The 55,101-nt window shown below is 60.7% G+C and carries 60 protein-coding genes (2 of these 60 running past the window's edge); 32 read left to right on the top strand and 28 right to left on the bottom strand.

Annotation, left to right across the window (positions count from 1 at the left end; genetic code table 11):
* A protein-coding gene (locus tag FHX06_RS22235) for an ArsR/SmtB family transcription factor (RefSeq protein ID WP_112971055.1) crosses the window boundary here: on the top strand, positions 1–85 show its 3' portion. 602 nt of this gene lie to the left of the window's left edge; only the last 85 of its 687 coding nucleotides appear in the window; its start codon lies off the left edge, out of view; the stop codon is at positions 83–85.
* 78 nt (positions 86–163) lie between these two features.
* On the opposite strand, the gene FHX06_RS22230 is transcribed toward FHX06_RS22235, so the two are convergent.
* A complete protein-coding gene (locus FHX06_RS22230; RefSeq protein WP_112543128.1) occupies positions 164–832 on the bottom strand; it encodes a GntR family transcriptional regulator in 669 nt (222 codons plus the stop codon).
* Between the two features lie 160 nt (positions 833–992).
* Here FHX06_RS22230 and FHX06_RS22225 point away from each other — a divergent pair, with 160 nt between their 5' ends.
* Complete coding sequence (locus FHX06_RS22225) at positions 993–1,682, top strand: HAD family hydrolase (RefSeq protein ID WP_112542977.1); 690 nt, start codon at positions 993–995, stop codon at positions 1,680–1,682.
* 154 nt (positions 1,683–1,836) lie between these two features.
* On the opposite strand, the gene FHX06_RS22220 is transcribed toward FHX06_RS22225, so the two are convergent.
* Positions 1,837–2,523: a hypothetical protein gene (locus tag FHX06_RS22220; protein ID WP_183848403.1), complete on the bottom strand. Its 687-nt coding sequence runs from the start codon at positions 2,521–2,523 to the stop codon at positions 1,837–1,839.
* A 262-nt stretch (positions 2,524–2,785) separates the two neighbouring features.
* Between FHX06_RS22220 and thrC the strand changes: the two genes are divergently transcribed.
* The 5 genes from thrC (at position 2,786) to FHX06_RS22195 (ending at position 9,490) form a co-directional block, all read left to right on the top strand.
* The gene (thrC, locus tag FHX06_RS22215; RefSeq protein WP_183880892.1) at positions 2,786–4,186 is read left to right on the top strand and encodes a threonine synthase; all 1,401 of its coding nucleotides are present in this window, start codon (positions 2,786–2,788) and stop codon (positions 4,184–4,186) included.
* Positions 4,187–4,213: 27 nt separating this feature from the next.
* Complete coding sequence (locus FHX06_RS22210; protein WP_112542974.1) at positions 4,214–5,512, top strand: M16 family metallopeptidase; 1,299 nt, start codon at positions 4,214–4,216, stop codon at positions 5,510–5,512.
* A gap of 30 nt (positions 5,513–5,542) precedes the next feature.
* Positions 5,543–6,157 (top strand): GNAT family N-acetyltransferase, encoded by a 615-nt coding sequence (locus FHX06_RS22205; protein ID WP_112542973.1) that lies wholly within the window; start codon positions 5,543–5,545, stop codon positions 6,155–6,157.
* Complete coding sequence (locus FHX06_RS22200; protein ID WP_183880882.1) at positions 6,154–9,066, top strand: sensor domain-containing phosphodiesterase; 2,913 nt, start codon at positions 6,154–6,156, stop codon at positions 9,064–9,066. The genes FHX06_RS22205 and FHX06_RS22200 overlap by 4 nt, the downstream gene beginning before the upstream one ends.
* Positions 9,067–9,181: 115 nt before the next feature.
* Complete coding sequence (locus FHX06_RS22195) at positions 9,182–9,490, top strand: Dabb family protein (protein WP_112542971.1); 309 nt, start codon at positions 9,182–9,184, stop codon at positions 9,488–9,490.
* Positions 9,491–9,500: 10 nt separating this feature from the next.
* Here FHX06_RS22195 and FHX06_RS22190 read toward each other — a convergent pair whose 3' ends face one another.
* The 6 genes from FHX06_RS22190 to FHX06_RS22170 form a co-directional block, all read right to left on the bottom strand.
* Positions 9,501–10,400: a metal ABC transporter solute-binding protein, Zn/Mn family gene (locus tag FHX06_RS22190; RefSeq protein ID WP_183880880.1), complete on the bottom strand. Its 900-nt coding sequence runs from the start codon at positions 10,398–10,400 to the stop codon at positions 9,501–9,503.
* Between the two features lie 15 nt (positions 10,401–10,415).
* Positions 10,416–11,288, bottom strand: coding sequence for a metal ABC transporter permease (locus FHX06_RS22185; protein WP_112542969.1), 873 nt, complete (start codon positions 11,286–11,288; stop codon positions 10,416–10,418).
* The gene (locus tag FHX06_RS22180; RefSeq protein WP_113015005.1) at positions 11,285–12,025 is read right to left on the bottom strand and encodes a metal ABC transporter ATP-binding protein; all 741 of its coding nucleotides are present in this window, start codon (positions 12,023–12,025) and stop codon (positions 11,285–11,287) included. The genes FHX06_RS22185 and FHX06_RS22180 overlap by 4 nt, the downstream gene beginning before the upstream one ends.
* On the bottom strand, positions 12,022–12,153 hold the full coding sequence (locus FHX06_RS36065; RefSeq protein ID WP_281413426.1) for a hypothetical protein: 132 nt from the start codon (positions 12,151–12,153) through the stop codon (positions 12,022–12,024). Before FHX06_RS36065 ends, FHX06_RS22180 begins: the two co-directional genes overlap by 4 nt.
* A 156-nt stretch (positions 12,154–12,309) precedes the next feature.
* On the bottom strand, positions 12,310–12,795 hold the full coding sequence (locus FHX06_RS22175) for a peroxiredoxin (protein WP_183880878.1): 486 nt from the start codon (positions 12,793–12,795) through the stop codon (positions 12,310–12,312).
* A 69-nt stretch (positions 12,796–12,864) separates the two neighbouring features.
* Entirely contained in the window at positions 12,865–13,704 is an 840-nt protein-coding gene (locus FHX06_RS22170; RefSeq protein WP_183880876.1) for a protein-disulfide reductase DsbD domain-containing protein, read from the bottom strand.
* 141 nt (positions 13,705–13,845) lie between these two features.
* Between FHX06_RS22170 and FHX06_RS22165 the strand changes: the two genes are divergently transcribed.
* The 3 genes from FHX06_RS22165 (at position 13,846) to FHX06_RS22155 (ending at position 15,899) form a co-directional block, all read left to right on the top strand.
* Positions 13,846–14,451: a YqgE/AlgH family protein gene (locus tag FHX06_RS22165; RefSeq protein WP_112542965.1), complete on the top strand. Its 606-nt coding sequence runs from the start codon at positions 13,846–13,848 to the stop codon at positions 14,449–14,451.
* 94 nt (positions 14,452–14,545) lie between these two features.
* Entirely contained in the window at positions 14,546–14,737 is a 192-nt protein-coding gene (locus FHX06_RS22160; RefSeq protein ID WP_112542964.1) for a CsbD family protein, read from the top strand.
* An 85-nt stretch (positions 14,738–14,822) separates the two neighbouring features.
* Entirely contained in the window at positions 14,823–15,899 is a 1,077-nt protein-coding gene (locus FHX06_RS22155) for a putative zinc-binding metallopeptidase (protein WP_112971060.1), read from the top strand.
* Here the strand turns inward: FHX06_RS22155 and rnhA are convergent, their stop codons facing one another.
* From rnhA to FHX06_RS22130, 5 genes are all read right to left on the bottom strand, one after another.
* The gene (gene rnhA / locus FHX06_RS22150) at positions 15,900–16,352 is read right to left on the bottom strand and encodes a ribonuclease HI (protein WP_183880874.1); all 453 of its coding nucleotides are present in this window, start codon (positions 16,350–16,352) and stop codon (positions 15,900–15,902) included. It lies immediately after the preceding gene.
* On the bottom strand, positions 16,349–17,314 hold the full coding sequence (locus FHX06_RS22145) for a homoserine kinase (RefSeq protein WP_113116277.1): 966 nt from the start codon (positions 17,312–17,314) through the stop codon (positions 16,349–16,351). Before FHX06_RS22145 ends, rnhA begins: the two co-directional genes overlap by 4 nt.
* 65 nt (positions 17,315–17,379) lie before the next feature.
* Positions 17,380–18,384, bottom strand: coding sequence for a 4-hydroxy-3-methylbut-2-enyl diphosphate reductase (ispH, locus tag FHX06_RS22140; protein WP_113015009.1), 1,005 nt, complete (start codon positions 18,382–18,384; stop codon positions 17,380–17,382).
* A gap of 61 nt (positions 18,385–18,445) precedes the next feature.
* A complete protein-coding gene (locus FHX06_RS22135) occupies positions 18,446–19,198 on the bottom strand; it encodes an SURF1 family protein (RefSeq protein WP_183880872.1) in 753 nt (250 codons plus the stop codon).
* Positions 19,191–19,571, bottom strand: a complete 381-nt coding sequence (locus tag FHX06_RS22130; protein ID WP_112543126.1) for a DUF983 domain-containing protein — start codon at positions 19,569–19,571, stop codon at positions 19,191–19,193. The genes FHX06_RS22135 and FHX06_RS22130 overlap by 8 nt, the downstream gene beginning before the upstream one ends.
* 125 nt (positions 19,572–19,696) lie before the next feature.
* Here FHX06_RS22130 and FHX06_RS22125 point away from each other — a divergent pair, with 125 nt between their 5' ends.
* A complete protein-coding gene (locus tag FHX06_RS22125) occupies positions 19,697–20,338 on the top strand; it encodes a chloramphenicol phosphotransferase CPT family protein (protein WP_183880870.1) in 642 nt (213 codons plus the stop codon).
* Positions 20,339–20,414: 76 nt separating this feature from the next.
* On the opposite strand, the gene FHX06_RS22120 is transcribed toward FHX06_RS22125, so the two are convergent.
* From FHX06_RS22120 to coxB, 6 genes are all read right to left on the bottom strand, one after another.
* Complete coding sequence (locus FHX06_RS22120) at positions 20,415–21,293, bottom strand: cytochrome c oxidase subunit 3 (protein ID WP_112542957.1); 879 nt, start codon at positions 21,291–21,293, stop codon at positions 20,415–20,417.
* A 57-nt stretch (positions 21,294–21,350) separates the two neighbouring features.
* The gene (locus FHX06_RS22115) at positions 21,351–21,956 is read right to left on the bottom strand and encodes a cytochrome c oxidase assembly protein (RefSeq protein ID WP_112542956.1); all 606 of its coding nucleotides are present in this window, start codon (positions 21,954–21,956) and stop codon (positions 21,351–21,353) included.
* Between the two features lie 4 nt (positions 21,957–21,960).
* A complete protein-coding gene (locus FHX06_RS22110; RefSeq protein ID WP_183848187.1) occupies positions 21,961–22,098 on the bottom strand; it encodes a hypothetical protein in 138 nt (45 codons plus the stop codon).
* Positions 22,098–23,054 carry a heme o synthase gene (locus tag FHX06_RS22105; RefSeq protein ID WP_183881074.1) on the bottom strand — a complete coding sequence of 319 codons (957 nt, stop codon included), beginning with the start codon at positions 23,052–23,054 and terminating at the stop codon, positions 22,098–22,100. Before FHX06_RS22105 ends, FHX06_RS22110 begins: the two co-directional genes overlap by 1 nt.
* A 67-nt stretch (positions 23,055–23,121) precedes the next feature.
* Positions 23,122–24,825, bottom strand: a complete 1,704-nt coding sequence (gene ctaD / locus FHX06_RS22100) for a cytochrome c oxidase subunit I (RefSeq protein WP_112542955.1) — start codon at positions 24,823–24,825, stop codon at positions 23,122–23,124.
* A 17-nt stretch (positions 24,826–24,842) separates the two neighbouring features.
* Positions 24,843–25,736: a cytochrome c oxidase subunit II gene (coxB, locus tag FHX06_RS22095; protein WP_183848181.1), complete on the bottom strand. Its 894-nt coding sequence runs from the start codon at positions 25,734–25,736 to the stop codon at positions 24,843–24,845.
* A 314-nt stretch (positions 25,737–26,050) separates the two neighbouring features.
* Here coxB and FHX06_RS22090 point away from each other — a divergent pair, with 314 nt between their 5' ends.
* The 4 genes from FHX06_RS22090 to FHX06_RS22075 all read left to right on the top strand — a co-directional run bounded on the left by FHX06_RS22090 (position 26,051) and on the right by FHX06_RS22075 (position 29,377).
* On the top strand, positions 26,051–26,713 hold the full coding sequence (locus FHX06_RS22090) for an invasion associated locus B family protein (RefSeq protein WP_183880868.1): 663 nt from the start codon (positions 26,051–26,053) through the stop codon (positions 26,711–26,713).
* Between the two features lie 78 nt (positions 26,714–26,791).
* On the top strand, positions 26,792–28,207 hold the full coding sequence (gene tldD / locus FHX06_RS22085) for a metalloprotease TldD (RefSeq protein WP_113116282.1): 1,416 nt from the start codon (positions 26,792–26,794) through the stop codon (positions 28,205–28,207).
* A gap of 12 nt (positions 28,208–28,219) precedes the next feature.
* The gene (locus FHX06_RS22080; RefSeq protein WP_183880867.1) at positions 28,220–28,708 is read left to right on the top strand and encodes a GNAT family N-acetyltransferase; all 489 of its coding nucleotides are present in this window, start codon (positions 28,220–28,222) and stop codon (positions 28,706–28,708) included.
* Positions 28,709–28,750: 42 nt separating this feature from the next.
* A complete protein-coding gene (locus FHX06_RS22075; protein ID WP_183880865.1) occupies positions 28,751–29,377 on the top strand; it encodes a hypothetical protein in 627 nt (208 codons plus the stop codon).
* Here FHX06_RS22075 and FHX06_RS22070 read toward each other — a convergent pair.
* Both FHX06_RS22070 and FHX06_RS22065 read right to left on the bottom strand, forming a co-directional pair.
* Positions 29,358–29,666 carry a pyrophosphatase gene (locus FHX06_RS22070; protein WP_112971070.1) on the bottom strand — a complete coding sequence of 103 codons (309 nt, stop codon included), beginning with the start codon at positions 29,664–29,666 and terminating at the stop codon, positions 29,358–29,360. The genes FHX06_RS22075 and FHX06_RS22070 overlap by 20 nt on opposite strands.
* Positions 29,667–29,731: 65 nt before the next feature.
* Positions 29,732–31,018 carry a D-alanyl-D-alanine carboxypeptidase family protein gene (locus FHX06_RS22065; RefSeq protein WP_113015017.1) on the bottom strand — a complete coding sequence of 429 codons (1,287 nt, stop codon included), beginning with the start codon at positions 31,016–31,018 and terminating at the stop codon, positions 29,732–29,734.
* A 233-nt stretch (positions 31,019–31,251) separates the two neighbouring features.
* Between FHX06_RS22065 and FHX06_RS22060 the strand changes: the two genes are divergently transcribed.
* Positions 31,252–32,286 (top strand): polysaccharide deacetylase family protein, encoded by a 1,035-nt coding sequence (locus FHX06_RS22060; RefSeq protein WP_183880863.1) that lies wholly within the window; start codon positions 31,252–31,254, stop codon positions 32,284–32,286.
* 5 nt (positions 32,287–32,291) lie between these two features.
* Here the strand turns inward: FHX06_RS22060 and pdxH are convergent, their stop codons facing one another.
* Positions 32,292–32,912: a pyridoxamine 5'-phosphate oxidase gene (gene pdxH, locus FHX06_RS22055; protein ID WP_183880861.1), complete on the bottom strand. Its 621-nt coding sequence runs from the start codon at positions 32,910–32,912 to the stop codon at positions 32,292–32,294.
* Between the two features lie 64 nt (positions 32,913–32,976).
* On the opposite strand from pdxH, the gene FHX06_RS22050 reads away from it, so the two are divergent.
* From FHX06_RS22050 to FHX06_RS22035, 4 genes are all read left to right on the top strand, one after another.
* Positions 32,977–33,435 carry an RT0821/Lpp0805 family surface protein gene (locus FHX06_RS22050; RefSeq protein ID WP_112542945.1) on the top strand — a complete coding sequence of 153 codons (459 nt, stop codon included), beginning with the start codon at positions 32,977–32,979 and terminating at the stop codon, positions 33,433–33,435.
* Between the two features lie 281 nt (positions 33,436–33,716).
* Positions 33,717–34,928 carry a DnaJ C-terminal domain-containing protein gene (locus FHX06_RS22045; RefSeq protein ID WP_112542944.1) on the top strand — a complete coding sequence of 404 codons (1,212 nt, stop codon included), beginning with the start codon at positions 33,717–33,719 and terminating at the stop codon, positions 34,926–34,928.
* 122 nt (positions 34,929–35,050) lie between these two features.
* A complete protein-coding gene (gene fabI, locus FHX06_RS22040) occupies positions 35,051–35,869 on the top strand; it encodes an enoyl-ACP reductase FabI (protein ID WP_112542943.1) in 819 nt (272 codons plus the stop codon).
* A gap of 32 nt (positions 35,870–35,901) precedes the next feature.
* Positions 35,902–36,492 (top strand): histidine phosphatase family protein, encoded by a 591-nt coding sequence (locus FHX06_RS22035; RefSeq protein ID WP_113213033.1) that lies wholly within the window; start codon positions 35,902–35,904, stop codon positions 36,490–36,492.
* A gap of 16 nt (positions 36,493–36,508) precedes the next feature.
* Here the strand turns inward: FHX06_RS22035 and FHX06_RS22030 are convergent, their stop codons facing one another.
* Positions 36,509–36,769, bottom strand: a complete 261-nt coding sequence (locus FHX06_RS22030; protein ID WP_112542941.1) for a DUF1344 domain-containing protein — start codon at positions 36,767–36,769, stop codon at positions 36,509–36,511.
* Positions 36,770–37,015: 246 nt separating this feature from the next.
* On the opposite strand from FHX06_RS22030, the gene FHX06_RS22025 reads away from it, so the two are divergent.
* The 3 genes from FHX06_RS22025 to ribB all read left to right on the top strand — a co-directional run bounded on the left by FHX06_RS22025 (position 37,016) and on the right by ribB (position 42,580).
* Positions 37,016–40,189 carry an EAL domain-containing protein gene (locus tag FHX06_RS22025; protein ID WP_183880859.1) on the top strand — a complete coding sequence of 1,058 codons (3,174 nt, stop codon included), beginning with the start codon at positions 37,016–37,018 and terminating at the stop codon, positions 40,187–40,189.
* 179 nt (positions 40,190–40,368) lie between these two features.
* Positions 40,369–41,466, top strand: coding sequence for a chorismate synthase (aroC, locus tag FHX06_RS22020; RefSeq protein WP_113145804.1), 1,098 nt, complete (start codon positions 40,369–40,371; stop codon positions 41,464–41,466).
* Between the two features lie 10 nt (positions 41,467–41,476).
* Entirely contained in the window at positions 41,477–42,580 is a 1,104-nt protein-coding gene (gene ribB, locus FHX06_RS22015) for a 3,4-dihydroxy-2-butanone-4-phosphate synthase (RefSeq protein WP_112971078.1), read from the top strand.
* 33 nt (positions 42,581–42,613) lie between these two features.
* On the opposite strand, the gene FHX06_RS22010 is transcribed toward ribB, so the two are convergent.
* Positions 42,614–43,804 (bottom strand): winged helix-turn-helix domain-containing protein, encoded by a 1,191-nt coding sequence (locus FHX06_RS22010; RefSeq protein ID WP_183880857.1) that lies wholly within the window; start codon positions 43,802–43,804, stop codon positions 42,614–42,616.
* 125 nt (positions 43,805–43,929) lie between these two features.
* Here FHX06_RS22010 and FHX06_RS22005 point away from each other — a divergent pair, with 125 nt between their 5' ends.
* The 3 genes from FHX06_RS22005 to FHX06_RS21995 are packed head-to-tail and all read left to right on the top strand — an operon-like array spanning position 43,930 to position 45,799.
* Positions 43,930–44,604 (top strand): energy-coupling factor ABC transporter ATP-binding protein, encoded by a 675-nt coding sequence (locus FHX06_RS22005; RefSeq protein ID WP_183880855.1) that lies wholly within the window; start codon positions 43,930–43,932, stop codon positions 44,602–44,604.
* Positions 44,604–45,212 carry an energy-coupling factor transporter transmembrane component T family protein gene (locus tag FHX06_RS22000; protein ID WP_113015024.1) on the top strand — a complete coding sequence of 203 codons (609 nt, stop codon included), beginning with the start codon at positions 44,604–44,606 and terminating at the stop codon, positions 45,210–45,212. Before FHX06_RS22005 ends, FHX06_RS22000 begins: the two co-directional genes overlap by 1 nt.
* A 23-nt stretch (positions 45,213–45,235) precedes the next feature.
* The gene (locus FHX06_RS21995) at positions 45,236–45,799 is read left to right on the top strand and encodes a biotin transporter BioY (protein ID WP_113145800.1); all 564 of its coding nucleotides are present in this window, start codon (positions 45,236–45,238) and stop codon (positions 45,797–45,799) included.
* Here the strand turns inward: FHX06_RS21995 and FHX06_RS21990 are convergent.
* On the bottom strand, positions 45,796–46,197 hold the full coding sequence (locus FHX06_RS21990; protein WP_112542933.1) for an acyl-CoA thioesterase: 402 nt from the start codon (positions 46,195–46,197) through the stop codon (positions 45,796–45,798). The genes FHX06_RS21995 and FHX06_RS21990 overlap by 4 nt on opposite strands.
* 186 nt (positions 46,198–46,383) lie before the next feature.
* Between FHX06_RS21990 and FHX06_RS21985 the strand changes: the two genes are divergently transcribed.
* From FHX06_RS21985 to dxs, 5 genes are all read left to right on the top strand, one after another.
* The gene (locus FHX06_RS21985) at positions 46,384–47,319 is read left to right on the top strand and encodes a histone deacetylase family protein (protein ID WP_183880853.1); all 936 of its coding nucleotides are present in this window, start codon (positions 46,384–46,386) and stop codon (positions 47,317–47,319) included.
* 2 nt (positions 47,320–47,321) lie between these two features.
* Positions 47,322–47,573 carry an exodeoxyribonuclease VII small subunit gene (locus tag FHX06_RS21980; protein ID WP_003545921.1) on the top strand — a complete coding sequence of 84 codons (252 nt, stop codon included), beginning with the start codon at positions 47,322–47,324 and terminating at the stop codon, positions 47,571–47,573.
* Positions 47,574–47,662: 89 nt separating this feature from the next.
* Complete coding sequence (locus FHX06_RS21975; RefSeq protein ID WP_112971082.1) at positions 47,663–48,430, top strand: SDR family NAD(P)-dependent oxidoreductase; 768 nt, start codon at positions 47,663–47,665, stop codon at positions 48,428–48,430.
* A 90-nt stretch (positions 48,431–48,520) separates the two neighbouring features.
* On the top strand, positions 48,521–49,444 hold the full coding sequence (locus FHX06_RS21970) for a pirin family protein (protein ID WP_183880851.1): 924 nt from the start codon (positions 48,521–48,523) through the stop codon (positions 49,442–49,444).
* A 102-nt stretch (positions 49,445–49,546) separates the two neighbouring features.
* Positions 49,547–51,463: a 1-deoxy-D-xylulose-5-phosphate synthase gene (gene dxs / locus FHX06_RS21965; protein WP_112971084.1), complete on the top strand. Its 1,917-nt coding sequence runs from the start codon at positions 49,547–49,549 to the stop codon at positions 51,461–51,463.
* 23 nt (positions 51,464–51,486) lie between these two features.
* Here dxs and FHX06_RS21960 read toward each other — a convergent pair whose 3' ends face one another.
* The gene (locus tag FHX06_RS21960) at positions 51,487–51,816 is read right to left on the bottom strand and encodes an Atu4866 domain-containing protein (protein ID WP_183880849.1); all 330 of its coding nucleotides are present in this window, start codon (positions 51,814–51,816) and stop codon (positions 51,487–51,489) included.
* Between the two features lie 2 nt (positions 51,817–51,818).
* Positions 51,819–52,556 (bottom strand): SDR family oxidoreductase, encoded by a 738-nt coding sequence (locus FHX06_RS21955; protein ID WP_183880847.1) that lies wholly within the window; start codon positions 52,554–52,556, stop codon positions 51,819–51,821.
* 128 nt (positions 52,557–52,684) lie between these two features.
* Here FHX06_RS21955 and FHX06_RS21950 point away from each other — a divergent pair, with 128 nt between their 5' ends.
* Positions 52,685–53,605, top strand: coding sequence for an AraC family transcriptional regulator (locus FHX06_RS21950; RefSeq protein ID WP_312866591.1), 921 nt, complete (start codon positions 52,685–52,687; stop codon positions 53,603–53,605).
* Positions 53,606–53,727: 122 nt separating this feature from the next.
* Here the strand turns inward: FHX06_RS21950 and FHX06_RS21945 are convergent, their stop codons facing one another.
* Positions 53,728–55,101, bottom strand: the 3' portion of a protein-coding gene (locus tag FHX06_RS21945; protein WP_183880845.1) for a methyl-accepting chemotaxis protein. Its footprint extends 570 nt past the window's final position; only the last 1,374 of its 1,944 coding nucleotides appear in the window; its start codon lies off the right edge, out of view; the stop codon is at positions 53,728–53,730.

The following is a 55,101-nucleotide window of genomic DNA, read 5'->3' as shown; positions in this document are numbered from 1 at the left end:
AAGGCGGATACCGGAAAGCCGCTCCGTGGTCTTTTCACCCGAGGGCGAGCGGCAGTTCCTCAAGCTCTTTCCGCTGGAAGGCTAAGGCGCGACAAGCGTATTCCTGAATGGTTGCGAGCGACCATGGTGCAAAACGCGCTCAGGTACCTATAATTTTGAGAATTCAGCCGACGATGGCAAAAGCTTCCCGTTCGCCGCCCTTCTGGGCGGGTTGCGGGGCACGTCCGATCCACTGCACATGCTTTTGCAGGATGGCGGCAGCCTCCTCGGCCTTACCCTGGCGAAGTGCGGCAAGGATGGCCCTGTGATCGTGATCCGTGCGTTTTTCCCAACCGGATCGCCAGGCGGAAAACAGGAAGCGGGCACTTGCCGCATGGAGGTCGTCGATCGAGGCGAGCAGGCGCGGCATGGCGCAAGGGGTGAGGATCAGGCGGTGGAAGCGGCGGTTCGCCTCTTCCCAGGCATGCACATCGGCAGCGGCATCGCCTTCACGTGTCGCCTCCTCCGCAGCGTCAAGAATGGCGGGCGTCAAGTGGCGGCTGGCATGTGTCAAAGCAAGCACTTCGAGTGCGGCGCGCATTTCAGCGACCTCGCGCACCTCGGCGAGATCAAAGGAGGCGACGCGAACGCCACGGCGCGGCTCGCTGATCGCCAGTCCCTGCGCCTCCAGCCGACGGAAAGCCTCGCGTACCGGCACATGGCTGGTGTCGAACTCCTCGGCAATATGGTCCTGTCGAAGACGGGCGCCAGGCGCAATCTCGCCATGGACGATGCGCTCTGCAAGCACGCGGGCGATGCGCGCGGTGATGGTGTCTTCAGGTTCCCTGCTCATTGCCATCAAGTAGCGAGCCCTGCAGGACTTGTCGAGGTGGGACGGAACCTGCTCCCGGCAAAGCTGCCCGCACAATGCATTCCAGCCATGCCGTGCAGCCGATTGAGCTTTCGGCGGCCATCGTGTAAAGCCGCATCATCCCCGAATAAGGCATGAGTATATGGACGGCTTCGACCTCATCATCTTCGACTGCGACGGCGTTCTGGTCGATTCCGAAATCATCGCTGCCAACGTGGAATCGGTGCTGCTGACCGAAGCAGGCTATCCGATCAGCGTCGAGGAGATGAACGAGCGCTTCGCCGGCCTGACCTGGCAGGACATACTCTTCCAGATCGAGCGCGAGGCCAGCATTCCGATCTCGGCATCCCTGCTCGACAAGTCGCAGCAGATCCTGGACGTGCGGCTCGAACAGGAAGTGCAGGCTATCCCCGGTGTCGAATATGCCGTCGGCCGCCTTCCGATGAAGCGTTGCATCTGCTCCAATTCCTCGAGCAAGCGGCTCGATATGATGCTTGGCAAGGTCGGCCTGAAGCAGCTCTTTGCACCAAACATCTTCTCCGCCAAGGATCTCGGCCCCGATCGCGCCAAGCCGAAGCCGGATATTTTCCTGCATGGCGCCAGCCAGATGGGCGTTTCGCCTTCCAGGACTGTCGTCGTCGAAGATTCCACCCATGGCGTTCATGCTGCACGCGCGGCAGGCATGCGGGTCATCGGCTTCACCGGCGGCTCGCATACCTATCCGTCGCATGCCGACAAGTTGACGGATGCGGGCGCAGAGACGGTGATTTCACGCATGAACGATCTGCCCGGCGTTGTCGCCGCGTTGGCGGAGTGGGAAGGCGTGCTTTAAGGGCGCAGCCTTGAAACTCGAGCGGAAGAAATCCGCACCGGGAGCCCGCAACCTGCGGGCTTTTTTGCATCTAGGGTGAAGTTTGTCGCGCGGCAGCATGCACCACGCCAATGGGCGCGTTGGGTCTCGCAGGAGTGATCAAGCGGCCGATGCTTCAGCTGCTCTTCTTCTTCGAGTTCTTTGCGTTCTTGGAGGGTTGAGTGTCGAAACCGACATTGACGCGCACGAGAGCACCGGAGCCGACCGGCATCTTGATGCCTTCATGGCGGAATATGACCTGGGTGGCCGGTGCGCCGGCCGGGATCTGGGCTGGGAAATTCACGACTTCGGACGACAAAACATCCTGGCCATCCAGCACCGAGATGCGGATCGGCAAGGTGACCGGGCCGGAGGCGCCGCCCGGGCCGGCGACGAGGCGAAGCTGCGCCACGACGGTCATCGAAAGTGCCGTATCGTTCAGCGTGCACTGGCGGGTGTAGTCACCGAAGGATGCCTGGAAGACGACTTGCTGCGGGTCGCCGGCCTTTGCGCCCTTCGCGTAGGTGCGATAGATCGCATCCTGATCGCGCATGAATATCTGCGGGCAAGCGCCCTGAACCACCGGCGCGACCCTGCCTTGTGCGGTAACGCCGGTGCCGATCGGGGCCTGGTTCGACGAAGGATTGGTCGGTGCGACCGGCATGATCTGGGCATCGCCATTCGGCTGAAGCGGCGCCGGGCCGGTTGCCGCGGCGGTCGCCTCAGGCTTGCTGTCGCCGCCGAGGCCAAGCGAATTGCAGCCGGCAAGGGCGGCAAAAAGCGATGCAGAAACAATGAGACGCGAGACCTTGCCGAGCACGATATTCCACCCCTTGCAGACGCTTTTCTTCTAGGTGCTTGCGACTTTCCCGCAAGGCCTTTCATGACAGTTGGCGATGGTCTATATCAGCGGCGCAAAGAAAAATCGATTGGGTAAGCACCGTTTTGATGCACTTTTCGGCGCCGGATGCGGGCAACTTCAATAACATACCTGCGGCAATGCCCCGGCGAGCCGGCAAGCTCCCTCTTTTCAACGCGGCGACTGTCCGTTTTTCGCGCGGAAACTCTCCAGCCATAGATCAAGGATGACGAACGTGGACTATATCTCGACCCGCGGCGAGGTCCCTTCCCTCGGCTTTTGCGACGCCCTTCTGGCAGGGCTGGCGCGCGATGGCGGGCTCTATGTTCCGCGCAAATGGCCGAGTTTTTCCAAAAAGGAAATCCGGGCGCTGCGCGGCAAGACGTATCAGGAGATCGCCTTCACCATCCTTTCGCCCTTCACCAATGGCGAAATCCCGGACGAAACCTTCCGGGCGATGATCGACGAAGCCTACGGCACTTTCCGCCATCCGGCGATCGCGCCGCTGGTGCAGACCGGCCCGAACAGTTTCGTGATGGAACTGTTCCACGGCACGACGCTCGCTTTCAAGGATGTGGCGATGCAGCTTCTTGCCCGCCTGATGGATTACGCGCTGGAAAAGCGCGGCGAGCGGGCAACGATCGTCGGCGCCACCTCGGGCGATACGGGTGGTGCAGCGATCGATGCTTTTGCCAACCGCGAGCGCACCGACATCTTCATCCTCTTCCCGCATGGCAAGGTTTCGCCCGTACAGCAGCGCCAGATGACGACGTCGACATCGGGCAACGTGCACGCGCTTGCCGTGGAAGGCAATTTCGATGATTGCCAGAACCTCGTCAAAGCCATGTTCAATGACACGGCCTTCCGCGACAAGGTGAAGCTCTCGGGCGTCAATTCGATCAATTGGGCGCGCATCATGGCCCAGATCGTCTACTATTTCACGACGGCGATCGCACTCGGCGGGCCGGACCGGAAGATCTCATTCACGGTGCCAACGGGCAATTTCGGCGATATCTTCGCCGGCTATTGTGCCAAGCGCATGGGACTGCCGATCGACAAGCTCGTCATCGCCACCAACGAGAACGATATTCTGGCGCGCATGTTGAAAACCGGCCGCTACGACATGAAAGCGGTGAAGGCTACGACTTCGCCTTCCATGGATATCCAGATATCCTCGAACTTCGAGCGGCTGTTGTTCGAAGCCTATGACCGCGACGCCTCCAAGGTTCGCGCCGCAATGGAAAGCCTCAAGCAATCCAATGGTTTCGAAATTTCGCCCGACGCGCTGAAATTCATCAAGAAGGATTTCCGTGCCGGTCGCGCAAGCGAGCGTCAGGTGGCAGAAACAATTCGCAAGACCTATGAAGAAACCGGCTATCTCCTCGATCCGCATTCCGCGATCGGCGTCTTCGTCGCCGCCAAGCGGGAAAAGCCGAATACGCCGATGGTGACGCTTGCGACTGCGCATCCGGCGAAATTCCCCGCTGCCGTAAAATCCGCCTCCGGTATTGACCCGGCGCTTCCGACGTGGCTTGCTGATGTGATGCACAGGGAGGAGCGCTTCCAGATCATCGAGCCCGAGCTCAAAGCGGTTGAAACCTTTATCGGCAAGCATGCCCGCAGCTAGATGACGGCAAGCGCAGAAAGATAGCACATGACAGTTGAGTGCACCCGGCTCAAATCCGGGCTGACAGTAGTCACACAGACCATGCCGCACCTTGAAAGCGCTGCGCTCGGAGTCTGGATCAAATCAGGTTCGCGTAACGAGACGGAAGACGAGCACGGTATTGCCCACCTGCTCGAACACATGGCCTTCAAGGGAACGGCACGCCGCTCCGCCCGCGAGATCGCCGAGGAAATCGAGGATGTCGGCGGCGAAGTGAACGCTGCGACCTCCACCGAAACGACCTCTTATTATGCCCGTGTCCTGAAGGATCACGTACCGCTCGCCGTCGATATCCTCGCCGATATCCTGACGGAATCCGCCTTCGAGGAAGAAGAGCTGGAGCGCGAGAAGCAGGTCATCCTGCAGGAGATCAACGCGGCCAACGACACGCCCGACGACGTCGTCTTCGACCGCTTCTCCGAGGTCGCCTATCGCGGCCAGACGCTCGGGAGACCAATCCTCGGCACGCCGGAAACCGTCGTTTCCTTCACGCCGCAGCAGATCCGCACCTATCTCGGCCGCAACTACACGACCGACCGGATGTTCGTGGTGGCGGCGGGCGCCGTCGAGCATGACGAATTCGTTCGCTTGGTCGAAGACCGCTTCGCCAGCCTGCCGACCACGCCCAATGCGCCGCCGGTCATGGAGCCAGCGCGCTACATCGGCGGCAATGTGCGTGAGCCGCGCGACCTCATGGACGCGCAGATCCTGCTCGGCTTCGAGGGCAAGGCCTACCACGCCCGCGATTTCTATTGCTCGCAGATCCTCGCGAATATCCTCGGTGGCGGCATGTCCTCCCGCCTCTTCCAGGAAGTGCGCGAGTTTCGTGGCCTCTGTTATTCCGTCTACGCTTTCCACTGGGGCTTTTCCGATACCGGCATCTTCGGCATACATGCCGCAACCGGTGGCGAGAACCTGCCGGAACTGGTGCCCGTCATCATCGACGAGTTGCACAAGTCGGCCGACAGCATCCATCAGAAGGAAATCGAGCGCGCCCGCGCGCAAATCCGCGCCCAGCTTCTCATGGGCCAGGAAAGCCCCGCCGCCCGCGCCGGCCAGGTCGCCCGGCAGATGATGCTCTACGGTCGCCCGATCTCCAATCCGGAGATGATGGAGCGCTTGGAAGGCATCACCATCGAGCGTCTGACCGACCTAGCGGGTCGCCTGTTCTACGACACCGTTCCGACGCTTTCGGCGATCGGTCCGCTTGAGCAGCTTGCCCCGATGGAAGACATCACCGCCTCGCTTTCGGTCCCGGCACCGAAGACGAAGCAGGCGAGCCTCTGACCGACACATCCGTTGCGCCGAGGGGTATCGATGCCAAAATCGGTTTTTCGGTTCCTATCGCGACAGCCTGAAGCGGTCGAACTCGAAAACGATAAATATGTCCTGCGCCTGCCGCGCTATCAGGATTTCAGCCAGTGGCACCGGCTTCGCGCCGATAGCCGCCGATTTCTGGAGCCCTGGGAGCCGACATGGCGGCGCGACGAGTTGACCGAGGGATCGTTTCGCGCCCGGGTGATCCGCGGCAAACAGGAATATGCTTCGGGACAGGCAGTCCCGCTCTTCATTTTTCTAAGAAAGGACATGACGCTCGTTGGCGGCGTCACCATCGGCTATATCCGCCGGGGTGCGGCCCAAAGCTGCATGATCGGCTATTGGATGGGCGAGCGTTTTGCCGGCCAGGGCCATATGTTTGCCGCACTTCAACTGGTTATTCCTTATATCTTCGCCGGGCTTGAGTTGCACCGTATTGAAGCAGCCTGTATTCCAGACAATGCACGGAGCATTCGCCTGCTTGAGAAAGCCGGGTTCCAGCGGGAAGGCTACCTGCGCGGATATTTGAAGATCAACGGTCAGTGGCATGATCACGTGATGTTTTCACGTCTGGCCAGTGACGCGGATACAGGCAGGAAACCCAACAGCCGATGAACAAAGACCGCATGCTGCTGACGTCACCGTCCGGACGAGTGATCACGGTGATCGCAGCCCTTCTCCTGTCGGTATTCGCCCTTGTGGCGGGAACCGTGCAGGCGGCCGAACCGGTGAAGATTTCCCGCGACGATACAGCGCTGGACCTGACTGCCACGACCGAAATCTACGCCAACCAGGGCGAAGCCTTCCAGGTATCCACCGCGGCCGGCGCCGATGGTATCCGCCGACGTATCGAAGTGCGCGCAAGTTCGGAAAACCATCAGGGCGACTGGGCAGTCTTTGCGCTTGCCAATGTCTCGGAAGAGCAGCTTGAGCGCGTCATCGTCGCGCCGCACTTCCGTCTCGTCAATTCCAAGCTGTTCTGGCCCGATCTCGGCTCGCAGCGCATCATTGCCATTACCCCCAGCGAAGGTTTTGCGCTCGACCGCCAGCCGAGCGACGAAGCGGACGTCTTCCGCATCACGCTGAACCCCGGTGCCGTCATCACCTTCGTGGCCGAGCTTGCGACACCCGACCTGCCGCAGATCTATCTGTGGGAGCCGGATGCCTACAAGGACACGATCAACGCCTTCACGCTCTATCGCGGCATCGTGCTCGGCATTGCCGGCCTGCTGGCGGTTTTCCTGACCATCCTTTTCGTCGTCAAGGGAACCTCGATGCTTCCGGCGACGGCGGCACTCGCCTGGGCAGTGCTCGGCTATATCTGCGTCGACTTCGGCTTCCTTGGAAAGCTGATCAGCGTCGCCTCGGCGGATCAACGAATATGGCGCGCCTGTGCGGAGGTGGCGCTCGCCTCGAGTTTCGTGATCTTCCTCTTCACCTATCTCAATCTCAACCGATGGCATGTGCATCTGGGTTACGCCACGCTTGCCTGGGTGCTGGGTCTTGCGCTGCTCTTCGGCGTTGCGATCTACGATCCGTCGATTGCGGCCGGCATCGCTCGGCTCTCCTTCGCACTGACGGCGGCGACCGGCCTCCTGCTGATCATCTACCTCGGCTTCAACCGCTATGACCGCGCCATCCTTCTTGTGCCTGCCTGGGCGCTGACGCTTGTGTGGCTGTTTGGCGCGTGGATGACGATCACCGGCCGGCTCGACAATGACATCATTCAGCCCGCACTCGGCGGCGGTCTCGTCCTCATCGTGCTCCTGATCGGTTTCACCGTCATGCAGCACGCCTTTGCGGGCGGCGCTTTCCAGCAGGGCCTGTTCTCCGATCTCGAACGCCAGTCGCTGGCGCTGACGGGCTCCGGCGACATGGTCTGGGATTGGGACGTAGCGCGCGACCGCGTCGTCACCATTCCCGATGTTTCCGTAAAACTCGGGCTTTCGCCGGGCACGATGCATGGCGCGGCGCGCAACTGGCTACCGCGGCTGCACCCTGACGATCGCGACCGTTTCCGGGCAACGCTTGACGTGCTCCTGGAACATCGCCGCGGCCGGCTGAACCACGAGTTCCGCATCCGCGCCGAAGACGGGCACTTCCATTGGCTCCTGATCCGTGCCCGGCCGGTGCTCGGCTCGAACGGCGAAATCATTCGCTGCGTGGGCACGATCGTCGATGTGACCGAGCAGAAGAACTCCGTCGAGCGGCTACTGCACGATGCGCTGCACGACAACCTGACGGGCCTGCCGAACCGGCAGGTCTTCATAGACCGCCTGCAGTCGGTGCTGACGCTGGCACCGGGTGGCGAGACGCTGCGTCCGACCGTGATGGTGATCGACATCGACCGCTACAAGCTGGTCAACGATTCGCTCGGAGTGGCCGCGGGCGACAATATCCTGATCGCACTCACCCGGCGTCTCCGCCGTCTTCTGAAACCGCAGGATACGCTGGCGCGTCTCTCGGGCGACCAGTTCGGCCTCATCCTTGTTTCCGAGCACGATCCGGCCAAGGTCGCCGATTTCGCCGATGCGATGAGCAAGGCGATCATGGTGCCGATCAACTTCTCTAACCGCGAGATCATCCTGACCGCTTCGATCGGCCTTACCTCCTGGGTGGACCAGCAGGAAAGTGCATCCGGCCTGCTCAGCGACGCCGAGCTTGCCATGTATCGGGCCAAGCGCGCCGGTGGCAACCGCGTCGAGCCCTTCCAGCCGGCCTTCCGTGATTTCGGAACCGACCGCCTGCAGCTTGAATCGGATCTGCGCCGCGCCATCGAGCGCAAGGAACTTTCGATGGTCTACCAGCCGATCGCACGGCTGGAGGATGTCGAGATTGCCGGTTTCGAGGCGCTGATGCGCTGGGAACATCCCAAGCGCGGCAATATCCCGCCTTCGGAATTCATCCCGATCGCCGAAGCCTCCGACATCATCGGCGCGCTCGGCATCTTCGCGCTGGAACAGGCGACCAACGACCTGATGGGGTGGCAGAACCAGACCGGCGAATTGCCGATCTTCGTCTCCATCAACCTTTCCAGCGTACAGCTTCTCAACAACGAGCTTTACGACGACGTCCGCTCGGTGCTGGCGAAAACCCATTGCGATCCTTCAAGGCTGAAACTGGAACTGACGGAATCCATGGTGATGGAAAATCCGGAACAGGCCCGTCTCGTGTTGCAGAAGCTGAAGGAAGCAGGCCTTGGCCTGGCGCTCGACGATTTCGGCACCGGCTATTCCTCGCTTGCCTATCTCACCCGCTTCCCCTTCGACACGATCAAGCTCGACAAGGCGCTGGTGCGCGACAACAGCGACAAGAAGGCAACTGTGCTGAGATCGGTGATCTCCATGGCGCGCGAGCTGGAGATGAAGGTGGTCGCCGAGGGCATCGAATCCAATGAGGATGCGATCGAGCTTGCCAAGATGGGCTGCAGCTATGGCCAGAGCTATCTCTTCGGTCCGCCGATGCCGTCGGAATCGGTTCTGCGACTGCTGAGGGAACGGTTTCCGCTGACGAAGCGGGCCTGAGCGGATTTAGCTCGACCCAGTGCCCACAGAGGAATGCGGGGAGGACGCGGTTTACCGCCTTGCCCTCCCGGCCATGACAGTTATTCTGCCCGAAAACACAACCGGGAGGCCCCTTATGATCCTGCATTGCGTATTCATGCGGCTGAAGAGCGCCATGACACCAGATGACAAGCAGGCGCTGTTCGACGCCATCGTGGCGCTGAAGCAGGTAATTCCAGGCATTCTGGATATCAAATACGGGCCGAATGTCTCACCCGAGGGGCTGCATGGCGGCTTCGTCGACGGATTTGCCGTGACCTTCGAGAGCCCGGAGGCCCGGGATACCTATCTCGTGCATCCCGAGCATGTGGCCGTCGGCGAGCGTATCGTCACGTCAACGGATGGAGGCCTGGCCGGCCTCCTCGTCTTCGATCTGGTTCTCTAATATTCCTTGATCAGCTCGATTTCGCCATCGCGGCGGAGAGCTGGTCAACATTGTAGCGGAACATCTTCTCGTAGGTCGGCGCCGGGCCTTTGGTGTCCGACAGCGATTCGACGTAAAGCTCACCGCCCGGTTTGGCTCCGGTGGCGGTGGCAACCTGTTTGACGAGCCGCGGATCGTTCGAGTTTTCGAAGAAGTAAGTCTTCACGCGTTCCTGCTTGATCTGCTCGATCAGCTTGGCGACGTCAGCGGCAGACGCTTCACTTTCAGTCGAAAGTCCAAGCGGCGCCAGGAAGCTGACATTATATTCCCGGCCGAAGTAACCGAAAGCATCGTGGCTGGTCAGCACCTTGCGGCTGTTATCGGCGATCTTGTCGAACTTGGAATGGGCATAGGCATCCAGTTCGTCGAGCTTCTTCGTGTACTTTTCAGCATTGGCCTTGAAGGCTGCCGCATCGGCCGGATCGGCAGCGGACAGCGTCTTTTCGATGTTCGCGACCCAGATCTTCACGTTCACGGGGCTGTTCCAGACATGCGGATCGGTGACAGTCTTTCCGTCCTCTTCCATGGTGCGGGTGTTGATGCCCTCGGAGACCGTGATGGGTTTGCCCTTGTAGCCGGAGGCGGTGATGAGGCGATCCATCCAGCCTTCCAGCCCCTCGCCACTGACGAAGGTGAGCTTTGCGGCGTTCAGCGCTTTGGCATCGGCTGGCGACGGCTCGAATTCATGGGGATCGCCGTTCGGGCCGACGAGGCTCGTGACCTTGACATGATCGCCGCCGACCTGGCGGACGACATCGGCAAGCACGGTGAAGGAAGCGACGACCTTCAGCGTTTCGGCCGAAGCCGGCACGGCCGAAAGCACCATCAGCACGGGCAAGGCGGCGGAGAGAAGCAGTCTGCGGGATAACATTGATGGCTCCTGTGATCAGCCCTTCAGATGCGGGCGGGGGAAGAAACGTCGGGCAAGGCCCGACGGTGCGAAGAAGATGGAGAGCCCGTAAAACAGCGCCGCCGTCATGATGATCGTTGGGCCGGAGGCAAGCTCGAGGTGATAGGACGCGATGAGGCCGAGATAGCCGGAAGCTGCGGCGCTGACCGCTGCTGTCATCATCATGGCCGGCAGACTGCGCGACCAGAGCTGGGCGATCGCCGCCGGCAGCATCATCAAGCCAACGGCCATCAACGTGCCGAGCGCCTGGAAGCTCGCGACAAGGTTCAGCACCACCAGGAGCAGGAAGAGAAAATGATAGACCGGGCCTCGCCCGGCGACGGCACGCAGGAAACCCGGATCGAAACATTCCGCGACCAGAGGTCGGTAGATGACCGCTAGTGCCAGCAAGGTAACCGATGTGATGGTGCCGATCTGCGTCAGTGCCGGTGCATCGATGGCAAGGATCGTGCCGAACAGCACATGCAGCAGATCGATGTTGGAGCCTCGCAGCGAGACGATAAGCACGCCGAGGGCCAGCGAGGCGAGATAGAAGCTCGCAAAGCTCGCGTCTTCCTGAAGCACGGTCATGCGACTGACGACGCCGGACAGCAGTGCGACAGAAAGGCCGGCGACAAGCCCGCCAATGCCCATTGCAGTCAGCGACAGCGAGCCGGCAACGAGATAGCCGATCGCCGCCCCCGGAAGCACTGCATGGCTCATGGCGTCTCCCATCAGGCTCATGCGTCGCAGCATCAGGAAGACGCCGATGGGACCGGAGCCGAGACCAAGGCAGAGGCAGGCGACGAGCGCGCGGCGCATGAAGCCATAATCGGCAAAGGGAGCGAAGAAGATATCGTAGGCCGTCATGCCGCCGGCTCGCAGGCTTCGGCATCCTCGTCCCAACGTTCGGCCATGGCGCGAGCCTCAAGCAGATTGGCTGACGACATGACCTCCTGCGTCATCCCCCAGCCGATCAGCCGGCGGGCCAGCAGCAGGGTTTCCGGGAAATGCGCCCTCACCTGCTCGAAATCGTGGAGCACGGCGATCACTGTCCGGCCGTCGCCGTGCCAGCGGGCGATGATATCGAGCAGGTCCCTGGTCGTGCGGGCGTCGATGGCGGTGAAGGGTTCATCGAGCAGGATGACACGGGCATCCTGCAACAGCAGGCGGGCAAAGAGCACGCGCTGGAACTGGCCAGCCGAGAGCGAGCCGATGTGGCGCGCCTCGAAGCCTTCCAGCCCGACGATGCCGAGCGCGGCGCGGGCGCGCATACCGTCCTGTTTCGCAACGCTGCGGAAAGCACCAGCCGAGCGCCAGCTTCCGAGCAGCACCGTATCCAGAACGGAGATCGGAAAGCGCCTGTTGATGTCTGCTGCCTGTGGAAGATAACCGAAATCGGCGCGCTGCAGCCGGTGCTCCACTCGCCCCTCAGCCGGGCGCAGTTCCCCCATGATCGCTTTCAGCAGCGTGGATTTCCCCGCCCCGTTCGGCCCGGCGATTGCCGTCAGGCTCCCCGGCTGGAACGTGCCGGAGAGGTGATGGACCGCCGGGTGGCGATCATAGGAAACGGTCAGATTGTGGAGGCGGATGACCGGCGCGCTCATGGCAGCAGGATCGCCCAATGGATCGCAAGCCACAGGAGCGCAACGATAATGACTGCGCCGCCGGCACGCAGCAGCGCCGATTGTCCGAGCAGGCTGCTGATGGCGAAACGTTGGGGGGCGGTCGGCATTGGTCATTCCCTATATGTAATAACATTACAGTTATGTTATAACGATTGCGGCAAGAATGAGGCAAAGACGACCGGCGCCATATCGACGCCTGTTTCAACGACAAATAAAAAAGGCGCCCGAAGGCGCCTTTCACATAAGCATCAATGGGTTCCGGCTCAGAGCTGCTCGAGCATCGCCGCGGCACCGGAAACCGTCGCCTGCCCGGGCGATTCCTCGACATTGAGCGACCTCACGACACCGTTCTCGACCAGCATCGAATAGCGCTTGGAGCGCACGCCGAGGCCGCCTCCGGAAAGATCGGCATCGAGGCCGACCGCCTTGGTGAAGCCGGCATCCCAATCGGCGAGGAAGTGGATCTTGCCAAGGCCGCCCGAGGACTGCGCCCAGGCGCCCATGACATGCCAGTCGTTGACGGCAAGGACGGCAATATCGTCGACGCCCTTGGCGAGAATGGCATCGCGGTTTTCCAGATAGCCCGGCAGATGGTTCAGCGAACAGGTAGGCGTGAAGGCACCCGGCACGGCGAAGAGCACGACGCGCTTGCCGGCGAACAGTTGCTCGGTGGTGGTTTCGACCGGGCCGTCGGTGGTTTTTTCCTTGAAGGTGGCGGCAGGAAGCTTGTCGCCGATCGCGATGGTCATGGATTTTCTCCTCGGTTCAGGCTGGCCGCGGCAAGGCCGCAGGGGATGGGCAGGGACTATAAGATGCGGTCAATCAAAGGCAAGCGTGGTTTCCATGGCGCGCGTGCCGTCAATGACGAGCACACCCCACTCCTTGCCCCTTATGTCGTAATTCTTCGGCAGCTTCCCGATCGTAATATCGGTGGAGTAGGCCTTGCCGCTGCGGCCGATATTCGTCTGCTTCGTAAAGGCATAGCCGCTGGGACCGGTCGCGACGATATCGGGAGTACCGCCTCCCGCCTCCGGCAGTGTGATCTTCAACGAGAGCTGTTTGAGGTCGCTCGATACGGCGTGTGCCACGACCTTAAAATCGGCAGTCGGGGCTTCGGGAAGACGGGCGGCAGCGTCGCGAAGGATCATCTCCTCCTGCGGGCGCGATTGGGCAACAGCTTCGAATTTCAGTAAAAGCTGCGCTTGGAAAGGAATGCAAATATCCTTGCAGATGCCGATGAACGCAGTGGCGTCTATTGCGACCGGCCCTGCCTTCGAAGCCGTCAGCGATAGTGGCAGGGTTACCGGTGCATCATAGCCGATGTCCTCGACCTTGCCGCGGGAGATATATTTCGGGACGGGATAGGAAATTGCGTCAAGCGTTACGCCGCTTTGCGGTACGATGGTGATCTGCGGGGGGATACCGTTATTGCCCGGCTCGCGCCAATAGGTAATCCAGCCAGGCTTCGGCTCGATCTGGAGGCCGGCCGTTATATGGCCATCAGCGTCCGGCGGCAGAGCCACGAGACGCATCCGGCCGCCCTCATTCTCCGCCCAGTTGCTCATTTCCGCATGCGCCGCACGCAACAATCCAAGCATGGATGAAGCCGAAACGACTGCAATTAACAAGGGCCGCACAAGTAATGAAATAACTCTCATGGAACAAGGGTTTACCGAAACTCGCCAATTGCCGCTAGAAGTCCCGCCCATTTAAATCTTCATTTTCAGTTGATTGATTTGTGACATTGCCCCATGTTTCTCTTGTCGGAGCCTTAGTGCAGTCTGGCGGCAGGAGGAACCATGTCCCTTTCAACGCTGAAGAACAGACGGGAACGCGGATTTTTCGATGGTCAGTTCCTGATCGCCATGCCCGGCATGGAAGATCGAAACTTCGCACGCACGGTGATTTATATATGCGCCCACTCGGATGCGGGCGCCATGGGCTTCGTCATCAATCGCCCGCAGAGCCTCACCTTCACCGATGTGCTGCTGCATCTCGATATGATCAAGCAGGAAGATTCCATCGTGCTGCCGAAAGATGCCCGGGAATTTCCGATCCAGACCGGCGGGCCGGTCGAGAGCGGTCGCGGTTTCGTGCTGCATTCCGACGATTATATCAGCGACTCCTCCATTCCCGTCAGCGACGATATCTGCCTGACGGCGACGCTCGATATCGTGCGCGCCATCTCCAAGGGTGGCGGCCCGAAGCGGGCCACCATGCTGCTTGGCTACTCCTCCTGGGGTGCGGGCCAGCTCGAAAACGAAGTGGCCGCGAACGGCTGGCTCAATTGCGCGGCCAATGAGGAGCTGATCTTCGATCGCTGCCTCGATGACAAGTATGAGCGGGCGCTTGCCAGCATGGGTATTACACCGGCCATGCTTTCGGCCGAAGCCGGCCACGCCTGAGACTGCACCATTCCGGAACGAAATTCTTCCATTGGCGTTTCCAATCGGCAAGCGCGGGCACCCCGTCCGCGACTATCCGAGAGGAGACATCGAAATGGGTAGCACTGGCGATAAGATTTCCGGCAAGGTCAACGAGATGGCCGGAAAGGCAAAGAAGACAGCCGGCAAGGCCACCGGCGACCGTGAAATGCAGGCCAAGGGCGGCATGCAGGAAGCCAAGGGCAAGGCCCAGGTCGCAAGCGGCAAGGTGAAGGACAAGCTTAAGGGCGCTGTCGACCGTCTCTGACCTTCGGTTTCATGCCCAATTCAATGCCTGTCGCACCCATGTGCGGCGGGCATTTTCCGTCATATCCTACCTGTAGGGGGCTGCCATGAGGTTGTTTACCTGCGACAATTGCGATCAGGTCATTCATTTCGACAACAGGCTGTGCGTGCGCTGCAACCATCGCCTGGGCTTTTTCGCCAGCGATCTTTCCATGCATGCGCTGGAATCACGCGACGAGGTGAACTGGCAGCTCGTCTCCGATCCGAACCGGCTCGTGCGGTTTTGCGCCAATGCGGGTCTCGACATCTGCAACTGGCTGGTCGATGACGGCAATGATTTCTGCATTGCCTGCCGACATAACCGACTTGTGCCGAATACCGACACGCAGGAAGGTATCGATCGCTGGCGGCGCATCAGCCAGGCACAACGCCACCTCTTCTACTCGTTGTTGCGTTGGAAGCTGCCGCATCCCGACCGGCAGGAAGATCCGCAAGGCGGCCTCGTTTTCGACTTCCTCGAAGACGCCGTCCAGAACGACGGCAATATCGTGCCGGCGATGACCGGGCACGAGGAAGGATTGATCGCCATCCGTGCGGCCGAAGCAGATGACCTGACGCGCGAGCAGGCGCGCGCGGCAATGGATGAACCCTATCGCACCCTGCTTGGACATTTCCGTCACGAGACCGGGCACTTCATCTGGGACAAGCTGGTGCGTGACCGCAACGGCTTAGACGCATTCCGCGCCGTCTTTGGCGACGAAAGGCAGGATTACGCAGCAGCCCTTCAGGAGCGCTACGCCAATGGGCCGGCACCCGGCTGGCAGGAAAGTTTTATCAGCGCCTACGCCTCCGTCCATCCCTGGGAGGATTTTGCGGAATGCTTCGCGCATTACCTGCACATCGTCGATACGCTGGAAACGGCCCGCAGTTTCGGTATAGCGATCGACCCGCGCGGACATGAAGAGATCGCAGCGGAGGTGGATTTCAATCCCTACCGGGCGCAGAGCGCCGAGCAGCTCGTCAGCGCCTGGGTGCCGCTCAGCCTGGCGATCAACGCCATCCAGCGCAGCATGGGACAAGCCGATTCCTATCCCTTCGTGCTGTCGCAGCCGGTCGTAGCGAAGCTGGAATATATGCACGAGCTGATCCAGGCTGCCGCGAACGAGCAGCGACAGGCGGCCTGATCAGCCTGCCTTTTTGCTCTTCTTGAAAGGTTCCATACCCTTGCGGGCGAGCTCATCGGCGCGCTCGTTCTCGGGGTGGCCGGCATGGCCCTTGACCCAATGGAGCGTGACCTTGTGCCTGTTGCGGGCTTGCTCCAGCGCCTGCCAGAGCTCGGCATTTTTCACCGGCTTATTGTCGGAGGTCTTCCAGCCGTTTTTCTTCCAGCCGAAGATCCACTTAGAAATGCCGTCCTTCACATAGGCGCTGTCGGTGTAGAGATCGACCTCGCAAGTCTCCTTCAGTGCGCTGAGCGCGGAGATGGCAGCCATGAGTTCCATACGATTGTTGGTGGTTTCAGCCTCACCACCGGAGAGTTCCTTCTCCACATCGCCGTAACGCAACACAGCGCCCCAGCCGCCTGGGCCTGGATTGCCGGAACATGCGCCATCGGTGAAAATATCGATGTGCTTCATAGGCTCAACCCGTATTCCGCAGGCGACGAAATCTGGCGATGAAAGCGCAGCTTGCGCAGATATTCCAGCGGATCCTTCTTGGTGACCATTGCGCCTTCGGGCGTCGTCAGCCAATCGTAGAGACGGGTCAGAAAGAAGCGCAACGCCGAACCGCGAGAGAGGACCGGGAGAGCCTTGATTTCTGCCTCGCTCAGAGGGCGCACGCTCTGATAACCCTCCAGCATCTGCGTACCCTTGGTGATGTTATAGGCGCCGTCCTTCTCGAAGCACCAGGCATTGAGGCAGATGGAGACGTCATAGGCCAGCAGATCATTGCAAGCGAAATAGAAATCGATGAGGCCCGACAACTCATCGCCGAGGAAGAAGACGTTGTCGGGGAAAAGATCGGCGTGGATCACACCGGCCGGCAGATCCTTCGGCCAATAGGCGCGCAGGAAATTGAGATCGCTGCGGATTTCATTCTGCAGGCCAAACTCCACCTCGTCGGCGCGCTCCTCCGACTTGTCCCAGAGCATCTGCCAGCCATCAAGCGACAGCGCATTCGGCCGTGTCAGTACAAAACCTTCACCAGCGACATGCATCTGCGCCAGCGCCTTGCCGACCTCGCGGCAGTGTTTTGCCTCCGGCTTCCTCAGCCACATGCCTTCAAGGAAGGAAATGAGCGCGGCCGGACGGCCCGACAGCGTGCCGAGCAACGCGCCATCCTTGCGCGGCAATGGCAGCGGACAAGACAGGCCGCCTGCCGACAGATGCTGCATCAAGCCGAGGAAGAAAGGCAGATCGTTCTTTTCCACCCGCTTTTCATAGAGCGTCAGGATGAGCGGCGCCTTCGACGTATGGAGCAGGAAGTTGGAATTCTCGACGCCCTCGGCGATGCCCTTGTAGGAGAGCAGCTGGCCAGCATCATATTCAGTGAGAAACCATTTCAGCTCGTCTTCGGCGATATCGGTATAAACTGCCAAGGTGGGTCTCTCACTGTCGAGGCGATGTTGTCAGATGGGTGCGGCGGAGGAGAACTCCCCTCGCCTTATTCCCCGTTCACGAATGCCATGTCAGCCGTCGTCAGCTCAAGGCTGCGCAGTTCGCGGTTGACGAGGAAGTGCTCGTTTTCCTGAACCGTTTCGGCAAGCTCGACACGGGCGTCGAAGCGAGTGCGGAATGCCTCGATGATCTCATTGACGATCACTTCCGGGGCGGAAGCGCCGGCGGAGAGGCCGAGAGTGGCAATCGGACCGATCTCATCCCAGTCGAGCTCGGAAGCACGCTGCACGAGAATTGACTTCTTCGCCCCCGCCCGCAGCGCCACTTCGACGAGCCGCTTGGAATTGGAAGAATTCGGAGCGCCGACGATGATGAAGAGATCGCAGCCGGGAGCGGCTTCCTTGACCACTTCCTGGCGGTTGGTCGTGGCATAGCAGATGGAATCGGCAGCCGGCGCGTGCAGCTTGGGAAAGCGCTCTTCCAGACGCTTGATGACGCCGGCGGTATCGTCGACCGAGAGCGTCGTCTGCGTCACGTAGCCGAGATTATCGGGATCACCGGGCTCGTAGGCATCCACATCCTCGACCGTTTCGATGAGCGAGACGGTCCCTTCGGGCAGCTGGCCCATGGTGCCGATCACTTCCGGGTGGCCGGCGTGGCCGATCAGGATGACGTGGCGGCCGAGGCGATTGTGGCGCATTGCCTGCTTGTGAACCTTGGAGACCAGCGGACAGGTGGCGTCGAGATAGAAGAGGTTGCGGGCATTCGCATCCTCGGGCACGGATTTCGGCACACCATGGGCGGAGAAGACGACCGGCTGGGCACGGTGTTCGGCCGGGATCTCGTCAAGCTCCTCGACGAAAACCGCGCCTTTTGCTTCCAGCCCTTCAACGACATACCGGTTATGCACGATCTCATGGCGGACATAGACAGGTGCGCCATAGGCCTTCAACGCCAGTACGACGATCTGGATTGCGCGGTCGACGCCGGCGCAGAAGCCTCGCGGACCACAAAGCCTGATCGTCAAAGGAGGTTTAGCCGCAATATTCATAACATACCCAGTTTGAGCTTCAGGGACCTCTAACCCAATATGGGGCGGAATTGAAGCGATACTATTGCGCAGCACCCTTGCGGGGGCGGAACCAAGAGATGGCGACGACGACGGCGAGAACCACCGCCAGCCCATACCAGGTGAAGGCATATTGCAGATGGTCGTTCGGCAGATCGACCTGCGTGACGCCGCCGATCGGAAAACCCGCAGGGTTGGGCGTGGAATCGGCATCGACGAAGAACGGTATGACGCTGGCCTTGTCGAGATCGACGCTGGAGGCCATCACATCGAGATCCTTCCAGTAGAAGATGTTTTTCGCCACGTCATTGTCCGGCACCAGCGAGGACGGTTTTCCCGGAAGCTTGGCGCGCGCAAGGCCGGTCACCGTCTGCTGATCGGTCAGCTGGCCCTGCATGCGCATTTCCGGCTCCTTGTTCTCGTAGGGAACGAAGCCTCTGTTGACGAAAAGATAGCGCCCGTCCTCAAGCTGCAGCGGCGTGTAGATGTAATAGCCAGTCTGGCCGCGCCAGGTAGCGAAGAAGTGGCGCTCCTTGTTGTTGATATAGCGGCCGGTGACAGTGACCGTGCGGTATTCGATATCGCCGCCCTGAGACGCCATGGACTCGATATCGGCAAGCGGAACCGGGGCTGCGACACGACGCTCGGCAATATCGGCGAGCAGGCCTTCTTTCCAGTGCAGGCGCTCCACCTGCCAGGTGCCGAGCGAGATAAGGATGGCGAGCGCGATGAGAACGGCGATGCCGGTAAAGATCGGCAGCTTGCGGCGCGGAGCCGGGCTCTGGATGTCAGTCACTCAGGCGTCCCTCTCGGGCATTGTGACGATATTGCATGGCGATGAGTATGCCCTTGCACCAACGCAGTGCGAGCAGAGACAGAATGATCGTCAGCGGGCCGAAGAGCAGGATATGCACCCAGATCGGCGGCGCATAATTGACCTGCAGCCAGAGCACCGAGCCGATGATAATGAAACCAACGATGAGAATGACGAAGACGGCCGGGCCATCGCCTGCATCGGCGAAAGAATAATCGAGCCCGCAGGCGGCGCAACGCGGCTTCAGACCGAGAACGCCGTCAAAAAGCTGGCCATGGCCACAGCGCGGGCAGCATCCCCTGATGCCGGTCTTGACCGGATCGACCGGGGGAAATTGCGCGTTGTCTTCATTCATGACCATCTCCATGCAAACGGCTTTTCGCCCTCTGCCATAACTCTCCCATAAAGTATTCGCATCCCGAATGGAAATACCTGCGCGTTTTCGCCTCAGTGATTCGCGCCAACAGAAGAAGAAGACTGATGACCAACGACAGCCATGCCGGACAGATCATTATCCTGAACGGTGCGCCGCGAAGCGGCAAATCCAGCATTGCGCGCGCAATCCAGGAAGAATTCGAGGGGCCGTGGATCAACCTCGGCGTCGACAGCTATAATGCCATGACGCCGGAGCGCTACCTGCCCGGTATCGGATTGAGGCCCGGCGGCGAACGGCCGGACCTCGAAGAACTCGTGCCGTTCCTCTACGCGGCGCTCTACGAATCGATCGCCATCCATGCCGGCTTGGGCCTCAACGTCGTCGCCGATCTCGGCCACCACGACAGCTATTCTCAGCCACTCGGCATTCTCAGCGATTGCGCCAGGCGGCTCGACGGCCTTTCCGTACTGTTCGTCGGCGTCAAATGTCCGATCGAAACGATCATGCAGCGGCGCGCGGTCAATCAGGACGGGCGCGAGACCCTCTACCTGCGTGCCACCGAGGAGACGCCTGTGCCAGAGCCGGTGCAGCGCTGGCAGGACGAGGTGCATCGCCCAGGTCTCTACGACATGGAGGTCGATACATCCGTGCTGACTGCGCTCGAATGCGCCGAGGCGATCCGCCATCAGCTGGATCTTGGTATTCCCGAGCCTTCGGCCTTTGAGAGGCTGGCCGGCCAGCGATAAATCAGAGAGCCACGTTGCGGCAAAGAAAAAGGCGGGGCCGAAGGCACCCGCCTTTTTGATTTCTATCCGACCTCGATCAGCCTGCCGCGACCGGAGCGCCCCAGCCGCCCCAGACGTAGATGCAGAAGAACAGGAACAGCCAGACGACGTCAACGAAGTGCCAGTACCAGGCTGCCGCCTCGAAGCCGAAGTGCTGCTTCGGCGTGAAATCACCGCGCAACGCCCTGATGAGGCAGACCAGCAGGAAGATCGTGCCGACCAGAACGTGGAAGCCGTGGAAACCCGTGGCCATGAAGAAGGTCGCGCCGTAGATCGAGTTGCGGAACTCGAACGGAGCATGAGCATATTCATAGGCCTGGACGGAGGAGAAGAGAACGCCGAGCAGGACCGTCAGCGTCAGCCCCTGGATAAGGCCCTTGCGGTCGTTGTGCAGCAGAGCGTGGTGAGCCCAGGTTACCGTCGTGCCCGAGAGCAGCAGGATGACGGTGTTGTAGATCGGCAGGTGCCAGGGATCGAGAACCTCGATGCCCTTTGGCGGCCAGACGCCGCCGGTATAGGCGAGCCGCGAAGCCTGGATGGCTTCATGCGGAAAGAGGCTGGCGTCGAAATAGGCCCAGAACCAGGCAACGAAGAACATCACTTCCGAAGCGATGAACATGATCATGCCATAGCGCAGGTGCAGCGACACGACGCGGGTATGGGCGCCCTCGTGGGCTTCCTTCACGGTGTCGGACCACCAGCCGTACATGACGTAGAAAACGAGAGCGAGGCCGATGAAGAAGAGCCACGGATGGGCCCACTCGATGCCGAGAACATGCAGCGAACCGCCGTTCAGGTAGCGCATATAGCCGACGCCGCCGAAGGCCATCAGGAATGCGCCGAGCGAGGCCAGTATCGGCCACGGGCTCGGAGCTATGATGTGGTAGTCGTGATTCTTCTGATGAGCATCGGCCATGTCAGATCCCCGGTGTCTTCCTTCTCCGCTTCCGGCACTGCCGGAAACACTCCTCAATCAAAGTTTCTTTTCAGCCTGTCCCGCACTACCCTCATTCGAAGCCACCGGCTTCGGACCCTCTTTGGGATAGAACGTGTATGACAGCGTGACCGTGTGAATGCTTTTCGATTCAGCGGCCTTGGTAATTTCCGGATCGATGTAGAACACGACCGGCATTTCAAGCTTTTCGCCCGGCTTCAGGTCCGTTTCATTAAAGCAGAAACATTGCACCTTGTTGAAATACGCGCCCGCTTCGCCTGGCGTGACGTTGAAGATCGCCTGGCCGCGCTGGGTTTCGTTGGACCGGTTCTCGGCGATGAAGTTGACCTGGATGGTCTCGCCGATCTTCGGATTGACCTCGCGCTCGACCGGCTTGAATTCCCATTGCAGGCCGGGAGCGACGTTCGCATCGAAAGTGACGCGCATCGTGCGGTCGAGGATGACGCTCGAAACCTGGTCCACGCGCTGTGTCGTGCCGTTGTAGCCGGTTACCTGGCAGAAGAGCCGATAGAGCGGGACGGCAGCGTAGCTCGCAGCGCCCATGCCGACGACGAAGCTCAGGCACATGAAGACGACGGCAGCATTGTTGCGCGGCTTCTTCGGTGCGTTGACGGCGTCGCTCATTCCATCAGCCTCCATGTCCCAGAAACTTGACGATGGTAATGGCGTAGAAAAGGATCACCAGACCGGCGAGGACCACACCGAGCGCGATGTTGCGATTGCGGCGCGACTTGCGTTGCGCTTCGGTCAGCTTGACCAGATCCATCAGAACGAGCCTCCTGCGTACGAGACCAGCATGGCGACCAGCCGGTCGAGCATCAGCGCAGAGAACACGGCGAAGAGGTAGAAGATCGAGAAGCCGAACAGCTTCTTGGCAGGGATCATCTTGAGATCGCCGTCAGGCATGCGCCAGACGGCGATGGAACAGTATATGAAGACCGCGCCGAGGGCTGCGGCGACGACGCCATAACCAACGCTGGCGAAGCCGAGGAAGGTCGGCAGCACCGCACAGACGGCCGTCAGCACGGCATAGGCAACGATCTGATGCTTGGTGGTGCGCTCGCCCGACACGTTCGGCAGCATCGGCACGCCAACCGCTTCGTAATCCCTCATCTTGAAGAGCGCGAGCGCCCAGAAATGCGCCGGCGTCCAGAGGAAGATGATGAGGAAAAGAACAGTGCTTTCGATCGTGACGGAATTGGTCACGCAGGCCCAGCCGATCATCGGCGGGAAAGCACCGGCCGCGCCACCGATGACGATGTTCTGCGGCGTCGAGCGCTTCAGCCACATTGTGTAGATGACGGCGTAGAAGAAGATGGTGAAGGCGAGAATGAAGGCCGACAGCCAATTGATCGCGAGACCGAGGATCGTCACCGAGAAGCAGGAGAGCACGAGCCCGAAGGCCAGAGCCTCCTTGGGCAGGATACGGCCGGCCGGGATCGGGCGTTTGGCGGTGCGGCTCATGACGGCGTCGATATCGGCGTCATACCACATGTTGAGCGCACCCGACGCACCTGCGCCGACGGCAATGCAGAGGATGGCGATCAGGCCGAGAACGGGATTGATGTGACCCGGCGCCAGCACCAGGCCGGCAAAGGCGGTGAAGACCACGAGCGACATGACCCGCGGCTTCAGAAGCTCGAAATAATCGCGCGCACTGGCCTCCGACAGGCGAAAATCGCCGTCTTCAGCAAGAGCCTCGTGATTGTCGATTACCGTCATCATTCCGTCCTGATCAAATTAACTGACAGACGCCGCAGAAGCCTGCGGCGTCTGGAAAACCGGCATCTTACTTGATGCGCGGGAGCTGTTCCCACTGGTGGTACGGCGGCGGCGAAGGCAGCTGCCACTCAAGCGTCGTTGCGCCCTCACCCCATGGATTGTCACCGGCAACGCGCTTCTTGGCGAAGGCTTCCCAGACACCGACGAGGAAGATGATCACGCCGACGAAGGAGATGTAGGAACCGATCGACGAAACATAGTTCCAGCCGGCGAATGCATCCGGATAGTCGATGTAGCGGCGCGGCATCCCGGCGAGGCCGAGGAAGTGCTGCGGGAAGAACACCAGGTTCACGCCGATGAACATGACCCAGAAGTGCAGCTTGCCGAGGAATTCGCTGTACATGTAGCCGGTCATCTTCGGGAACCAGTAGTACCAGGCAGCGAAGATGGCGAAGACGGCGCCGAGCGACAGAACATAGTGGAAGTGAGCCACGACGTAATAGGTGTCATGCAGCGAGCGGTCGAGGCCGGCATTGGCAAGCTGGACGCCCGTGACGCCACCGACGGTGAAGAGGAAAATGAAGCCGATCGCCCAGATCATCGGCGTGCGGAAGCTGATCGAGCCACCCCACATCGTTGCGATCCAGGAGAAGATCTTCACGCCCGTCGGAACGGCGATGACCATCGTCGCGAAGACGAAGTAGCGCTGTGCATCGAGCGACAGGCCGACCGTGTACATGTGGTGAGCCCAGACGACAAAGCCGACAGCACCGATGGCGACCATGGCATAGGCCATGCCGAGATAACCGAAAACCGGCTTCTTGGAGAAAGTCGATACGATATGGCTGACGATGCCGAAGCCCGGCAGGATCAGGATGTAGACTTCCGGGTGACCGAAGAACCAGAACAGGTGCTGGTAGAGGATCGGGTCACCGCCGCCTTCCGGCGCGAAGAAGGCCGTGCCGAAGTTACGGTCGGTCAGCAGCATGGTGATGGCGCCTGCCAGAACCGGCAGCGACAGCAGCAGCAGGAAGGCGGTGATCAGCACGGCCCAGGCAAAGAGCGGCATCTTGTGCAGCGTCATGCCCGGAGCGCGCATGTTGAGGATCGTGGTGATGAAGTTGATCGCACCGAGGATCGAGGACGCACCGGCAATGTGGAGCGCGAAGATCGCAAGGTCGACTGCCGGACCCGGCTGACCGCCGACGGCAAGCGGCGGATACATGGTCCAGCCGCCACCTGCGCCATACGCGCCGGCCGGGCCTTCGACGAACATCGAGATGCACAGCAGCAGGAAGGCCGGAACGATCAGCCAGAAGGAGATGTTGTTCAGACGCGGGAAAGCCATGTCCGGCGCGCCGATCATGATCGGCACCATCCAGTTGGCAAAGCCGCCGATCATCGCCGGCATGACCATGAAGAAGATCATGATCAGCGCGTGAGCGGTGGTGAAGACGTTGAACATGTGCTTGGCGCCGTCGATGGCGGCATCACCTTCGAAGCCGTAGACCATGGAGGCCAGGCCGTGGAAGATCTGGATGCCCGGCTCCTGCAGTTCCATGCGCATGGCGACGGAAAGAAGGCCGCCGACGATGCCGGCGAAGATCGCGAAGATCAGATAGAGCGTGCCAATGTCCTTATGGTTCGTCGAGAAGAACCAGCGGTCTGCAAAGCTCGGCGTATGCGAGTGATCGTGGTGGTCGTCATGCGCGTGTGCGTCATGAGCGTGGTGATCATGAGAATGATCGTCGTGAGCGGAAGGTCCAGCCATTGTCCCGATCCCCTATCTTACTTTGCGACGTTTTCAGCGACATCGACGGTCTTTGCAGAACCATCGGCAGCGGCGATCAGTGTCTTGTAGGCGCCGGGCAAGTCGCTGGCGGCCGTGGTCAGCCACTGCTTGTACTTGTCCTCGGAGACCACGCGGATCGCGATCGGCATGAACGCATGGTCCTTGCCGCAAAGCTCGGAACACTGGCCGTAGAAGAGGCCTTCGCGCTCGGCGCGGAACCAGGTTTCGTTCAGGCGGCCCGGAACGGCGTCGATCTTGATGCCGAAGGACGGCATGGCGAAAGCATGAATGACGTCGGTCGGCGCAGCGGTGACAAGAACACGAACGGTCTTGTTGACAGGCAGTACGAGTTCGTTGTCGACGGCCAGAAGGCGCGGATAGACAGCAAGGTCGGTCTTGCCGGCAGAGGCACGATCCGGTTCTTTCAGAAGATAGGAGTCGAAGGCGACGGGTGTTTCGCCAGAGCCCTCATATTCATAGTTCCACTGCCACTGGGTCGCGGTCGCCTTGATCGTCACATCCGGATTTTCCGGCAGGGTGAGCTGCGCCGTCAGGAGGGTGAAAGAAGGAACAGCGAGGAAAAGAAGGATGAGGACCGGCCCCACGGTCCAGATGACTTCGATTACCGTATTGTGGCTCGTCTTGGAGGGAACCGGGTTTGCCGAAGCCCGGAACTTGAAACAGACAACCAGAATGAGAACGAGAACGAACAGCGTGATCGGAACGATGAACCACAGCGTATATTGTTCGAACCAGTGGATCTCCCGCATGATCGGCGTCGCTGCCGGCTGCAGTGTCGCCTGCCACGGCATCGGCTGATCGGCATATGTGCCGGAAGCAAAAAGCAGACAGACCAGCGCGGTCAGGGCTGCATAAGCCTTCTTAATCACCTTGTAATCTCCCTCGAGCGCTGATCTGCGATAAATCGAGCGCAGAATCCTTGCCATCCTGTGCGCTTCAAACCACAGTTTGGCATCCGCCGCAACAGGCAGAAGCAATTGTCTATGCGGCATTTTTGCTCAAAGACTGCCTCCTCAGCCACGGCAAAACATTCCAAGCTTTTCATCAGCATACGAAAAACGCGCTCGAGCGCCAATCCGCCCGCTGCACATTCTTTCGGCGAGGTCCTATTTCTGCCGCAGTCCCCCGGTTTTCACGGGGTGGGGCTTTTCATTTTCTGTGGGCAGCTTCACAAATAGCGGCAATGATTCGATATCCAGAGGTTTTCATGGGTTTCCGTTCCCTCGCGCGGCCTTTTGTTCTGGCCGCAGGCATCGCGACCGCCGCGACGAGCCCCGTTTTCGCGCAGCAGACGCCGACGCCCGCGCAGTCGCGTCCTGCCGCGCCCGCTCCGAAGCCCGCCCCGACACAGCAGCCCGCACCGTCTGCGACGCCGAACGTCGAGCAGGTAACGCCCAGCCAGGCTCAGCCGCCGGCTCCCGGCACGGTCCGTTCCAACCATGGCGCATGGTCCGTCGTCTGCGACAAGCCGGCGGGCGCCTCGGCCGAGCAGTGCGCGCTGATGCAGAACGTCATTGCCGAAGACCGTCCTGAAGTAGGCCTCTCCGTCGTCGTCCTGAAGACCGCCGACCGCAAGTCGAAGATCCTGCGCGTTCTGGCGCCGCTCGGCGTGCTGCTGCCGAACGGCCTCGGCCTCAATGTCGACGGCAAGGATATCGGCCGCGCCTATTTCGTGCGCTGCTTTGCCGACGGCTGCTATGCCGAAGTCGTTCTCGAGGACGAACTGCTCAAGACCTTCCGCAGCGGCGCGCAGGCAACCTTCATCGTCTTCCAGACGCCGGAAGAAGGCATCGGCATCCCTGTCGACCTCAAGGGTTTCGCAGAAGGCTACGACGCCCTGCCCTGATGCGGGGCTTGCTCGCGCAGTGCATCAGACCTACATCGGCTATTGAGCATTACCGCTCTTCTTGCGGAGCATAAAACCATGACCACGGATCTCCTGACGCTCTTTGATGCCGATGAAGCGACGATGCGCAAGCATGTCGCCGAGGCGCTTACCGGCGCCGATGACGGCGAGCTCTTCATCGAGCACGCGCAGGCGGAATCGCTGACCTTCGACAATGGCCGCCTCAAGGGGGGCAGCTTCAACACAGAGCAGGGTTTTGGCCTGCGCGCAGTTGCCGGCGAAGCGGTCGGCTATGCCCATGCGGGCGACCTTTCGGTTTCGGCGCTGAAGCGGGCAGCCGATGCGGTCGGCGCCGTCACGCGCGGTTATTCCGGCTCTTACGCGGCAGCACCGCAGGGTACCAACCGCAAGCTCTATACCGACGAGAACCCGATCGGTTCGCCGACCTTCGAGGAGAAGGTCAAGGTGCTGACTGATATCGACGCCTATCTGCGCGGCAAGAACGACAAGGTGCGGCAGGTCACTGCTTCGGTCGCGGCAAGCTGGCAGGTAGTCGATATCCTGCGCGCCGATGGCCATCGCGTGCAGGATATCCGCCCGATGACGCGCATCAACATCTCTGTCATGGTCGGCGACGGCGACCGGCAGGAGAGCGGCTCCTACGGCCAGGGCGGCCGCATCGGTTTCGGTGATTTCATCGCGACAGGAAGCTGGCAGCACGGTGCGGACGAAGCGCTGCGGCAGGCACTCGTCAATCTTGAAGCGATCGATGCACCTGCCGGTACGATGGATGTCGTGCTCGGCTCGGGCTGGCCCGGCGTCATGCTGCACGAGGCCGTGGGCCATGGTCTCGAAGGCGACTTCAACCGCAAGAAGACGTCTGCCTTTGCGGGTCTCCTCGGCCAGATGGTGGCCGCCCCCGGCGTGACCGTCGTCGACGACGGTACGATCGACAGCCGCCGCGGTTCGATCACCATCGACGACGAAGGCACGCCTTCCGCCTACAACGTGCTGATCGAAAACGGTAAACTGGTCGGATACATGCAGGACCGGCAGAACGCCCGGCTGATGGGCATGGCGCCCACCGGCAACGGCCGTCGCCAGGGTTATGCACATGTGCCAATGCCGCGCATGACGAACACCTATATGCTCGGTGGCGACAAGACGCCGGAAGAAATCATCGCTTCGGTCAAGAAGGGCATCTATGCCGTCTCCTTCGGCGGCGGCCAGGTGGACATCACGTCAGGCAAGTTCGTCTTCGGCTGCACCGAGGCCTATCTCATCGAAAACGGCAAGATCGGTGCGCCGATCAAGGGCGCCATGCTGATCGGCAATGGCCCGGACGCCATGAAGCGCGTATCGATGATCGGCAACGACATGAAGCTCGACACCGGTATCGGCAATTGCGGCAAGGCCGGCCAATGGGTTCCCGTCGGCGTCGGCCAGCCGCACCTGCGCATGGATCAGGTGACGGTCGGCGGCACGCAGACCTGAGGCGGTGCGATCATGGCCGAAATCGAGATCAGAACCTTCGCTCCTGACGATGCCGATGGCGTGATTTCGGTCATCCTGCCGATCCAGCGCGAAGAATTCGGCATCGACATCACCGCCGACACGCAGCCGGACCTGCGCGTCATTCCGGATTTCTACCAGTCCGGCAAGGGCCAGTTCTGGGTGGCGGTCAAGGATGGTGCCGTCGTCGGCACGCTCGGCCTCAAGGATATCGGCAACAACCAGGCGGCCCTGCGAAAGATGTTCGTGGCCGCCGAGGTGCGGGGCCGCGAACACGGTGTGGCCGCCCGGCTGCTCGAAGCGCTTTTTGCCCATGCCGGCAAAGTCGGCGTCACCGACATCTTCCTCGGCACGACGGACAAGTTCGTCGCCGCGCACCGGTTCTATGAGAAGAACGGTTTCTCCGAGATCGCCAGCAAGGACCTGCCGCGAGCGTTTCCGCGAATGGCCGTCGACAGCAAGTTCTATCGGCGGACAATATAGGCTAACCTCAAGCAATAGAACATCAAGCCCATGGGGCGCTGCTTGGCAATGGAGACATTTCTGCTGAAATTCCTGTCGCCTGAGACGGGCTGCTCAGCGCATGAAATGCGCTTCGAGGCTCCGATGGAGGCTGTTGCAGCCATTCTCGACGTCGAAACATCCGAACTGGCACACCATCTCTTCTACCTTGAGAAAAGCGAACTGCACGGACTCTCCTCGGCGCTGGCCCTCTCCTCTCCCGAACCGGAGGGTGAGGTCGTGCTCGCCCGAGGGGGATGGATCGATAGCGTGCCATATCTGGTCCATACTAACTTCGAGCTCGCCCTGATGCTGGATGGCCGCAAGCCATTCGCAGCGTTTTCGGACGAAGAAAACTCGGGGATTTTGGAGAAGGTCCGAGGCTACTTTCAGCCCTACGTCGATAGCGGTGCAATCATCGAACGGGTGAAGCCATTCGTTCAGGGCAAGTTTGTCCTGATTTGCATACTCTATGCACTGCCCAGTGAAGAATGGCGGTTCGATGCCTACGCCGAGCTGATGAGCGGAAGACTTTGGGCGGACGAAAGCGAATATCGCCTGGGGCGTCTGCTCGGCTATACGGAAGAACAATGCCGATGGTGGATCGCTCGAAGACGTGAAGCAGGAAACGTTACTGCGCCGAAGGCTTGAATTTCCATTTCCGCTCGATTGCGGCGGCGAGATCCACCTCGTGACGCCGAGCAAAGAGCAGGACATGGCCGAGAATATCGGCAGTCTCGTCGGCCAGGTCGCGCTCCATCTCCTCGGGCGAACGGCCTTTGGCACGGCCGCGGCCGGTCAGGCGGTTCCAGGCCTGGGTCAGTTCTCCCATTTCCTCCTGCAGCTTCAGCAGAAACCAATCGGCATCGCGCTCGATGTCATTGGCGGCGGCGTAGGCGGACGATGAGGTCTCGAACTGGTCGGCGAGCCGTTGCAGCATGACGTTCTCCTTTTGTTTACCAGGAGAGCGCCGATTCCCGAAGTTTGTCCAGAGCGAGCCGCGGCTCAGCCCTGGTTCGGCAACAGCATGCAGTCGTAGGAGCGCTTCTTCAGGGCGTCGCAGGCAGAGGTCGCGTCTTCCTTGCTCTGGAAGCCAATGAAACGGGCGCGATAAATCGCATTGGCGCCCTTGCCGACAGCTTCCGTGTAGGGCGAGGCGGAAACCAGTGGCGCACCGGCCTCGGACTGGGCCTGCGCGAGGAGCGCGCGGGCAGCATCGGCGCTCGGGGCAGCGGAGATCTGGATTTGCCAGCCGCCTGCCTTGCCGGCCGGCGCTTTCGGTGCCTTGCCGGCATTCATGATTTCGTCCATTGCCGCCGGGCGCTCAAGCGGGACAACTCCGTCATTGGCAAAGCCAAGCGCCTTCGGTGCGGGTGCCGCTGCCTCGTCCGCAACGCGCGGCGCGTTCGCCGGCACGGGAACATCCGTCTGCTCCGCAGCCGAGGCGACCTCGACCTGCTGCTTGGCATTGATGCTTGCAGTCAAGCTGGCGCCACCGGAGGAGGCTCTGCCCATGTAGCGGTCGAACAATCCGGCCATCTTGGCATCGCGGCTGCGGGCCGTGCGGCCGCCGAGCACCACGCCGACCACGCGGCGGCTACCGTCCTTCACGGCGCTGACAATGTTGAAACCGGAGGCATTGGTATAGCCGGTCTTGATACCGTCCATGCCCTGATAGCGGTACATGAGATTGTTGTGGCCGCGGATGGTCTGGCCACGGAAATTGAAGCTCGCGATGGAGAAGAGGCGATATTCGCCTGGATAGTTCTTCATCAGCGCCACGGCGAGCGTGGACATATCGCGCGCGGTCGTGACCTGACGCTTGTCCGGCAGGCCGGACGCATTGACGAAGACCGTGCGGCCCATGCCGAGCTGACGGGCCCTCTGGGTCATGAGCCTGGCGAAATTGCTTTCCGAGCCGCCGAGCTTCTCACCCATGGCGGCCGCCGCATCATTGGCTGATTTGACGATCATGCCATAGACCGCCTCGCGCACCGTGATCGTGCCGCCGGCCTTCACGCCGAGCTTTGTCGGCGGACGGGAGGCAGCATATTTCGACATGGTGATCGGTGTATCCCAGGTGATCTTGCCGCGATTGAGCGCCTCGAAGGTGAGGTAGAGCGTCATCATCTTCGTCAGCGAAGCCGGATGGTTCAGCGTATCACCGTTTTCGGAGGCGAGAACCTTGCCGGTACGGGCATCGAGGACGAGGGAAGCGCTGCCGGCGAAGGCCGCAACGGGTGCAGAAAGTGCCAGCGACGCGGTCAAAATGGCAGCCAAAAGCCTTCTCATGCACTTCCCCTCATTATACCCGGCGAGTCGCTACAACCGGAATTATGTCCCGTATTGTGACAGATGCCCATAATCTGGCGCGACTTTGAGGCAACGCCCAAGTTTTTTCCAAGCTTTTGTTTCGCTTGGTTAACAGCCGGTCAACAACTCGTTTTCCCTCCGGGATTCAGCAAGGTTTAACGGCGGCATTGGTAGCCTGTGTGACACGATTACAAAGCGGGGTCACGGGAAAAATGGGGCAGTGGAAGCGGCGGCTGAAGCGCATCGCGATCGGCGGCGGGCTGGAAGCGGCATGGCTGGCGAGCGCTGCCGGGCTCATGAAGGAGGCCCGCGGACGCGGCGTCATCTTCACGCTCCATCATGTGCGTCCGCATATCGTCCAACCGTTCGAACCGAACCAGCACCTTGAAATAACACCAGAATTTCTGGATTCAACGCTCCGGCGCCTGAGACGGATCGGCTATCGTTTCGTGCCGCTCGATGCGGTGCCCTCCCTGTTGTCGGACCCGCAGGACGATCGCCTGTTCGCCGCTTTCACACTGGATGACGGGTATCGCAACAATCTGATCCATGCCCTGCCCGTCTTCGAACGGCATCAGGCGCCCTTTACCATTTTCATAGCGCAGGGCTTTGCCGAGGGCTCGCACAGCATCTGGTGGGAAACGCTGGCACTGCTGCTTAACAGGGAAAATAGCATCGAGTTCAATTTCGGCCGCGGCAGGGAGAGACTGGCGCTCGATACGCTCGTCCGGAAATGGGACGCCTTCGACAGGCTTGCCGAGTTTATCCACAGGCAGGACGAGAGCCGCGCCCTCGCCGCGGTGGATGCGCTGGCGCGGCGCCACGGGATCGAGCCGCTCGACATTCCGCGGGAACTGGTCATGGGACCGCAGGAGCTGCGCAAGCTTTCGGCAAGCCCGCTCGCCAGTCTCGGCGCCCATACTATCAGCCACAGGGCACTTGCCCGCCTGCCGCATGCCGAAGCCCGGATCGAGATGGAAATCTCGGCAGATTATGTAGAGTCGATCACAGGCATTCGTCCCCGGACAATCGCTTTTCCCTATGGGACGAAGGAGGCAACAAAGGGCCGTGAAGCGGAGCTTGCGGCAAAGCTCGGCTTTGCCGTAGCCGTGACAACACAGCCGGGCTTTCCGGCAGCAAGCCAGCCCACCTATATGCCGCGTATCTCGCTCAACGGCTTTTACCAGAGGTCACGCTATGTTTCGGCGCTGGCATCAGGCATTCCATTGAAACTGCTTGGGAAATAGGTTCTTTACGGGTACATCCGCACCTTGTCCCAGCCCCCCTCGGGCGTCGGCCGGCGGAATTCGATCCGGTCGTGCAGCCGGAACTTCTGGTCTTTCCAGAACTCGATCGAGGTCGGGCGGATCCGGAAACCAGACCAGTAAGACGGGCGCGGAATATCGCCGATGGCGTAGCGCGTGGTGTATTCGGCAACCGCCTTCTCCAGGGCAAAACGGCTTTCGAGCGGGCGCGACTGCTTGGAAGCCCAGGCGCCGATGCGGCTGCCGCGGGCACGGGTCGCAAAGTAGGCGTCGGCCTCTGCGTCGGTGACCAGTCCGACAGGGCCGCGAACGCGCACCTGACGGCGCAGCGTTTTCCAGTGGAAACACATGGCAGCTTTCTTCTGTCCCAAGATTTCGCGACCTTTCTGACTCTCGAAATTCGTGTAGAAGACGAATCCGTCAGTATCGAAACCCTTCAGGAGAACCATGCGGACATTGGGCAGCCCATCTTCATCGACCGTCGCGAGCGCGACAGCATTGGGGTCGTTGAGTTCGGAAGCCTCCGCCTCCTTCAGCCACTCCCCAAAGAGCTTGAAGGGCTCTTCACTTTCCGTAAAGTCACCAGCTGTTAACCCGTTTGCCGACATATTAATTCAAATCCCGAGGTTTCTAAAAACTGACCCAGCCTCTCAGACTGGGGAAGGATGCAGGGTGGAAGTCATAGCAAAGACACATCGCCATACAAAGGGTTCGCTGCGCCGCAGCGTCAGACTCTCCATCGTCGGTATTGCGATCCTGTCACTTTCCGGCTGCATGACCGGGGGGTTCGACTTCCTGAGCTCTGCAAAGGTGGATCGTTCGGTTGCGACCGGCACGGTGCCACAGCCCGCCCCGAGCACTGATACGCTTTCCGACGAAATGACGGTGCGCAACGCCGTGACGTCGGCCGATATCCAGAAACTCGAGGGGCAGCCGCTTCCCTGGGCCAATGCCTCGACCGGCAGCGCCGGCGTCATCGACACGATCGTCGAGAATAATGATGCCGGTCAGGTCTGCCGGCAATTCCGCACGACACGCCATTCCTATGTCGGTATCGCCAAATTCTACGGCAAGACCTGCCTTGTCGGCGGCGGAAACTGGCAGCTTCTGAGCTTCCAGCCGGAAAGCTGATCCGCTCCTTTACCCGTTTTGCGGCGTTGGCCACCCTGAAACTTCAGGGTTAATGCGGCGTGCCGATTCGCTTCAATGTTTAGTGAAAGACTAACCATTAGCGGCAAAACACCCCATATCCAGCTTCGGAAATAAGAAGTGATTAGCAACTCTCCCGCACGATCTGCCGACGAGCGTGCTTTCCTGTCGTGAACCGGGAGGCGCGTCATGAGTTGAGATTCGGTTTCCGGGAGCGCCACGAGGAAGATGCCTCCCGGATTGCGACAGCGGCGGTGCGAACAATGCGTGATCCATATAAGGTTCTGGGCGTCAAGCGCGACGCGGATGCGGACGAAATCAAGGCGGCCTGGCGCAACATGGCCAAGGCCGTGCATCCCGATCACAATCAGGGCGACCCCACGGCCACCGCGCGTTTCGCTGAGATCGGCCGCGCCTATGAAACACTGAAAGATCCGCGAAAGCGCAATCTCTTCGACAGCGCCGTACGCATGGCTGAAGCAAAGAAGCAGGAGCAGACGATCATGCAGCAGCGTCAAGCTGCGCGTGAGGCTGCCGCCCGCGCCAAGGCCGCTCAGGCCAATGCCGAGCGGGTGATGGAAGAGCTTGCACGCGCCAATGCCAGTGCACAGAAGGCCGCAGCGGCAGGTGCCAAGCAGCAGCAGCAGGCAGGCTCGACCGAAGCGGCAGAAGAGATGGTCGAGCGCATCTTTGGCGCACAAGCGACCCGCAGCGCCGGCGCACAGGCGCAACCGCAGACACAGCAAGCATACTCTCAGCAGGCGCACTCCCAGCAGGCACAGGCCAAGCCGCATGCAGCCGAGGCGGCCAGGCAGCCGGAACAGGATACAGCAGAATCCGAAACCGCCAGGGCGGAGGATGAGCAGACGGAGGCCACGACCGGCACTGGCGTCAACATGTCCCTGCCGCTCAGCCTTCTGACCTCGCTGGTGCGCCGCTTCACCGGCACCGGTCAGCCAGGCCCTGAAAAAGCACCGGATGAGGTGGCAACTGCCACCGTGACGATCGAAGACATCATGAGGGGCAGCTGGACGACGGTTTCCCTTCCGGAAGGCCGTGAAGTCGGCTTTGCCCTGCCAGCCGGCACGACCGAAGGCCATCAGGTCCGGCTCAAGGGCCAGGGATTCAAGTTGCCGGGCATGCAACGCGGCGATGCCGTCATCAACATCCATATCGCGCCCGATCCGAGATTCACCGTCGATGGTTTCGACGTGCATGCCGTGCTGCCGCTCAACATCGAGAACGCAGTGCTTGGCACCGAAGCGCGCGTCGATGGTCCGCAGGGACCGGTCAATGTAACGGTCCCCGCCTGGTCCGGTTCCGACAAGACGATCCGCATTCCCGACCAGGGGCTGCCCAACGACAGCGGTGGAAAAGGCGATCTCGTCGTCGAATTGCGCATTATGTTGTGGGAAAAACCTGACGATAAGGTCACCGATCTCATGCGCAGCATGCGTGAAGGGCTATTTCTATGAAATTTTGGTGACAATCGCACCCTTTGTTACGATGCCTAACAGTTGATGATCTTGGGCCTGCTTGAACCGATTAACGGCCTATGCCATAGGCAGGATCATCAGAATTCCTAGGGAAGCGAAATATGGCTCAAGCATCCGGCCTCATGGCAGGCAAACGCGGCGTCATCATGGGTGTCGCCAACAATCGTTCGATTGCGTGGGGTATTGCCAAGGCCATTCATGCGCAGGGCGGAGAAGTTGCATTCACCTATCAGGGCGATGCCCTGAAGAAGCGCGTGGAGCCCCTGGCTGCCGAAATCGGCGCCGTCATGGTCGGCCATTGCGACGTCAGCGACGAATCGACGATCGATGCCGTTTTCGAAAACGTCGAGAAGCTGTGGGGCAAGATCGATTTCATCGTGCATGCGATCGGTTTCTCCGACAAGGACGAGCTGACCGGCCGTTACGTCGATACGACGCCTGACAATTTCACCAAGACCATGCAGATCTCCGTCTACTCCTTCACGTCGGTCGCGCGCCGCGCCGAGAAGCTGATGACGGAAGGCGGTTCGATGCTCACGCTCACCTATTACGGTGCCGAGAAGGTGATGCCGAACTACAACGTCATGGGCGTTGCCAAGGCGGCACTCGAAGCGAGCGTCAAATATCTCGCCGTCGACCTCGGACCGAAGAACATCCGCGTCAACGCCGTTTCGGCAGGCCCGATCAAGACGCTTGCGGCCTCCGGCATCGGCGATTTCCGCTACATCCTCAAGTGGAACGAGTATAACGCGCCGCTGCGTCGTACCGTGACCATCGAGGAAGTGGGCGATGTCGGCCTCTACCTGCTCTCGGACCTGTCGCGTTCCGTGACGGGTGAAGTGCATCACGCCGACAGCGGCTATCATGTCATCGGCATGAAGGCTGTGGACGCGCCTGATATTTCCGTCATCAAGGACTGAGCGTCCTTACCTGCAAAGCGGAGCCGATCCCCGTGCTTATCTATGTGATCAGACACGGCCAGACCGACTGGAATGCGGAACGCCGCCTGCAGGGCCAGAAGGATATTCCGATCAATGCGATCGGCCGCGAACAGGCAAGACAGAACGGGATCGCCCTTGCGGCGGTCCTGAAGGGCGAGGATACGGAATTCGATTTCGTCGCAAGCCCGCTCGGGCGCACGCGCGAGACCATGGAGATCATGCGATCAGCCATGAGGCTTCCGCCCAAGGACTATCGAACCGACGAACGCCTGGTCGAAGTCTCCTTTGGCGACTGGGAAGGCTATACGATAAAGCAGCTCAGGGTCTCTCAGGGCGAGCGAGTGACGGAACGCAACATCAACAAGTGGGATTTCATTCCGCCGGGCGAGGATGCGGAAAGCTACGAGATCATGTCGTGGCGAACAGGCGCATGGCTGAATTCAGTCGACCGGCCAACCGTTTGCGTCACCCATGGCGGCGTCATCAGAAGTCTGTTCAAGCTAATCTCCAACCTTCCCAAGGATGTCGCGTCCGAAGGCGAAATCCCGCAGGACCGGATTTTGAAGATCGAGACGTCGCGAGGCCAGATCGGCTGGATCTGATCCTGCAGATCCTTGCTTACTTGACGATGTCGAGATCGTTGATGACGCGCTTGCCGTCGACTTCCGTATAGAAGATCACAACCTTGACGCCGGCCTTCAGGCCTTCGAAATCGAATTCCTCGGGCGCCTGATAGGTCTTGCCGTCATCCAGCGTCAGGACGAGATTGGTAGTGTCGACCTTCTTGATCGTCGCCTCGACATCGGCACTCTCGGCAAAACTGCTCATGGGCGAAAGAAAATTTGCCGTCGCCAGAAGCGTAGCAATAACGAAACGCATGTCGGCAATCCCCTTTAAGCGCTGCCATGAATATCGAGTGGCCACAGATAAACTCCTGAATATGGCGAAAATTGCCCGGAAGAATGGCTTTCGGCGCCCAATTGATGAATAGGATTTTACGGATAATCAAGAGGCCTGTTTAACCGTCTTTTTCTCTCTGTTTACGTGATTTAGCGGCCGCGAATGCGCGCAATCGTAAATTAACCCCTGCCCCCTAAAGTCGGCGCGAATGTAGGGGTGTGTGATTTGCAATTCCGGCTGAGCAACGGCAACCAGCTGCGGCGTGTTCTGAAGAATACGCGCGTCTCTCTGCTGGTTTCCGCCATCGTGGCCATCGTCGTTATTGCCGTCGGCTTTGCACTCGACCGCGCGAATACTGCTGCCTATCTGCGCGAGCTGCACATCCGTACTGAAAACGAGACCAACCTGATCCGTGCCCGCGTGATGGCGCAGATCAATATGGATATCACCGCCGTCCGCGACCTTTCCAACCTGATCTCGCTCAGCACGCAGACGAACGAGGCGGAGATGGAGCGGCAGATCAACTGGCTGCTGATCCAGAACCCGCATTTCATCAATATTGCGCTCGCGCCCGATTTCATCGTCAAATCGGTCTATCCGGCGCAATCCGACAAGGACCGAATCGGCAAGGATGTGCGCGAGCGGCTGATGGAGCGCATGTCGATCAGCCGCAATGCCGGCGACCAGTCGGCACGCTTCTACGGCCCCTTCAAGACGACGGATGCAGAAAACGCCTTCGCGATCTTCTTTCCGGTTTTCGTCAAACAGAACGGCCAGCGCCGCATCTGGGGCGCGGTCGAGGTGGTCATAGACCAAAACATGTTCTACGAGTCGACCGGCCTGATGCCAGCGCGCAACAGCGAAAATCAGGAGCGCTATCCGCATCTCGACCATCTTTCGATCGCGGTGCGCGACATCGGCATTCCGAATGAGACGGCTGCGCCCTTCTTCGGCCCCGCCAATATTTACGAAAAGGACCCGCTCCGCCGCAAGATGAGCTTCGCGGGCGGGCGATGGGAACTGGCGGCAGTGCCGAACGACGGCTGGCACGCGGTTCCCGGCAATCGGCATGAATTGCGATTGATCATCGTCGCCGCGGGCTGCGTGATCATCATCCCGATCTTTTTCGCGACCCTGCTGCTCGGCGAACGCAACCGTAACATCACGCAGCTCGAGGCCCGCGAAGCCAAACTTCTCGAACTGTCGCAGCGCCTTAACCTGGCGCTGGAATCTTCCCGCATCGGCATATGGGAGTTGCAGGAGAACGCCACCAACCTTTCCTGGGACGCACGTGCATCCACCCTTCACGGCCTCAAGTCGATCGAAGGCAGCCGGCCGCTGGAAGTGTGGCTTTCGACGATCGTGCCCGAAGACCGCGAAATCGCCGAGGTTCATTTCCTCGGCTGCAGCATCGCGGGAGAAGCCTGCACCGCGCAGTACAGGGTGATGCGGGAAGACGGCCGGATCCGCCACCTGCGCTCCATCGGCGCCTTCTATACGGATGCCGGTGGCACGGGAAAAACAATCGGCATCGTCTGGGATGTGACAGCCGATGCGGAAGTCACCAACACGCTTCGCCTTGCCAAGGAAACGAGCGAGCTCAAGAATGCCGAGCTGGAACTCGCGCTGGAAGAACTTTCGAGCCGCGAGGCGGAGCTTTCCGAACTCTCCGGCAAGCTCGACCTCGCGCTCGATTCCTATCAATGCGGCATCTGGGAAGCCATTCTCGGCAAGCGCGGCTCGATCTGGGACGAACGCATGCACGAGCTCTACGGATTGAAGCAGAGCAATGCCTTCGTGACCGAAGATGCCTGGCTCTCCTGCATCCACCCCGATGATCGCGGACTGGCGCTCGAAAGCGCCCGGCATTTCAAGCAAGTCGGAGACACGCATACGCTCGTCTGCCGCGTGCCGGATGAAAATGGCGGCCTGCGCTACGTGCGTTCCGTTGGCAAGGTGCATCGCACGCCGGCCGGTGAGATGAAGATCATCGGCATTGCCTTTGATTCGACCGAGGATGCGTTGATGACGCTGCGCCTCAAGGCCGCGAAGGATGAGGCGATCACCAAAAACATCGAGCTGGAACTCGCCAAGAACAGGATCGAGCACAACTCTCTGCACGACCCGCTAACCTCGCTCGCCAATCGCCGCAAGCTTGATATCGCACTGGAAAACCTGACGGATGCCGGCCGCGGCGAGCGGCAGAAATTCGCGATCCTGCATATCGACCTCGACCGCTTCAAGGAAATCAACGACACGCTTGGGCATGCCGCCGGCGACGCGATGCTGGTGCATGCCTCACGCGTGCTTTCAAGAAGCCTGCGCGACAGCGATGTCGTTGCGCGTATCGGCGGCGATGAGTTCGTCATCCTCTCCTTCGACGTGGGCGATAAGGAGATGGCGGAGCTTGCCGGCCGCGTCATCGAGGAAATGCGCCAGCCGATCGATTTCCAGGGCTTTCCCTGCCGCTGTGGTGTGTCGATCGGTATTGCGCTGGCGAACGGCATCCATGTCGACGCCCGCAAGGTCCTGATCAATGCCGACATCGCGCTCTACCGGGCCAAGAGCCTCGGCCGCAACCGCTTCGAATTCTTCAACCACAATCTGCAGGCCGACATCATCAACAATAAACGCACGGCTGATGAAATCCTGGCCGGGATCGACAACGGCGAGTTCACGGCCTGGTACCAGCCGCAGTTCAGCGCCCGTACGATGAAGCTGACCGGTGTCGAGGCGCTGGTGCGCTGGCGCCATCCCTCCAAGGGCTTGCTCACGCCGGACAAGTTCCTGCGCATTGCCGACGAGATCAATGTCGTCCAGACGCTCGACCGCATCGTGCTGGAGACCGCGCTGCGCGACAAGATGCGCTGGGCGGCACAGGGCATCTTGATACCGAAAATCTCCGTCAACGTTTCGGCACGGCGCCTGCATGACGGCAGCCTTCTGGAATCGCTCGGAGGCCTGCAGATCCGTCCAGGCGAAATTTCCTTCGAGCTGGTGGAATCCATTTTCCTCGATGAAAGCGAGGACGTGGTTTCGCATAATCTCGAACGGATCAAGGCACTCGGCATCGATATCGAAATCGACGATTTCGGTACCGGTCACACGTCGATCGTGTCGCTGCTCAAGCTCAAGCCGAAACGGCTGAAGATCGACCGGCAGCTCGTAAAGCCGATCGTCGCCTCCTCGCAGGAGCGCGCGCTCGTCAGTTCCATCATCGAAATCGCCCGCTCGCTCGGCGTGGAGACAGTGGCCGAGGGCGTCGAGACGCTCGCCCACGCAGAATTGCTGCGCGATCTCGGCTGCGATCTCCTGCAGGGCTACGCCTTCGCACGCCCCCTCTCCTTCGATGATTTCGCCATCGAGGCGCGCGGCACGGCCTGGCTGCTGGCATCCTAGAGCGCTGTGCATCCATTCGGACGCACGAAGGCAAACTTCCGAAATACCATTTCCCCGATCGCACCATCAGGCGCAAAGAAAGGCTTTTGCCTGAACGGTTTTTTGGCCTATGAGTGTCGCGCCTTTTTGAGTAATGGCGCGGCCGGTGACGACCGGCTCCGCGCATCCGGCGGGAACACATGTCGCACAATACATTCGGTCATCTCTTCCGTGTAACCACCTGGGGCGAAAGCCACGGGCCGGCGCTCGGCGCCGTCGTCGACGGCTGCCCTCCGGGACTGCGCTTCAAGCTGGAGGACCTGCAGGTCTGGCTCGACAAGCGCAAGCCCGGCCAGAGCCGTTTCGTCACCCAGCGGCGCGAAGACGACCTGGTAAAGGTTCTCTCCGGTGTGATGATGGATGCCGACGGCGAGACGATGATTACGACCGGCACGCCGATCTCCATGCTGATCGAGAATACCGACCAGCGTTCCAAGGATTACGGTGAGATCGCCCGGCAGTATCGCCCCGGCCATGCCGACTATACCTATGATACGAAATACGGCATCCGCGACTATCGTGGCGGCGGCCGGTCCTCTGCCCGCGAGACGGCAGCCCGCGTTGCGGCAGGCGGCATTGCCCGGCTCGTCGTGCCCGGTGTCACGATCCGTGGCGCGCTTGTGCAGATCGGCAAGCACAAGATCAACCGCGCCAACTGGGACTGGGATCAGGTCGGGCAGAACCCGTTCTTCTCTCCCGATGCCGAGATCGTGCCCGTCTGGGAAGAGTATCTCGACGGCATCCGCAAGGCCGGCTCTTCGATCGGCGCCGTCGTCGAGGTGATTGCCGAAGGCGTGCCGGCCGGCCTCGGCGCACCGATCTACAGCAAGCTCGACCAGGATATCGCTTCGCTGCTGATGTCGATCAATGCCGTGAAGGGCGTAGAAATCGGCAACGGTTTTGCTGCCGCCGAAACGAGTGGCGAGGACAATGCCGACGAGATGCGTATGGGCAATGACGGCAAGCCGATTTTCCTGTCCAACAATGCCGGCGGCATTCTCGGTGGGATTTCGACCGGCCAGCCGGTTATTGCCCGCTTCGCCGTCAAGCCGACCTCATCCATTCTCACCGAACGGCAGTCGATCGATGCCGACGGCAAGAATGTCGATATCCGCACCAAGGGCCGTCATGACCCCTGCGTCGGCATCCGTGCCGTGCCGATCGGCGAGGCGATGATCGCCTGCGCCGTTGCCGACCACTATCTTCGCGACCGCGGCCAGACCGGCCGGCTGAAATAGGACTTGTCCCATGCCTTATGACCAGAAGCGTGTTGTCGATGCTATCAGGGCTTTCGAAGCCGGCGAGATCGTCGTCGTCATGGATGACAATGATCGTGAAAACGAGGGCGACCTGATCGTCGCCGCCGTGCACGCGACGCCGGAAAAGATGGCTTTCATCGTGCGCCACACGTCGGGCATCGTCTGCGCGCCGATGCCGAAGGAAGAGGCCAAGCGACTGAACCTCAACGCGATGGTGGCGGAAAACGATTCCGCGCACACCACCGCCTTCACCGTTTCCGTCGATTTCAAGCACGGTACGACGACGGGCATTTCCGCCGACGATCGCACGCTGACAGTGCGCAACCTTGCCAACCCGAATGTCGGCGCGTCGGATTTCGTCCGCCCGGGGCACATTTTCCCGCTGGTCTCCCGCGAAGGCGGCGTGCTGATGCGCTCCGGACATACGGAAGCGGCAGTCGATCTCTGCAAGCTTGCCGGCCTGCCGCCGATCGGCGTCATCTCCGAACTCGTCAATGACGACGGCACGGTGACGCGCGGCCCGCAGGTCGTGGATTTCGCCGAGCAGCACGGGCTGAAGCTTCTGTCGGTCGCCGACCTCATCGCCTATCGCCAGCGCAAGGAAACACTGATCGAGCTCGGCTCGAGCTTCGATATCGAAACACCGTTCGGCAAGGCCAAGGCGCATACCTATTCGCTACCCTGGGATCCGATGCAGCATCTCGCCGTCGTCTTCGGCGATATCAGGGACGGCGTCGATATTCCGGTGCGTCTGCATCCGGAAAACGTCGCCGACGATCTGTTCGGCAAGCGCAAACCGGTCGACTTCTACATGCAGAAGATCGCCGAACAGGGCCGTGGCGTCATCGTCTACCTGCGTGAAGGCTCGGTCGGCGTCGGCCATTACGACAATGGCCGCAAGGCCCGCAATCAGGGCCGCGAGGCCCATGTCGAGGCACAGACACGTGACAGCGAATGGCTGGAAATCGGCCTCGGCGCACAGATTCTGAAGGATCTTGGCGTCAGCTCGATCAAGCTTCTGACCAGCCGCGAGCGGCACTATGTCGGCCTGGAAGGTTTCGGCATCAAGATTTCCACCACCGAGATCTGCTGACCGGCGATCCCTTCTGCTCTCAAGGAGAAGGGATCATCCTTTCCAGCCGTCCAGATAGACGACTTTCTCCACGCCGGCGAAACGCGCCAGACGCTCCAGTTCTGCCTCGAGCTTTTCGAGTCGCCCGGCAGATGCCTTGACACGCGGTTCCAGCCATAGCCTTTTGACGTCCAGCGTGCCGTTCTTGCGGTCTGCCTTCATATCGATACGGCCGATGAGCCTGTCGCCTTCCAGAAGCGGAAACACGTAGTAGCCATATTCGCGCTTCGGCTCCGGGACGAAGATTTCGATGCGGTAGAAGAAACCGAACAGTCGCTCTGTCCGGTTTCTGTCCCGGATCATCGGGTCAAACGGGCTGAGCACCCGGATTCGCGGCGGTGCTTCCGGATAGTCATCGAGCGTACCAAGGAAATCGGCTGAAGCCCAGGAGGAACGTGGCTTGCCGCCAAGGGCCGGTTCGATCAGCACCTCGATCAGTTCATCCCGATGATCGGCCACCCACGCCTTTGCCTCATCCGGCGAGAGCAGATCCCAGAAGGCTGCGATTTCGCCGTGCGTGGCAAAGCCGAGACGGGCAAGCGCGCTGCGACAAGCCCAGTCGACGAACTCCTCGCGGCTCACCACCGGTTCGTGGAATTCGGCAGGGATGACGCGTTCGGCGAGATCATAAATCTTCTGGAAATTGGAGCGGCCGGCGATCGCGAATTTGCCGGTGCGCCAGAAATATTCGAGCGCCGTCTTGTTCGGGTGCCAGTTCCACCAGCCGCCGGAAACATGCCCGTCCGCCTTCATGTCGCGCGCCAGGATCGCGCCGTTATTGACTACCCGTTCAAAGGTCTCCTCGAAGGAGGCTTCGAAGCCTTCGCCACGCCATTTGCGCCAGCGCTCGATGATTGCCTTCTCCTCGTCGAGGAACTTGTGCTTCCAATATTTGAAGAAGGCGCTGGGCAGGATGGAGGCATCGTGCGTCCAGTGCTCGAAGAGCGAGCCATCCTTCTCCAACAGCGCGGTCAAGTGTTCGCGCCGGTAGGTCTGGTTGCGGGAAAAGAGAATCTGGTGATGGGCGCGCTCCACCGTCTGGATGCTGTCCACCTGCACGAAGCCGAGATCATGAATGAGGTCCAGCAAGCCGGCCTTGGTCAACGCGCGGTTCGGAGGCGCGCTCAGACCTTGCTTGGCGAGAAAGATACGGCGGGCATCGGAATTGGAGAGCAGATTCGTCATCCAGCCATCATAGCGCGGAAAATCTTCCTAGCCACCCGATACGATATTCCAGCCGATTTGATTTTGATCCTTTATCGGGTCATCAGCGCTCTATAAAAGCGAGAATTCAAACACGGGGACCAGAATTGGATATTCGTTTCGAGAGCGCAGGCGCCAGTTTCGGAGCAAGGGTAGCGGTCGAGCCGCTGACGCTGTCTCTCACCGAAAACCGCCTCGGCGTCATCGGGCTCAATGGCTCCGGCAAGACCACTTTCGCGCGGATGGTCAATGGGCTCATGAAACCCACCACGGGCAAGGTTATCGTCAATGGACGGGATACGCGCGACGAGAAGACGGCGCTTGCCGAAGTCGGCTTCATCTTCCAGTCGCCGCAGAACCAGATCATCCTGCCGATCGTCAGGGACGACATCGCTTTCGGACTGAAAGGCCGAGGCCTCACAAAGGCGGAGATCGAGAAAAAGGTCGAGCTGGTGCTCGCCCGGTTCAATGCCGAGGAACTGGCTCCTCGCCGGGCGCATGAGCTTTCGGGCGGCGAGCTGCAGATTGCGGCGCTTTGCTCGGTGCTGGCGACGGGTCCCGATATCCTTATCCTCGACGAGCCAACCAACCAGCTCGACCTGCGCAACCGCGCTCTGGTGCAGAAGACCATCGACGGGCTCGAAGAAAATGTCGTCGTCATCACCCATGATCTTGAATTGATTTCAGGTTTCGGGCGAGTGCTGCTGTTCCACGAAGGCAAGCTGGCGGCCGATGCGCCGGCAGCAGAAGCGATCGCCCACTACAGGGAGCTTGCGGCCTGATGCAGTCACTTTATCTCGAAGGCAACAGCGCCCTGCACCGGCTTTCGCCTCGGGCAAAGATCTTTTCGCTCTTCCTGCTCGGCTTAGTGCTGTTCATCAGCAACAATATTCCGCTGCTCGCAGTCGTCATGCTGCTGACCGTGCTCGCCTATCGCAGCGTCGGCATGCCGAAGAAGGAATCAGCCGCTCGGCTGAAACCGATCTTCCTGACAATCGCGTTCGTGGCGCTCGTCACCTTTATTGTTAATCCGTGGCATCAAGCTTTGGCAACGTTGCTACGGCTGACTGCGCTGATGCTGTTTGCCGCCGCCGTGACGGCCACAACGACGATCGCCCAGTTCATGGACGAGATAACGACGCTTGTGCGGCCACTGGAACGCATCGGCTGGGTGAAGGCCACTGATGTTGGTTTGGCGGTCGGTCTCGTGCTGCGTTTCGTGCCCGAGATCATTGCCCGTTACCATGCGATCAGCGAGGCACATGCGGCTCGCGGGCTGAAAGTGCGACCGACGACGATCCTTACCCCGCTCATCATTTTAACGCTGAGGGATGCGGATAATGTTGCTGCGGCAATTGACGCACGCGGCATTCGACGGCATGTCAGTTAACGTTTTGTGAATTGGAGATCACGATGAGCACGCGCGACCTCGTTCTTACCGCTCTTTTCGCCGCGATCATCGTGGCCCTCGGCCTGTTGCCGCCTATTTATGTCGGTATTGTCGCAGTTCCGATTACGGCACAATCGCTCGGCGTGATGATGGCAGGCGTCGTCCTTGGCGCGAAACGTGGCTCTATTGCAGTGCTTATTGTAATTGCGCTTGTCGCAATGAACCTACCGGTGCTTTCGGGCGGCCGCGGCGGAATGACGGCCCTTGTCGCCCCTACCTCAGGTTTCCTGTATGGCTGGGTGTTCGCTGCTTTTGTTACAGGCTTCCTCAGCGAGCGGCTGGTCAACGCCGGACAGTCAGGCCTCGTGCAGACGGTGAGCTTTTTCCTTGCTGCCGTCATCGGCGGCATCTTCGTGCTCTATCCATTTGGCATTGTCTTTGCGGCTATCGTGGCCGATGTCACCTTGCAGAAGGCCTTCCTCGGCAGCCTTTTCTACGTCCCTGGGGACGTCATCAAGGCCTTCGTAGCGGCCCTTGTTGGCCGGGCTGTTATGGTCGGCTATCCGTTGCTGCCGGTTCGCGCCTAATCCAGGAAACCATAGAGCCAGTCGCGCGTCTCTTCGGGGAGCGTGACCGGCTCGCCGTCCTCACGGCTGCGTGCCTGCCAGGTAATCTCAACCTCGGCGGCACGCTCGTCTTCGATCTCGGCAGCGATAAGGAAGCCGATGGAACGGACGCCGATCTTATCGACGCCAGCAGTGAAGGTTACAGTCTCGTGATAGTGCAGTGGCCGGTGAAGGATGCAGGACACCTTGGCAGGAGTGTAAACAGGCTCGTCCTCTACGCCGGGTCTCAATGACCAGAAACCTGCAAGTACGGATTCCGCATAGGAAATATAGGAGGCCAGAAACATCTGGCCGTTCATATCGACATCGCGAAACGGCACACGCAATTCCACCATGTCCGGGCGGTTCGTCTTACTCATTTACTGGTCTGCCTTGCAGGTTATCACTGTGACCCTAGCACGGGGTCCGGCGATGTAAACGAAACAATTAAAATAGCGTAAACGCCGGCACATGGCTCTTAACTGCGGCTATGCGGCTTGTTGAAATCGGCAGGGAGTGCCCCATCTCGTGTGGATCATGACATATACGACCGATAGAGTGCCGACATGAGCACCCGTCTTTACGAACATCCCATCTTTCTCGAGCACGTGACGCCGTCTGGCCATCCCGAGCGCTCCGACCGTATCCGTGCGCTGAATGTGGCGCTGGAGCATCCGAACTTCGAGCGGCTGGACCGCAAGCAAGCCCCTCAGGCAAACGAGGATGCGGTGCTGCTTGCCCATCCGGAAGAGCACCTGATCGCCGTCATGCGGCAGATCCCGGAAGAGGAAGACAAGATCAACCAGCTCGAAGCCGATACCTATGCCAGCCAGAAGAGCCTGCAGGCGGCGCTGACCGGCATCGGCGGGGCGATGGCCGCCGTCGACGACGTGTTCCGCGGCAAGGCGGACAATGTGTTTGTTGCCGCCCGGCCGCCGGGACATCACGCCGAGAAGATGACCGCCATGGGCTTCTGCTTCTTCAACAATGCGGCGATTGCCGCCCGCCATGCGCAGAAGGCGCATGGCGCAGAACGTGTGGCCATCGTCGATTGGGACGTGCATCATGGGAACGGCACGCAGAATATTTTCTGGGACGATCCTTCCGTGCTTTTCTGCTCCACCCACCAGATGCCACTCTATCCCGGCACGGGGGCAAAGGACGAGAATGGCGCGCATGGCACCATCGTCAATGCGCCGCTCTCGCCCAATGTCGGCAGCGATCATTTTCGCGAGGCCTTCAAGTCGCGTGTGCTGCCGGCGCTTACCGATTTCCGGCCCGACCTCATCATCATCTCGGCCGGTTTCGATGCGCATCACCGCGATCCATTGGCGCAGATCAACCTGACAGGCGAGGATTTCGACTGGGCAACAGGCCGGCTTCTCGAAGTTGCCGACCGTAGTGCCAATAACCGGGTCGTCAGCCTGCTCGAAGGCGGGTATGATCTGGAAGGACTCGCCGAATCGGCGGGCATGCATATTCTGAGAATGATGAAGGGTTGAGAATGACTGACAGCGCCAAGCCGGAGGTTTCCGGCCTTTCCTTCGAAAAGGCGGTTGCCGAACTCGAAAGCATCGTTGCGCGCCTCGAACGCGGCGACGTGGCGCTGGATGAATCCATCGAGATCTACGAGCGCGGCGAAGCGCTGAAGAAGCATTGCGAGACGCTGCTTTCGGCTGCCGAAAACCGCATCGAGAAGATCCGCCTCGACCGCGCCGGCAAACCGCAGGGCGTGGAACCGCTCGACGGCGCCTGAGACGCGTACCGAAACTCCCTTTCAAGACACTTGGCGACCGGCTTCTGACCGATCTATGATCCCTCGATAGATATCAAGGGAACAGCAAGATGACGGACAGATTGAAGGGCAAGGTCGCCATTATCTCGGGTGGCGCGACCGGCATGGGCGGCGCTGCCTCTAAGCTCTTTGCGGCTGAGGGCGCGCGTGTCGCCATCATCGATCGCAATGGCGAGGCGGCAGCGAAAACCGTCAATGAAATCCGCACTGCGGGCGGCGAAGCCGATTACTGGACGGCCGACGTCTCCGAAGAGGCAGCCGTCAATGCCGCGGTCGCCGGCGTCGAGGAACGCTACGGGCCGGTGACCGTGCTTTTCAATCATGCCGGCACGATCGTCATCAAGCCGTTCCTGGAAACCACGCTGCAGGAATGGGATTGGCTGCACGCCGTCAACGTGCGCTCGATGTTTTTGATGACCAAGGCCGTACTGCCCAAAATGATCGAAGCCGGCGGCGGATCGATCGTCTGCACGTCATCGATCTCGGCGGTTGCCGCCACGCCGATGGAAGTGCTCTACGATACGACGAAAGGCGCGGTGCATATGTTTGCGCGTGCCATCGCGGTCGAATTCCGGGACCGCAACATCCGCTGCAATGCCGTCTGCCCCGGCTTCATCCGCACGCCGCACGGCTTGCGCGAAGTGAAGGAATTGCAGGCACATGGCGTCGATGTTTCGGACGCAGCGATTGCCGCGCAGCAGGGCCGGATCGGCGAACCAGAGGATGTCGCCCGTGCGGCGCTCTATCTTGCCAGCGATGAATCGATCTTCGTCAATGGGGCGCATCTTTTCGTGGACAATGGCTTCACGGCGATCTGAGCGCTTCGCCGTTATCTGACAAACTGACCCTTTCGCCACAGACCGGCAGACGCTATCTGTGGCTCCAGGCCTTTGTGATCGGAGTGCGCCATGTCCTTCTTCCCCGGTAAAGATCCCCTCCCCGGCGATGCCTTCGCCTGCGATGCGATCGAAAACCTGATCATCCCGCGCACCAGCGATATCGGTGGCTTCCAGGTGCGTCGTGCCCTGCCGACGCGCCAGCGCCGGCTTGTCGGGCCATTCATTTTCTTCGATCGCATGGGACCGGCGATCCTGAAGCCGGATGAGGCGCTGGACGTGAAGCCGCATCCGCATATCGGGCTCTCAACCGTCACCTATCTCTTTGACGGGGAAATCCGCCATCTCGACAGCCTCGGAACGGAAAAAGTCATCCGGCCCGGCGACATCAACCTGATGACGGCCGGGCGCGGCATCGTGCATTCGGAGCGCACGCCGGACAATCTGCGCGGCCATCCGCTCTCCATGTCCGGCCTGCAGACATGGCTGGCGCTGCCCGACGACAAGGAGGAGATCAATCCTTCCTTTGCCCATACCGAAAAGGGCGACATGCCTGTTATCGACGATGGAGGGGTGACCGGCCGTGTCGTCATCGGCTCGTTCGAAGGGCTGAATTCGCCGGTGAAGGTTTTCACCGATACGCTCTATGCGGATATTGCCCTGCAGCCGGGCGCGAAATTTCCCTTCGGCGCCGCCCATGAAGAACGCGCGGTCTATGTGCTCTCGGGCGAGGTCGTCATAGCCGGCGACCGGTTCGCCCCAGACCAGCTTCTCGTTTTCCGGCCAGGCGATGCGATCACGCTCGAAGCGGGCGTCGAGGGCTGTCATCTGATGCTGTTCGGAGGAGCTGCACTCAACTCGAAACGCTACATATGGTGGAATTTCGTATCTTCCTCGAAAGAGCGGATCGAGAAAGCCAAGGAGGAGTGGCGCACCGGCCGCTTCGATATCGTCCCCGGCGACGAAGAGGAATTCGTGCCTTTGCCGGAGGGCTGAAGTGCTCTAAGGTGAAAATCTTGCGGTTATGCAAATGTAGTTGTTTTGCCGCAATTCAATCGAATAAAGCAAAGCCGATCAGTCAAAGAAGAGCGCCCGCCCGTGACACAATCCCCGAAGACCCCGCTGCTCGATCAGGTCACCTATCCTGCCGACCTGCGCAAGCTCGAGGACCGCGACCTGCCGCAGCTGGCACGCGAAGTCAGGGACGAAATGATCGACGCCGTCTCCCGCACCGGCGGGCATCTCGGCGCAGGTCTTGGCGTGGTGGAGCTGACGATCGCGATCCACAACGTCTTCAATACGCCTGACGACCGGCTGATCTTCGATGTCGGCCACCAGTGTTATCCACACAAGATCCTGACGGGGCGCCGCGACCGGATCCGGACGCTGCGCCAGGAAAACGGCCTGTCCGGCTTCACCCGCCGAGCAGAAAGCGAATACGATCCCTTCGGTGCCGCACATTCCTCGACTTCGATTTCCGCCGGCCTCGGCATGGCGGTCGCCGCCGATATCGACAAGACGGACCGCCGTGTGATTGCCGTTATCGGTGACGGGGCGCTCTCGGCAGGCATGGCCTATGAGGCGCTCAACAATGCCGGCGCGCTCGATGCGCGACTGATCGTCATTCTCAACGACAACGACATGTCGATCGCCCCGCCAACGGGCGCAATGAGCGCTTATCTCGCCCGCCTTGCTTCCGGTCGCACCTATATGGGCTTCCGCGATTTCGGCAAGAAACTGACGGCCTATCTCGGCAAGAATATCGACCGGGCGATCACCCGCGCCGTCGAGCATGCCCGCGGTTACGTGACCGGCGGGACGATGTTCGAGGAGATGGGCTTCTATCATATCGGCCCGATCGACGGTCACTCCTTCGATCACCTTCTGCCCGTCCTGCGCAATGTCCGCGACAATGCGAATGGCCCGGTGCTGATCCATGTCGTGACCCAGAAGGGCAAGGGTTATGCCCCGGCGGAAGCTGCAGCCGACAAGTATCACGGCGTCAATAAGTTCGATGTCATCACCGGCACACAGGCGAAGGTAAAGCCGAATGCGCCGAGCTATACGAATGTCTTTGCCGAGACGCTGGTCCAGGAAGCTACGCTCGACGATCGCGTCGTCGGCATCACCGCCGCCATGCCAAGCGGCACGGGCCTCGACAAGTTTGCGGAGATTTTCCCGTCCCGCTGCTTCGATGTCGGCATTGCCGAGCAGCATGCCGTGACTTTCGCCGCCGGCCTTGCCGCCGAAGGTTTCAAGCCGTTTGCAGCGCTCTACTCCACCTTCCTGCAGCGCGCCTATGACCAGGTTGTGCATGATGTGGCGATCCAGGGTCTGCCAGTGCGCTTCCCGATCGACCGCGCCGGTTTCGTCGGCGCCGACGGACCGACGCATGCGGGTTCCTTCGACACGGCCTTCCTCGCCACCCTGCCCGGCTTCGTCGTCATGGCCGCCGCTGACGAGGCGGAACTGAAGCATATGGTGCGCACCGCCGTTGCCTATGATGCCGGCCCGATCTCGTTCCGCTATCCGCGCGGTGAAGGTGTCGGCGTCGACATGCCCGAGCGCGGCCAGATCCTGGAAATCGGTAAGGGCCGGATCGTCAAGGAAGGTACGAAGGTTGCGCTTCTTTCCTTCGGTACGCGGCTTGCCGACTGTCTGCTGGCGGCCGAAGACCTCGATGCCGCTGGTCTTTCGACGACGGTTGCCGATGCGCGTTTCGCAAAGCCGCTCGACCACGCCTTGATCCGCCAGCTTGCCCGCCACCACGAAATCCTGATCACCGTCGAAGAAGGCGCTGTCGGCGGCTTCGGCAGCCAGGTGATGCAGTTCATGGCGATGGACGGATTGCTCGACCGTGGCCTGAAGGTTCGCTCGCTCGTGATGCCCGATATCTGGATGGAGCAGGCAAAGCCGGAGGCGATGATCGCACATGCCGGCCTCGACCGCGCCGGCATCGTCTCGACGGTGTTCAATGCACTCGGACGCGGTGTTGCGGTCGGCGTGGCCGGTTAAGGCAGCACGCCGACGCGCTTCTCTTATTCCTGCTTTTTGCCATCATGGTAGAAGATCATTCCGCCGTGATGCAGCACGCCGTCGATGAAATCGCCATCGGCGGTAAAACCGGTATCGTCCCAATATTCGATATGATCGCCGGTCACCTCATAGCGGCCCCGATAGGCGCTCGTTCGTGTGCCCCGCGCCTCGTCATAACGGCCGTTCGGCAGCAATTCCTGGCGGATATGGCCGTCACCTGTGATCCACATGCCGAGATAGGGATGGTTCTGCACTTTGCTTTCCTCTGAGAAGACCGGAGATGGAGCGGCAAGCGAAAGAGCCGCCCCGGCAATAGCCTCGCGGATCCGCATGGTCACATGCCCATACTGGCCGTCGGGCGGACGGTAATGTCGTTGATATCGACATCCTCGGGCTGCTCGATGGCGAAGCGGATTGCCCGCGCGATAGCGTCGGGCTTCAGGGCGATCTCGCGGAAGGAGACCATCGCCTCGGCCGAGAAGGGTTCGGTGATTGTCTCCGCCAGCTCGGATTCGACGACGCCCGGATAGATGCAGGTTACGCGCAGCTTCTTGTTTTCCTGGCGAAGCCCATCGGAAATCGCCCGCACCGCATATTTCGTCGCGCAATAGACCGCCGCGGTCGGCACGACCGATAGACCTCCGATCGAGGAGATGTTGATGATCTGCCCCCGCTCCTGCGCGTTCATGATCGGCAGCACGGCGGCAATGCCGTAGAGAACACCCCTGATGTTGACGTCGACCATGCGATCCCATTCCTCGACCTTGAGCGAGGACATCAGCGAGAGCGGCATCACACCGGCATTGTTGATGAGCACGTCGATGCTGCCGAAAGCATCCACCGCTGCCCTAGCGAAGGCCTCGACATCGGCCCGGTCGGTAACGTCGAGCGCGCGGAATTCCACCGTGCCGCCGCTACTGCGGATTTCCTTTGCCAGTTCCTCGAGCCGGTTGGTGCGGCGCGCGCCGATCATGAGCTTTGCGCCAGCCGCGCCCAGTTCGCGTGCGGTGCCGGCGCCGATGCCGCTGCTGGCGCCAGTAATCAGAACGGTCTTGCCTTTGATACCAGTCATGTTCTTTCCTCATGCTTCAATCGGGACCGCAGCCGGATGCCGCTGGTCCATACGCATGAGATTGGGCTTGCAGGGCGCCAGCCGGTAGCAAACTTTTCCGGATTTCTTGCACGATCTTCCGAAAGCGGTTGAAGACACTTGGCATTCGACGCAGCGCGGTTCATCCTGCCTTCATGGAAAAAATCGCCGAACTTGCAGACCTGATTGATCGCCACACCGCGGCAGATGGCAACTTCGACACGATGCTGCCCAGGGTCGGCATCATACGATCCTCTGCTCGCACGGAGCCGATCCACACACTCTATGAACCCTCCCTGTGCATCGTGGCCCAGGGGCGCAAGCGTGCCGTGATCGGCGATGTCGCGCATGTCTATGATGCGGCGCACTATCTCGTCGTCGGCGTCGATCTGCCTGTGATCGGCGCCGTCGTCGAGGCAAGCGCCAACCGGCCCTATCTGTGTTTGCGGCTGCAGCTCGATCGCGGCCTGCTTACCGAGATGCTGCCTGCCGTCCAGGGACGTTTATCGGAGAGCCCTGCCGCCGGTGTCAGCGCCACGACGCCTGAGCTCATCGACGCAGCCGTGCGGCTGCTACGCCTGCTCGACACGCCCGATGATGCAGAGGTTCTGGCGCCGTTGATCGAAAAGGAAATCCTCTACCGGCTCATCCGCGGACCGCAGGGCGCGCTTCTGCGGCAGATCGCCAATGGCGAGAGCCGACTCAACCAGATCGGTCGGGCGATCGACTTCGTGCGGAAGAATTTCAGCGAGCCTTTCGCCATCGAACATCTGGCTTCGGTCGCCGGCATGAGCGCCTCATCCTTCTACGAACACATCAAGACTGTCATGGCGATGAGCCCGCTGCAATTCCGCACCCAGCTTCGCCTGCAGGAGGCGCGGCGACTGATGGTGACAGAAGGGTTGACTGCGGCCGAGGCAGGTTTCCGTGTCGGCTATGACAGCCCTTCGCAGTTCAGCCGGGACTATGTGCGCATCCACAATGTTCCGCCGCGGCGCGATATCGAGCGGATGCGCGCTTCCGCCGGCTAAAGCAATTCCAGCAAAAGTGTGCAGCGGTTTTGCGTCCGGAATTGCGTGAAAACAAAAAAGATAAAGCAAAAGGAAAGGGCGGCACTGAATGCCGCCCTTTTTCGTTTCCGAAGAGGTCGCTCTCAGAACTCGGTCCAGTCTTCCTGGACGACGGCGGCAGCCGTCGCCTGCTTGCCGCCGAAGGCCTTGGTGACCTTGCTGGCAAGCGCGCGGGCCGGAGAGGCGACCGGGCGGGACGTGGCGGTTGCGGCAACCGTCCGCTGAGCCGGAGCGGCAGCCTGCGCGCCGAGCTTGAACTGGCGCAACAGATCGTCGAGGGCGGAGGCTTCCTGGGCAAGCGCGTGGCTTGCCGCCGTCTGTTCTTCGACCATGGCGGCGTTCTGCTGGGTGCCCTGGTCCATGTTGTTGACGGCGGTATTGATCTCCTGCAGGCCGATCGACTGTTCGCGGGTGGCCGTGACGATCGCGCCAACATGACGGTTGATTTCCTGCACCTCGGCGACAATCGCTTCCAGCGCCTTGCCGGTTTCGCCGACGAGGCCGACGCCGGAATTGACCTGTTCGCTTGACGTGTTGATCAGCGCCTTGATTTCCTTGGCGGCGTTTGCAGACCGCTGGGCAAGTTCGCGGACTTCCTGGGCGACGACGGCAAAACCCTTGCCGGCTTCACCGGCGCGGGCCGCTTCGACGCCGGCGTTCAGAGCCAGAAGGTTGGTCTGGAAGGCAATGTCGTCGATGACGCCGATGATGTTGGAGATCTCGCCCGAGGACTTTTCGATCTGCTGCATGGCCGAAACGGCCTTGCGGACGACTTCGCCCGACTTTTCCGCGCCGAGGCGGGTGCGCTCGACAAGATTGCCGACATCCTCGGCGCGCTTGGCGGAGTCGCGGACCGTGGTCGTGACTTCTTCGAGGGCGGCCGCAGTCTCTTCGACGGCCGCGGCCTGCTGCTCGGTGCGGTGAGCGAGATCATCTGCGGCGGAGCGGATTTCACCGGCGCCGGCATTGATCGCCGAAGCGTTGCGGCCAACGGACTGCAAGGCAGCCTGCAGCTTTTCGACGGCGTTGTTGAAGTCGTTGCGCAGGCTATCATATTGCGGCGCGAATGGCGTGTGGATGCGGGCTGCGACATCGCCAACGGCAAGGCCAGCAAGACCGCCGGCCAGAGCTTCGATGGCGAAGCGGATCTCGCCCTCTTCACGGGCCTTCTGCTCGTCGCTGGCCTGGCGCTGACGCTCGGCTTCTCCGCGCATGCGGTCGGTTTCGCCGGCAAGCTGCTGCTTTTCGATCGCGGCATCCTTGAAGACCAGCACGGACTGGGCCATGCGGCCGACTTCGTCCTGACGGCCGGTTGCCGGAACCTCGATATTGTGGTCGCCGCCGGCGAGACGGTCCATGGCAGCGGTCATGCCGACGATCGGGCGGACGATGGTTCGCGACAAGGCCCAGGCAAGAGCAGCCGCGGCAAGGGCAGCGGCAACGCCACCAACCAGAAG

It is taken from the genome of Rhizobium sp. BK512 (assembly GCF_014194915.1).
In the GTDB taxonomy this organism is placed as follows: domain Bacteria; phylum Pseudomonadota; class Alphaproteobacteria; order Rhizobiales; family Rhizobiaceae; genus Rhizobium.
This window is presented reverse-complemented; position numbering and strand designations above follow the sequence as displayed.

Coding starts and splice junctions, on each gene's coding strand:
- pdxH (WP_183880861.1), bottom strand. CDS start 32,912: ATGTCGGCAAACGGGTTAACAGCTGGTGACTTTACGGAAAGTGAAGAG.
- ispH (WP_113015009.1), bottom strand. CDS start 18,384: ATGAATATTGCGGCTAAACCTCCTTTGACGATCAGGCTTTGTGGTCCG.
- FHX06_RS22080 (WP_183880867.1), top strand. CDS start 28,220: ATGGCCGAAATCGAGATCAGAACCTTCGCTCCTGACGATGCCGATGGC.
- FHX06_RS22175 (WP_183880878.1), bottom strand. CDS start 12,795: ATGACCATCGCGATCGGCGACAAGCTTCCTGCCGCCACCTTCAAGGAA.
- tldD (WP_113116282.1), top strand. CDS start 26,792: ATGACCACGGATCTCCTGACGCTCTTTGATGCCGATGAAGCGACGATG.
- thrC (WP_183880892.1), top strand. CDS start 2,786: ATGACGAACGTGGACTATATCTCGACCCGCGGCGAGGTCCCTTCCCTC.
- FHX06_RS22000 (WP_113015024.1), top strand. CDS start 44,604: ATGCAGTCACTTTATCTCGAAGGCAACAGCGCCCTGCACCGGCTTTCG.
- rnhA (WP_183880874.1), bottom strand. CDS start 16,352: ATGAAGCACATCGATATTTTCACCGATGGCGCATGTTCCGGCAATCCA.
- FHX06_RS22045 (WP_112542944.1), top strand. CDS start 33,717: ATGCGTGATCCATATAAGGTTCTGGGCGTCAAGCGCGACGCGGATGCG.
- FHX06_RS22120 (WP_112542957.1), bottom strand. CDS start 21,293: ATGGCCGATGCTCATCAGAAGAATCACGACTACCACATCATAGCTCCG.
- FHX06_RS21960 (WP_183880849.1), bottom strand. CDS start 51,816: ATGCGGATCCGCGAGGCTATTGCCGGGGCGGCTCTTTCGCTTGCCGCT.
- FHX06_RS22200 (WP_183880882.1), top strand. CDS start 6,154: ATGAACAAAGACCGCATGCTGCTGACGTCACCGTCCGGACGAGTGATC.
- FHX06_RS21970 (WP_183880851.1), top strand. CDS start 48,521: ATGTCCTTCTTCCCCGGTAAAGATCCCCTCCCCGGCGATGCCTTCGCC.
- aroC (WP_113145804.1), top strand. CDS start 40,369: ATGTCGCACAATACATTCGGTCATCTCTTCCGTGTAACCACCTGGGGC.
- FHX06_RS21985 (WP_183880853.1), top strand. CDS start 46,384: ATGAGCACCCGTCTTTACGAACATCCCATCTTTCTCGAGCACGTGACG.
- ribB (WP_112971078.1), top strand. CDS start 41,477: ATGCCTTATGACCAGAAGCGTGTTGTCGATGCTATCAGGGCTTTCGAA.
- FHX06_RS22130 (WP_112543126.1), bottom strand. CDS start 19,571: ATGAATGAAGACAACGCGCAATTTCCCCCGGTCGATCCGGTCAAGACC.
- FHX06_RS21980 (WP_003545921.1), top strand. CDS start 47,322: ATGACTGACAGCGCCAAGCCGGAGGTTTCCGGCCTTTCCTTCGAAAAG.
- FHX06_RS22225 (WP_112542977.1), top strand. CDS start 993: ATGGACGGCTTCGACCTCATCATCTTCGACTGCGACGGCGTTCTGGTC.
- FHX06_RS22210 (WP_112542974.1), top strand. CDS start 4,214: ATGACAGTTGAGTGCACCCGGCTCAAATCCGGGCTGACAGTAGTCACA.
- FHX06_RS22105 (WP_183881074.1), bottom strand. CDS start 23,054: ATGACGGTAATCGACAATCACGAGGCTCTTGCTGAAGACGGCGATTTT.
- FHX06_RS22125 (WP_183880870.1), top strand. CDS start 19,697: ATGACCAACGACAGCCATGCCGGACAGATCATTATCCTGAACGGTGCG.
- FHX06_RS22185 (WP_112542969.1), bottom strand. CDS start 11,288: ATGACGGCCTACGATATCTTCTTCGCTCCCTTTGCCGATTATGGCTTC.
- FHX06_RS36065 (WP_281413426.1), bottom strand. CDS start 12,153: ATGCCGACCGCCCCCCAACGTTTCGCCATCAGCAGCCTGCTCGGACAA.
- FHX06_RS22170 (WP_183880876.1), bottom strand. CDS start 13,704: ATGAGAGTTATTTCATTACTTGTGCGGCCCTTGTTAATTGCAGTCGTT.
- fabI (WP_112542943.1), top strand. CDS start 35,051: ATGGCTCAAGCATCCGGCCTCATGGCAGGCAAACGCGGCGTCATCATG.
- FHX06_RS21955 (WP_183880847.1), bottom strand. CDS start 52,556: ATGACTGGTATCAAAGGCAAGACCGTTCTGATTACTGGCGCCAGCAGC.
- FHX06_RS22065 (WP_113015017.1), bottom strand. CDS start 31,018: ATGAGAAGGCTTTTGGCTGCCATTTTGACCGCGTCGCTGGCACTTTCT.
- FHX06_RS22230 (WP_112543128.1), bottom strand. CDS start 832: ATGAGCAGGGAACCTGAAGACACCATCACCGCGCGCATCGCCCGCGTG.
- FHX06_RS22180 (WP_113015005.1), bottom strand. CDS start 12,025: ATGAGCGCGCCGGTCATCCGCCTCCACAATCTGACCGTTTCCTATGAT.
- FHX06_RS22060 (WP_183880863.1), top strand. CDS start 31,252: ATGGGGCAGTGGAAGCGGCGGCTGAAGCGCATCGCGATCGGCGGCGGG.
- FHX06_RS22010 (WP_183880857.1), bottom strand. CDS start 43,804: ATGACGAATCTGCTCTCCAATTCCGATGCCCGCCGTATCTTTCTCGCC.
- FHX06_RS21975 (WP_112971082.1), top strand. CDS start 47,663: ATGACGGACAGATTGAAGGGCAAGGTCGCCATTATCTCGGGTGGCGCG.
- FHX06_RS22070 (WP_112971070.1), bottom strand. CDS start 29,666: ATGCTGCAACGGCTCGCCGACCAGTTCGAGACCTCATCGTCCGCCTAC.
- FHX06_RS22110 (WP_183848187.1), bottom strand. CDS start 22,098: ATGGATCTGGTCAAGCTGACCGAAGCGCAACGCAAGTCGCGCCGCAAT.
- FHX06_RS22190 (WP_183880880.1), bottom strand. CDS start 10,400: ATGTTATCCCGCAGACTGCTTCTCTCCGCCGCCTTGCCCGTGCTGATG.
- FHX06_RS22165 (WP_112542965.1), top strand. CDS start 13,846: ATGTCCCTTTCAACGCTGAAGAACAGACGGGAACGCGGATTTTTCGAT.
- FHX06_RS22115 (WP_112542956.1), bottom strand. CDS start 21,956: ATGAGCGACGCCGTCAACGCACCGAAGAAGCCGCGCAACAATGCTGCC.
- FHX06_RS22205 (WP_112542973.1), top strand. CDS start 5,543: ATGCCAAAATCGGTTTTTCGGTTCCTATCGCGACAGCCTGAAGCGGTC.
- FHX06_RS22030 (WP_112542941.1), bottom strand. CDS start 36,769: ATGCGTTTCGTTATTGCTACGCTTCTGGCGACGGCAAATTTTCTTTCG.
- FHX06_RS22155 (WP_112971060.1), top strand. CDS start 14,823: ATGAGGTTGTTTACCTGCGACAATTGCGATCAGGTCATTCATTTCGAC.
- FHX06_RS22195 (WP_112542971.1), top strand. CDS start 9,182: ATGATCCTGCATTGCGTATTCATGCGGCTGAAGAGCGCCATGACACCA.
- FHX06_RS21990 (WP_112542933.1), bottom strand. CDS start 46,197: ATGAGTAAGACGAACCGCCCGGACATGGTGGAATTGCGTGTGCCGTTT.
- FHX06_RS22090 (WP_183880868.1), top strand. CDS start 26,051: ATGATTCGATATCCAGAGGTTTTCATGGGTTTCCGTTCCCTCGCGCGG.
- FHX06_RS21995 (WP_113145800.1), top strand. CDS start 45,236: ATGAGCACGCGCGACCTCGTTCTTACCGCTCTTTTCGCCGCGATCATC.
- ctaD (WP_112542955.1), bottom strand. CDS start 24,825: ATGGCTGGACCTTCCGCTCACGACGATCATTCTCATGATCACCACGCT.
- FHX06_RS22160 (WP_112542964.1), top strand. CDS start 14,546: ATGGGTAGCACTGGCGATAAGATTTCCGGCAAGGTCAACGAGATGGCC.